Annotated in this window: 61 protein-coding genes and 1 pseudogene (2 of these 62 only partly in view); 37 read left to right on the forward strand and 25 right to left on the reverse strand. The window is 67.7% G+C overall.

The window, feature by feature from the left end; all coding sequences use genetic code 11:
* From C0R46_RS17210 to tam, 4 genes are all read left to right on the forward strand, one after another.
* Positions 1-136: the 3' end of a hypothetical protein gene (locus C0R46_RS17210; protein ID WP_102960901.1), read on the forward strand. It extends 179 nt beyond the left edge of the window; 136 of the gene's 315 nt are visible here — the last part of the coding sequence; its start codon lies off the left edge, out of view; its stop codon occupies positions 134-136.
* Positions 137-232: 96 nt separating this feature from the next.
* Positions 233-1,501 (forward strand): diaminopimelate decarboxylase, encoded by a 1,269-nt coding sequence (gene lysA, locus C0R46_RS17215; protein ID WP_102960902.1) that lies wholly within the window; start codon positions 233-235, stop codon positions 1,499-1,501.
* 151 nt (positions 1,502-1,652) lie between these two features.
* A complete protein-coding gene (locus C0R46_RS17220; RefSeq protein WP_102960979.1) occupies positions 1,653-4,382 on the forward strand; it encodes a TIGR02302 family protein in 2,730 nt (909 codons plus the stop codon).
* A gap of 39 nt (positions 4,383-4,421) precedes the next feature.
* A complete protein-coding gene (gene tam, locus C0R46_RS17225; RefSeq protein WP_102960903.1) occupies positions 4,422-5,192 on the forward strand; it encodes a trans-aconitate 2-methyltransferase in 771 nt (256 codons plus the stop codon).
* Between the two features lie 6 nt (positions 5,193-5,198).
* Here tam and C0R46_RS17230 read toward each other — a convergent pair whose 3' ends face one another.
* The 3 genes from C0R46_RS17230 to C0R46_RS17240 are packed head-to-tail and all read right to left on the reverse strand — an operon-like array spanning position 5,199 to position 6,802.
* The gene (locus C0R46_RS17230) at positions 5,199-5,618 is read right to left on the reverse strand and encodes a response regulator (RefSeq protein ID WP_102960904.1); all 420 of its coding nucleotides are present in this window, start codon (positions 5,616-5,618) and stop codon (positions 5,199-5,201) included.
* A gap of 60 nt (positions 5,619-5,678) precedes the next feature.
* On the reverse strand, positions 5,679-6,215 hold the full coding sequence (gene hpt, locus C0R46_RS17235; RefSeq protein WP_102960905.1) for a hypoxanthine phosphoribosyltransferase: 537 nt from the start codon (positions 6,213-6,215) through the stop codon (positions 5,679-5,681).
* The gene (locus tag C0R46_RS17240) at positions 6,212-6,802 is read right to left on the reverse strand and encodes a hypothetical protein (protein WP_102960906.1); all 591 of its coding nucleotides are present in this window, start codon (positions 6,800-6,802) and stop codon (positions 6,212-6,214) included. The genes hpt and C0R46_RS17240 overlap by 4 nt, the downstream gene beginning before the upstream one ends.
* A 184-nt stretch (positions 6,803-6,986) precedes the next feature.
* Here C0R46_RS17240 and ftsE point away from each other — a divergent pair, with 184 nt between their 5' ends.
* The 4 genes from ftsE (at position 6,987) to C0R46_RS17260 (ending at position 10,423) form a co-directional block, all read left to right on the forward strand.
* Positions 6,987-7,646 (forward strand): cell division ATP-binding protein FtsE, encoded by a 660-nt coding sequence (ftsE, locus tag C0R46_RS17245; protein WP_102960907.1) that lies wholly within the window; start codon positions 6,987-6,989, stop codon positions 7,644-7,646.
* On the forward strand, positions 7,639-8,628 hold the full coding sequence (locus tag C0R46_RS17250; protein WP_198598392.1) for a cell division protein FtsX: 990 nt from the start codon (positions 7,639-7,641) through the stop codon (positions 8,626-8,628). The genes ftsE and C0R46_RS17250 overlap by 8 nt, the downstream gene beginning before the upstream one ends.
* 91 nt (positions 8,629-8,719) lie before the next feature.
* The gene (locus C0R46_RS17255) at positions 8,720-9,469 is read left to right on the forward strand and encodes a YdcF family protein (protein ID WP_102960908.1); all 750 of its coding nucleotides are present in this window, start codon (positions 8,720-8,722) and stop codon (positions 9,467-9,469) included.
* Positions 9,470-9,622: 153 nt separating this feature from the next.
* Positions 9,623-10,423 (forward strand): lysophospholipid acyltransferase family protein, encoded by an 801-nt coding sequence (locus C0R46_RS17260; protein WP_102960909.1) that lies wholly within the window; start codon positions 9,623-9,625, stop codon positions 10,421-10,423.
* Positions 10,424-10,444: 21 nt separating this feature from the next.
* Here the strand turns inward: C0R46_RS17260 and C0R46_RS17265 are convergent, their stop codons facing one another.
* Positions 10,445-10,957, reverse strand: a complete 513-nt coding sequence (locus tag C0R46_RS17265; RefSeq protein WP_102960981.1) for a gamma-glutamylcyclotransferase — start codon at positions 10,955-10,957, stop codon at positions 10,445-10,447.
* Between the two features lie 98 nt (positions 10,958-11,055).
* Between C0R46_RS17265 and C0R46_RS17270 the strand changes: the two genes are divergently transcribed.
* Positions 11,056-12,069 (forward strand): DUF2125 domain-containing protein, encoded by a 1,014-nt coding sequence (locus tag C0R46_RS17270; protein ID WP_157944678.1) that lies wholly within the window; start codon positions 11,056-11,058, stop codon positions 12,067-12,069.
* Positions 12,070-12,111: 42 nt separating this feature from the next.
* Here C0R46_RS17270 and C0R46_RS17275 read toward each other — a convergent pair whose 3' ends face one another.
* Both C0R46_RS17275 and hisC read right to left on the reverse strand, forming a co-directional pair.
* The gene (locus C0R46_RS17275; RefSeq protein WP_102960911.1) at positions 12,112-13,083 is read right to left on the reverse strand and encodes a prephenate/arogenate dehydrogenase family protein; all 972 of its coding nucleotides are present in this window, start codon (positions 13,081-13,083) and stop codon (positions 12,112-12,114) included.
* Positions 13,080-14,192 carry a histidinol-phosphate transaminase gene (gene hisC, locus C0R46_RS17280; RefSeq protein WP_102960912.1) on the reverse strand — a complete coding sequence of 371 codons (1,113 nt, stop codon included), beginning with the start codon at positions 14,190-14,192 and terminating at the stop codon, positions 13,080-13,082. Before hisC ends, C0R46_RS17275 begins: the two co-directional genes overlap by 4 nt.
* Before the next feature lie 386 nt (positions 14,193-14,578).
* Between hisC and metX the strand changes: the two genes are divergently transcribed.
* Both metX and metW read left to right on the forward strand, forming a co-directional pair.
* Positions 14,579-15,763 carry a homoserine O-acetyltransferase MetX gene (gene metX / locus C0R46_RS17285; RefSeq protein ID WP_102960913.1) on the forward strand — a complete coding sequence of 395 codons (1,185 nt, stop codon included), beginning with the start codon at positions 14,579-14,581 and terminating at the stop codon, positions 15,761-15,763.
* Complete coding sequence (metW, locus tag C0R46_RS17290; protein ID WP_102960914.1) at positions 15,763-16,401, forward strand: methionine biosynthesis protein MetW; 639 nt, start codon at positions 15,763-15,765, stop codon at positions 16,399-16,401. The genes metX and metW overlap by 1 nt, the downstream gene beginning before the upstream one ends.
* A gap of 24 nt (positions 16,402-16,425) precedes the next feature.
* Here metW and C0R46_RS17295 read toward each other — a convergent pair whose 3' ends face one another.
* From C0R46_RS17295 to C0R46_RS17305, 3 genes are read right to left on the reverse strand one after another with little or no spacing between them, the layout of a single operon-like run.
* Complete coding sequence (locus tag C0R46_RS17295) at positions 16,426-17,145, reverse strand: lysozyme inhibitor LprI family protein (protein WP_157944679.1); 720 nt, start codon at positions 17,143-17,145, stop codon at positions 16,426-16,428.
* 59 nt (positions 17,146-17,204) lie between these two features.
* A complete protein-coding gene (locus C0R46_RS17300) occupies positions 17,205-17,909 on the reverse strand; it encodes a RibD family protein (RefSeq protein WP_102960916.1) in 705 nt (234 codons plus the stop codon).
* Between the two features lie 58 nt (positions 17,910-17,967).
* The gene (locus C0R46_RS17305) at positions 17,968-18,360 is read right to left on the reverse strand and encodes a (R)-mandelonitrile lyase (protein WP_102960917.1); all 393 of its coding nucleotides are present in this window, start codon (positions 18,358-18,360) and stop codon (positions 17,968-17,970) included.
* 123 nt (positions 18,361-18,483) lie between these two features.
* On the opposite strand from C0R46_RS17305, the gene C0R46_RS17310 reads away from it, so the two are divergent.
* A complete protein-coding gene (locus C0R46_RS17310; RefSeq protein ID WP_245413646.1) occupies positions 18,484-18,744 on the forward strand; it encodes a hypothetical protein in 261 nt (86 codons plus the stop codon).
* 49 nt (positions 18,745-18,793) lie between these two features.
* On the opposite strand, the gene C0R46_RS17315 is transcribed toward C0R46_RS17310, so the two are convergent.
* A complete protein-coding gene (locus C0R46_RS17315) occupies positions 18,794-19,777 on the reverse strand; it encodes an aldo/keto reductase (RefSeq protein ID WP_102960918.1) in 984 nt (327 codons plus the stop codon).
* A gap of 94 nt (positions 19,778-19,871) precedes the next feature.
* The gene (locus C0R46_RS17320) at positions 19,872-20,612 is read right to left on the reverse strand and encodes a class I SAM-dependent methyltransferase (protein ID WP_102960919.1); all 741 of its coding nucleotides are present in this window, start codon (positions 20,610-20,612) and stop codon (positions 19,872-19,874) included.
* Positions 20,613-20,793: 181 nt separating this feature from the next.
* Here C0R46_RS17320 and gloB point away from each other — a divergent pair, with 181 nt between their 5' ends.
* Both gloB and C0R46_RS17330 read left to right on the forward strand, forming a co-directional pair.
* Complete coding sequence (gene gloB / locus C0R46_RS17325; RefSeq protein ID WP_102960920.1) at positions 20,794-21,564, forward strand: hydroxyacylglutathione hydrolase; 771 nt, start codon at positions 20,794-20,796, stop codon at positions 21,562-21,564.
* Positions 21,564-22,028, forward strand: a complete 465-nt coding sequence (locus C0R46_RS17330) for a cupin domain-containing protein (protein WP_102960921.1) — start codon at positions 21,564-21,566, stop codon at positions 22,026-22,028. The genes gloB and C0R46_RS17330 overlap by 1 nt, the downstream gene beginning before the upstream one ends.
* A gap of 22 nt (positions 22,029-22,050) precedes the next feature.
* Here C0R46_RS17330 and yddG read toward each other — a convergent pair whose 3' ends face one another.
* Complete coding sequence (yddG, locus tag C0R46_RS17335; RefSeq protein ID WP_102960922.1) at positions 22,051-22,920, reverse strand: aromatic amino acid exporter YddG; 870 nt, start codon at positions 22,918-22,920, stop codon at positions 22,051-22,053.
* A gap of 162 nt (positions 22,921-23,082) precedes the next feature.
* On the opposite strand from yddG, the gene C0R46_RS17340 reads away from it, so the two are divergent.
* On the forward strand, positions 23,083-23,919 hold the full coding sequence (locus tag C0R46_RS17340; RefSeq protein ID WP_102960923.1) for a PhzF family phenazine biosynthesis protein: 837 nt from the start codon (positions 23,083-23,085) through the stop codon (positions 23,917-23,919).
* A gap of 42 nt (positions 23,920-23,961) precedes the next feature.
* Here C0R46_RS17340 and C0R46_RS17345 read toward each other — a convergent pair whose 3' ends face one another.
* From C0R46_RS17345 to C0R46_RS17355, 3 genes are all read right to left on the reverse strand, one after another.
* Complete coding sequence (locus tag C0R46_RS17345; protein WP_245413647.1) at positions 23,962-24,762, reverse strand: DUF3108 domain-containing protein; 801 nt, start codon at positions 24,760-24,762, stop codon at positions 23,962-23,964.
* Between the two features lie 145 nt (positions 24,763-24,907).
* Entirely contained in the window at positions 24,908-25,600 is a 693-nt protein-coding gene (locus C0R46_RS17350; RefSeq protein ID WP_102960925.1) for a TIGR02117 family protein, read from the reverse strand.
* Positions 25,601-25,726: 126 nt separating this feature from the next.
* Positions 25,727-26,212 (reverse strand): hypothetical protein, encoded by a 486-nt coding sequence (locus C0R46_RS17355; RefSeq protein WP_102960926.1) that lies wholly within the window; start codon positions 26,210-26,212, stop codon positions 25,727-25,729.
* 450 nt (positions 26,213-26,662) lie between these two features.
* Here C0R46_RS17355 and rpmB point away from each other — a divergent pair, with 450 nt between their 5' ends.
* From rpmB to C0R46_RS17370, 3 genes are all read left to right on the forward strand, one after another.
* A complete protein-coding gene (rpmB, locus tag C0R46_RS17360) occupies positions 26,663-26,959 on the forward strand; it encodes a 50S ribosomal protein L28 (protein ID WP_102960982.1) in 297 nt (98 codons plus the stop codon).
* A gap of 81 nt (positions 26,960-27,040) precedes the next feature.
* Positions 27,041-27,730, forward strand: a complete 690-nt coding sequence (locus tag C0R46_RS17365) for a queuosine precursor transporter (protein WP_102960927.1) — start codon at positions 27,041-27,043, stop codon at positions 27,728-27,730.
* 18 nt (positions 27,731-27,748) lie between these two features.
* On the forward strand, positions 27,749-28,120 hold the full coding sequence (locus tag C0R46_RS17370; RefSeq protein ID WP_102960928.1) for a glyoxalase superfamily protein: 372 nt from the start codon (positions 27,749-27,751) through the stop codon (positions 28,118-28,120).
* Here C0R46_RS17370 and C0R46_RS17375 read toward each other — a convergent pair.
* The 5 genes from C0R46_RS17375 to C0R46_RS17395 form a co-directional block, all read right to left on the reverse strand.
* Complete coding sequence (locus C0R46_RS17375; protein WP_102960929.1) at positions 28,098-29,138, reverse strand: esterase-like activity of phytase family protein; 1,041 nt, start codon at positions 29,136-29,138, stop codon at positions 28,098-28,100. The genes C0R46_RS17370 and C0R46_RS17375 overlap by 23 nt on opposite strands.
* Positions 29,138-31,057: a cobaltochelatase subunit CobT gene (cobT, locus tag C0R46_RS17380; protein ID WP_102960930.1), complete on the reverse strand. Its 1,920-nt coding sequence runs from the start codon at positions 31,055-31,057 to the stop codon at positions 29,138-29,140. Before cobT ends, C0R46_RS17375 begins: the two co-directional genes overlap by 1 nt.
* 3 nt (positions 31,058-31,060) lie before the next feature.
* On the reverse strand, positions 31,061-31,534 hold the full coding sequence (locus C0R46_RS17385; protein WP_102960931.1) for a hypothetical protein: 474 nt from the start codon (positions 31,532-31,534) through the stop codon (positions 31,061-31,063).
* A gap of 9 nt (positions 31,535-31,543) precedes the next feature.
* Positions 31,544-32,530 (reverse strand): cobaltochelatase subunit CobS, encoded by a 987-nt coding sequence (gene cobS / locus C0R46_RS17390; protein ID WP_102960932.1) that lies wholly within the window; start codon positions 32,528-32,530, stop codon positions 31,544-31,546.
* Positions 32,531-32,686: 156 nt separating this feature from the next.
* Positions 32,687-33,286 carry a J domain-containing protein gene (locus C0R46_RS17395; RefSeq protein ID WP_102960933.1) on the reverse strand — a complete coding sequence of 200 codons (600 nt, stop codon included), beginning with the start codon at positions 33,284-33,286 and terminating at the stop codon, positions 32,687-32,689.
* Between the two features lie 174 nt (positions 33,287-33,460).
* Between C0R46_RS17395 and C0R46_RS17400 the strand changes: the two genes are divergently transcribed.
* The gene (locus C0R46_RS17400) at positions 33,461-33,763 is read left to right on the forward strand and encodes a BolA family protein (RefSeq protein ID WP_102960934.1); all 303 of its coding nucleotides are present in this window, start codon (positions 33,461-33,463) and stop codon (positions 33,761-33,763) included.
* Between the two features lie 33 nt (positions 33,764-33,796).
* Positions 33,797-34,579 (forward strand): YoaK family protein, encoded by a 783-nt coding sequence (locus tag C0R46_RS17405; RefSeq protein WP_102960935.1) that lies wholly within the window; start codon positions 33,797-33,799, stop codon positions 34,577-34,579.
* 16 nt (positions 34,580-34,595) lie between these two features.
* On the opposite strand, the gene aroB is transcribed toward C0R46_RS17405, so the two are convergent.
* Both aroB and C0R46_RS17415 read right to left on the reverse strand, forming a co-directional pair.
* The gene (gene aroB / locus C0R46_RS17410; protein ID WP_102960936.1) at positions 34,596-35,750 is read right to left on the reverse strand and encodes a 3-dehydroquinate synthase; all 1,155 of its coding nucleotides are present in this window, start codon (positions 35,748-35,750) and stop codon (positions 34,596-34,598) included.
* Complete coding sequence (locus C0R46_RS17415) at positions 35,747-36,328, reverse strand: shikimate kinase (protein WP_102960937.1); 582 nt, start codon at positions 36,326-36,328, stop codon at positions 35,747-35,749. The genes aroB and C0R46_RS17415 overlap by 4 nt, the downstream gene beginning before the upstream one ends.
* A 132-nt stretch (positions 36,329-36,460) precedes the next feature.
* Here C0R46_RS17415 and C0R46_RS17420 point away from each other — a divergent pair, with 132 nt between their 5' ends.
* From C0R46_RS17420 to C0R46_RS17435, 4 genes are all read left to right on the forward strand, one after another.
* A complete protein-coding gene (locus C0R46_RS17420) occupies positions 36,461-36,634 on the forward strand; it encodes a histidine kinase (protein ID WP_102960938.1) in 174 nt (57 codons plus the stop codon).
* A 2-nt stretch (positions 36,635-36,636) separates the two neighbouring features.
* Positions 36,637-37,590 (forward strand): site-specific tyrosine recombinase XerD, encoded by a 954-nt coding sequence (locus tag C0R46_RS17425; protein WP_280953027.1) that lies wholly within the window; start codon positions 36,637-36,639, stop codon positions 37,588-37,590.
* 169 nt (positions 37,591-37,759) lie between these two features.
* On the forward strand, positions 37,760-38,713 hold the full coding sequence (locus C0R46_RS17430) for an acetyl-CoA carboxylase carboxyltransferase subunit alpha (protein ID WP_102960939.1): 954 nt from the start codon (positions 37,760-37,762) through the stop codon (positions 38,711-38,713).
* Positions 38,714-39,000: 287 nt separating this feature from the next.
* On the forward strand, positions 39,001-39,999 hold the full coding sequence (locus tag C0R46_RS17435) for a L,D-transpeptidase family protein (protein ID WP_102960940.1): 999 nt from the start codon (positions 39,001-39,003) through the stop codon (positions 39,997-39,999).
* Positions 40,000-40,439: 440 nt separating this feature from the next.
* On the opposite strand, the gene secA is transcribed toward C0R46_RS17435, so the two are convergent.
* Positions 40,440-43,292: a preprotein translocase subunit SecA gene (gene secA, locus C0R46_RS17440; protein WP_102960941.1), complete on the reverse strand. Its 2,853-nt coding sequence runs from the start codon at positions 43,290-43,292 to the stop codon at positions 40,440-40,442.
* 308 nt (positions 43,293-43,600) lie between these two features.
* On the opposite strand from secA, the gene C0R46_RS17445 reads away from it, so the two are divergent.
* The 6 genes from C0R46_RS17445 (at position 43,601) to C0R46_RS21160 (ending at position 47,662) form a co-directional block, all read left to right on the forward strand.
* Positions 43,601-44,449 carry a peptidylprolyl isomerase gene (locus C0R46_RS17445; RefSeq protein WP_245413654.1) on the forward strand — a complete coding sequence of 283 codons (849 nt, stop codon included), beginning with the start codon at positions 43,601-43,603 and terminating at the stop codon, positions 44,447-44,449.
* A gap of 85 nt (positions 44,450-44,534) precedes the next feature.
* On the forward strand, positions 44,535-45,776 hold the full coding sequence (argJ, locus tag C0R46_RS17450; RefSeq protein WP_102960943.1) for a bifunctional glutamate N-acetyltransferase/amino-acid acetyltransferase ArgJ: 1,242 nt from the start codon (positions 44,535-44,537) through the stop codon (positions 45,774-45,776).
* On the forward strand, positions 45,757-46,545 hold the full coding sequence (locus tag C0R46_RS17455; RefSeq protein ID WP_245413648.1) for a GNAT family N-acetyltransferase: 789 nt from the start codon (positions 45,757-45,759) through the stop codon (positions 46,543-46,545). The genes argJ and C0R46_RS17455 overlap by 20 nt, the downstream gene beginning before the upstream one ends.
* A 21-nt stretch (positions 46,546-46,566) precedes the next feature.
* Positions 46,567-46,974 carry a (deoxy)nucleoside triphosphate pyrophosphohydrolase gene (locus tag C0R46_RS17460; protein ID WP_102960945.1) on the forward strand — a complete coding sequence of 136 codons (408 nt, stop codon included), beginning with the start codon at positions 46,567-46,569 and terminating at the stop codon, positions 46,972-46,974.
* A 179-nt stretch (positions 46,975-47,153) separates the two neighbouring features.
* Positions 47,154-47,468, forward strand: coding sequence for a hypothetical protein (locus C0R46_RS21155; protein WP_245413649.1), 315 nt, complete (start codon positions 47,154-47,156; stop codon positions 47,466-47,468).
* Positions 47,462-47,662, forward strand: a complete 201-nt coding sequence (locus tag C0R46_RS21160; protein ID WP_342586521.1) for a Flp family type IVb pilin — start codon at positions 47,462-47,464, stop codon at positions 47,660-47,662. Before C0R46_RS21155 ends, C0R46_RS21160 begins: the two co-directional genes overlap by 7 nt.
* A 45-nt stretch (positions 47,663-47,707) precedes the next feature.
* Here the strand turns inward: C0R46_RS21160 and C0R46_RS17470 are convergent, their stop codons facing one another.
* A complete protein-coding gene (locus C0R46_RS17470) occupies positions 47,708-48,601 on the reverse strand; it encodes a class I SAM-dependent methyltransferase (protein ID WP_102960947.1) in 894 nt (297 codons plus the stop codon).
* Between the two features lie 137 nt (positions 48,602-48,738).
* Between C0R46_RS17470 and C0R46_RS17475 the strand changes: the two genes are divergently transcribed.
* From C0R46_RS17475 to C0R46_RS17505, 7 genes and pseudogenes are all read left to right on the forward strand, one after another.
* Positions 48,739-49,488, forward strand: a complete 750-nt coding sequence (locus C0R46_RS17475; RefSeq protein WP_102960984.1) for a ComF family protein — start codon at positions 48,739-48,741, stop codon at positions 49,486-49,488.
* 39 nt (positions 49,489-49,527) lie between these two features.
* A complete protein-coding gene (gene grxC / locus C0R46_RS17480; protein ID WP_102960985.1) occupies positions 49,528-49,785 on the forward strand; it encodes a glutaredoxin 3 in 258 nt (85 codons plus the stop codon).
* A gap of 31 nt (positions 49,786-49,816) precedes the next feature.
* On the forward strand, positions 49,817-50,704 hold the full coding sequence (locus C0R46_RS17485; protein ID WP_102960948.1) for a carbon-nitrogen hydrolase family protein: 888 nt from the start codon (positions 49,817-49,819) through the stop codon (positions 50,702-50,704).
* Entirely contained in the window at positions 50,701-51,153 is a 453-nt protein-coding gene (locus C0R46_RS17490) for a DUF1178 family protein (RefSeq protein WP_102960949.1), read from the forward strand. The genes C0R46_RS17485 and C0R46_RS17490 overlap by 4 nt, the downstream gene beginning before the upstream one ends.
* 27 nt (positions 51,154-51,180) lie before the next feature.
* Complete coding sequence (locus C0R46_RS17495; protein ID WP_102960950.1) at positions 51,181-51,468, forward strand: DUF1289 domain-containing protein; 288 nt, start codon at positions 51,181-51,183, stop codon at positions 51,466-51,468.
* 44 nt (positions 51,469-51,512) lie between these two features.
* Complete coding sequence (locus C0R46_RS17500) at positions 51,513-51,791, forward strand: DUF1289 domain-containing protein (RefSeq protein ID WP_102960951.1); 279 nt, start codon at positions 51,513-51,515, stop codon at positions 51,789-51,791.
* A 217-nt stretch (positions 51,792-52,008) separates the two neighbouring features.
* Positions 52,009-52,677: pseudogene (locus C0R46_RS17505) on the forward strand (HPP family protein); the annotation flags it as partial.
* 26 nt (positions 52,678-52,703) lie between these two features.
* On the opposite strand, the gene C0R46_RS17510 reads toward C0R46_RS17505, so the two are convergent.
* A protein-coding gene (locus C0R46_RS17510; protein ID WP_157944680.1) for a sensor histidine kinase crosses the window boundary here: on the reverse strand, positions 52,704-53,382 show its final stretch. It continues 740 nt past the right edge of the window; the window shows 679 of its 1,419 coding nt (coding positions 741-1,419); its start codon lies off the right edge, out of view — the gene reads right to left on this strand; it ends in the stop codon at positions 52,704-52,706.

Here is a 53,382-nt window from a genome sequence, read left to right on the forward strand (position 1 = left end):
TCCGAACAAGACCGGCCTCGGGCGCGGCGCCGACATCACCACGCTGGACGAGGACACCAAGATCGATGCGGCCGAGGTCGCGCGTAACCGCGACGCCAAGAAAAAGACCTTCTTCCTCGATCCGCTGCTGAACTAGCACCGCGTCGGCCGGCGCCCTGCTCGTTCGACTTGAAGCCTCTGCCGGGCGCCCCGTCCGGCGTCCGGAAAGGGCGGCCTTGCCGCATATCCCCGCATGAACCACTTCGAGTATCGCGGCGGCGTCCTTCATGCCGAGGACGTGCCGGTGCCGGCGATCGCAGAGGCGATCGGAACGCCCTTGTACTGCTATTCGACGGCGACGCTGACGCGGCACTACCGCGTCTTCGCCGATGCTTTCGCCGATATCGACGCGCTGGTCTGCTACGCGATGAAGGCCAATTCGAACCAGGCGGTGCTGACGACGCTCGCCCGGCTCGGAGCCGGCGCCGATGTCGTCTCGGGCGGCGAGCTCAGCCGAGCGCTCAGCGCCGGTATCCCGGCCGAGAAGATCATGTTCTCCGGCGTCGGCAAGACGGCCGACGAGATGGACATGGCGCTGGCCGCGGGCATCTTCTGCTTCAACGTCGAGTCGGAGCCGGAGCTGGAGGCGCTTTCGGCGCGGGCGGTGGCGCTTGGCCGGGACGCGCATGTGTCCTTCCGGATCAATCCGGATGTCGACGCCAGGACACACGCCAAGATCTCGACCGGCAAGAAGTCCGACAAGTTCGGCATCGCCTTCGATCGCGCCGAAACGGTCTATGAGCGGGCGCGGGAGCTGCCGGGCATTACGGTGACCGGCATCGACATGCATATCGGCAGCCAGATTACCGAGCTTGCGCCCTTCGATCTCGCCTTCGACCGCCTGGCGGGGCTGGTGCGGCGGCTGCGGGCGGCCGGTCATCGCATCGACCATGTCGATCTCGGCGGTGGCCTCGGCGTTCCCTATCGCCGCGGCGATGAGCTGCCGCCGGAGCCGCCGGCCTATGCCGAGATCGTCAAGCGGCATGTGCGCGATCTTAACTGCCGCGTTGTGTTCGAACCCGGCCGGATGATCGCCGCCAATGCCGGCATCCTCGTCGCCAAGGTCCTCTATGTGAAGGAGACCGAGGCCAAGACCTTCGTCATTGTGGACGCCGCGATGAACGATCTGGTGCGGCCGACGCTCTACGAGGCCTGGCACGACATCGCGCCGGTGATCGAGCCTCACGACGGCGCAACGCTCATCGCCGACGTGGTCGGTCCGGTCTGCGAAAGCGGCGACTTCCTCGCCAGGGATCGCGCCCTCGATCCGGTCAAGGCTGGCGACCTCGTCTATGTCGCGACGGCCGGCGCCTATGGGGCGGCACAGTCGAGCACCTATAACAGCCGGCCGCTGATCGCCGAGGTGCTGGTGAAGGATGACGCCTACTTCGCCGTGCGGCCGCGCCAGACGATCGAGGAACTGATCGGCCTCGACAGGCTGCCGCCCTGGCTGGGCGCCTGATCAGGCTCGGCGGCCATTGGGCGGACAACCGTCGTGTCGGATCACGCGTCGCGGCGCGTGGCCGCAGCCTGCGACCGGACATCCGCCTCGCCTTCGCCGCAAAAGACGCTAAGCTCGTCCATTGTCGATCGAAACGGGAACGATGCTCGGCATGACGCCACGTCCGGACGCATCGGACCGCCCGGCGCGCTTGCGCTGGACACGAACGGGAGCCTTCCTGTCGCTCCTCCTCGAGCGGTTGTGGCCGGTCGTCTTCGCGCTCTCATGCCTCCTGGCCGTGTTCCTGACGCTTGCCTGGTCGGGCCTCTTCGCGGCCACTCCGTTCCCCGGCCGCATTGCCATCCTCGTCCTTCTCGTTGCAGCGGCGCTCGTCGCCTTGTGGCGTGCACGCGGCCTACGCTGGCCGAACCGCGCCGCGGTCGAGCAACGTATCGAGCGCGCCAGCGCGCTTCAGCATCAGCCGCTGCAGACACAGGGTGAGCGGCCGGCGATTACCGATCCCTTTGCCGCGGCGCTATGGCGCGAGCATCAGCGGCGCATGGCCGAACGGCTCCAGGGGCTGACGGGCGGCCTGCCGGCACCGCGCACCGAACGCCTCGACCCGCACGGCCTGCGCGCCATCCTCGCGCTCGCGCTGGTGGTCGCGTTTGGCTATTCCTTCGGCTCCGGCGGCGGTCGGGTCGCTGACGCCTTCCGCCCGGATGACGGCCGCCTTGCGCCTGGCGCGCGGCTCGATGCCTGGGTGACGCCGCCCTCCTATACCGGCAAGGCGCCGATCTTCCTGACGGGCGCGAACGGCGATGATCTCGGTGGCGTCACCGTGCCCGAGGGCAGTGTCCTTTCGGTGCGCCTCTCCGACGGCACCGGCGCGACCTTGTCCTTCCAGCCCGCGGGCGGGGGCGCGGCGGTGACGATCGAGCCGGGCAGCGAGGCTGCCAAGAGCGACAATCCGGCATCGACCGCGCCTGCGAAGCCGGCGCCCGTTGGGAGTGACGGCGTCGCTGCCACTACTTCCGCCTCGGCAACCGCCGTGGCAAAGGCAGATGGCGAATCAAAAACCGACGACAGCGGCCCGCGGCAATACGACGTGCCGTTGCGCGCCAGCGGCTCGGCAGTGCTCGCCACGGCGTTTTCGACGCTCGGCAACTGGCGCTTCGACGTCACGCCCGACAACGATCCCTCCATCGCCTTCGACGGTGATCCGAAGATTGCCCGGAACGGGGCGCTGGAGCTCGCCTATCGAGTGACGGACGACTATGGCGTTCGGCAGGGGCGGGCGGAGATTACCGTCACCGATCCGCTGGTGGCCGCCGGTGCCCGGCCGCTCGTCGAGAAGCCCGAGATCAATCTGGCACTGCCGCGCCGCACCAAGGGCGAGGCCAAGGGCCGCACCTCGGTCGATCTGACGGAAAGCCCCTATGCCGGCGCCAGTGTCGCTATGACGCTCGTGGCCGTGGACGATGCCGGGCAGAGCGGCCGCTCCGAGCCGCTGACGCTGATGCTGCCGCAGCGGCCGTTCAGCAATCCGCTGGCGAAGGCTGTGGTCGAGCAGCGGCGCATCCTGGCTCTCGATGCCCAGGCTGCGCCGCGCGTCGTCGAGATGCTCGATGCCGTCACACTGCACGGCGAGGACTTCATCCCCGAGGCCGGAGCCTACCTGGCGCTGAAGGCGGTGCGCACGCGCATCGCCACCGCCCATGACGACGATGCGCTGCGCTCGGCCGTGGACTTTCTGTGGCAGATCGCCCTCGGCATCGAGGACGGCAACCTGTCGATCGCCGAAAAGAAGCTGCGCGATGCGCGCGAGCAGCTTTCGGAGGCGCTGGAGAACGGCGCATCCGACGAAGAGATCGACCGGCTGATGCAGGAGCTGCGCCAGGCCATGCAGGAGTATCTGCAGGCCATGGCCGAGGCGATGAAGAACATGCCGCCGATGAGCCAGCAGCAGATGCAGGCCGGCGAGATGCAGGAGATCCGCCCGCAGGATCTCGACAAGATGCTCGACCAAATCGAGGATCTCGCCAAGTCAGGGTCCAAGGGTGCCGCCCAGCAGCTCCTGTCCGAGCTGCAGCAGATGATGGACAACCTGCAGACGGCGCAGCCGGGCCAGCAGCAGCAGGGCGGCGAGAACCCCATGCAGCAGCAGATGGACAAGCTGGGCGAGATGCTGCAGCGCCAGCAGCAGCTGATGGACAAGACCTTCGACCTCGGCCGGCGCCAGATGGAGAGCCAGGACGGGATGGAGGACGGCGCGCCGCAGGACGGCACTGAGGGCGAGCCTCAGCAGGGCCAGGAGGGGCAGCAAGGCCAGCAGGGTCAGCAGAGCGGTCAGGGCCAGCAGCCGATGACCGCGGAGGAGCTACAGAAGGCCCTGGATCAGCTCGCCCAGCAGCAGGGGCAGCTCCAGAAGGATCTCGAGGCGTTGCAACAGCAGATGCAGGGCATGGGGATGCAGCCGAGCGAGGGGCTCGGCAAGGCCGGCAAGTCGATGGGCGAGGCGCAGCAATCGCTGGGGCAAGGCGACGACGGCTCAGCCGTCGGCCAGCAGGGGCAGGCACTGCAGGCGTTGCGGGATGGTGCGCGCGACGCGATGAAGCAGATGCAGCAGGCCATGCAGCAGGGACAGGGACAGCAGGGGCAAGGGCGGCAAGGGCAGATGGGACAGGGCTTCGGGCCGGGGCAACAGCGTTCGGGCCGCGATCCGCTCGGACGTCAGCGCGCCACGCAGGGGCCCGACTTCGGCCAGGACGTCGGGGTTCCCGACGAAATCGATACGCAGCGGGCGCGGCGTATCCTCGATGCCATCCGCAACAGGCTCGGCGACGCCCTGTCGCCGGAGCTCGAACGCCAGTATCTCGAGCGCCTGTTGAAGACGCCCTGAGCCGCCGTCGTGGCTCTGGGTTCAGCAAGGCGGGCTGCAATGAAGGACTGGGAGCCGGCGCTCTACCTGCGCTTCGAGGCTGAGCGCACGCGACCCTCGACCGATCTTCTGGCGCGTGTCGAACCGCGCACCGCGGGACCGGTCGTCGACCTCGGCTGCGGGCCAGGCAACTCCACCGAGCTGCTCGCCAGGCGTTTTTCCCGATCCTCCATCATCGGTGTCGATACGTCGGAGGCGATGTTGACCGAGGCCCGGCGCAGGCTGCCGAGCGCCGAGTTTCACCGTGCGGATGTCGTGTCCTGGATGCCGGACGTGCCACCTTCGGTGATCTTCGCCAATGCGGTCCTTCAATGGGTGGGCGATCACGAGACGCTGCTGCCGCGCCTTGCCGGACTGCTGGCGCCGGGCGGAGTCCTGGCGATCCAGATGCCGGATAATCTCGACGAGCCGTCGCACCGGCTGATGCGCGAAACGGCCGAGGACGGTCCTTGGCGGGAGCGGCTCGCAGACGTCGTGACGGCACGACAGCGGCTGTTGCCGCCGGAGCGCTATTACGACCTGCTGGCGACCGTGGCGAGCGAGGTCGACGTGTGGACCATCGTCTATCACCACCCGATGCCGGACATCGAAGCAATCGTCGAATGGCTCCGCTCGACCGGGCTGAAACCCTTCATCGACGGGCTGGAGGATGCGCAGCGCTCGGCGTTCCTGCGGGCCTATGCCGAGCGGCTGGAGGGCGCTTATTCCGTCCGCAGCGACGGGCGGCGCCTGCTCGCCTTCCCGCGCCTCTTCATCGTGGCACGGCTGTAGGTCTGGTCAGGCGCAGGAGAGTAGCGGCTCGACATATGCGAGGTCGAGCGCCGGCGCCGCAACAGTTCCGACGATGCGATCCACCGCATTGCGAATTTCGGCAAGTGTGAACGGCTTGTCCAGCACGCCCTCGATGATCGCGGACAGATCGTCCGCCGCTTCCCGCTGCTCGGCATAGCCGGTCATCAGCAGGATGGGCAGGGACGGCCAGCGCGAAGCCGTAGCATGGGCGAGAGCGATTCCGTCCATTGCCGGCATGCGGATGTCCGACAGTAGAAGATCGAAGGCGCCGTCGGCAGCGGTAAGGGTGTCCAGTGCCTCCTCGCCGTCCTCGGCGAGCGAAAGCACGTGGCCGTCAAGTGCGAGCGCGCGCGCGACCAGACGGCGCACACCGGCATCATCCTCGGCGATCAGGATCCGTGCCATGTCATCCCCCTCTGCGTTGCGCGCCCGGTTTCTCTGCCCGGCTGCGATGCTGCTGCGACCTCAATCCACGATCCGGCCGACAAAGGGCAGCTCTCTGAACGCGTAACCCGCATCCATACCGTAGCCAACCACAAAGTGATCCGGACACTCGAAACCGACAAAATCGGCGTCGATCGCGGCCTCGCGCCGCATGCTTTTGTCCAGCAGGACAGCGATGCCGACCCCGATCGCGCCGCGCGACAGCATCAGCTCGCGCGCGAACTTAATGGTCCTGCCTGACTCGAGGATGTCGTCGACGATCAGAACGGTGCGGCCGGCGACCTCGCCCTCGATGTCGCGGATGATGCGCACATCGCCGCCCTTCGTGCCGGCGCCGTAGCTCGACAGCGACATGAACTCCACTTCCGGCGCGACACCGGCCTCGTGGAGGGCCCGGATCAGGTCGGCCGTGAAGACGAAAGAACCCTTGAGAATGGAGACGACGAGCAGGTTCTCCGGGGCGCCGGCGGCGACCTCATGGGCGACGCGCCGCACCTCGGCTGCGATCGCCTCGGCGGAGAAGAGCGTCTCGATGGTCTTGCCCTTGACCGTGATCATCGCAGGCGATTGTCCTTCTCGAAGAGGTGCGCAGACGCATGGCGCGTGTTGCTGCGGCGCTCCGTCACCTCGCTAACCCGGATAGAGCCCGGCGGCGGCGTCACGGCTGCATCCCGGGCGCGAGGCGTGCCCGACAAAGCAGCAATTCCGATCAAGAGGATGAGCACGCCGGCGGTACCAAAGGCAACCGGTTCGGCGATGAGCGTGCGAATGGCGGTCCCCATCCGGAAGAGCGTCGCCTCCGCGTCTCTTCTGCTCGCACCGGCCGTTGCCGCCCGGCGGGCCGATCCCTGGAAGACGAGGTCGCGCTCGGGCCGGGTCCGCCCTGCGCGTGCTGTCCGGACTGCAGCCGCGGCAGCGGCCGGATCGACGACGGTGATGTTGCGCGCTCGACGCGCGGCGCGGCCATCATGAATGCGCGGCTGCCCTTCGCCGGGGGAGGTTGCCTTCGTGCTGCCAACCGCCGGCGCGCGCCGGCTGACGACGGATGCCGTCCCGTCGATCACGCGGCTCCGCAGGCAATCCGACGGGGTGCCGGGTCGCCGACGAAGCGGCGAGGCTGACGGATGGTCGTCAAAGGCGGTCATCGCTGGCTCCCTTAACCATTCGGCAAGGGGTACGGACTTATGGTTAACAGGCGGTTTACGAACTAGAATCGCGAAGCTGGCAGATGCCTCCGGGGAGGCGCCGGCTAGGCACTGCGGCCTGAAATCACCACAGTGCACCGGTTGAACGAATCCGCGGCGGCGGCAGGCGAGGGGCTCCGGAAACGTGATTCGATTCGAGAATGTCGGCTTGCGCTACGACATGGGCCCGGAAGTCCTGCGCGACCTGACTTTCAGCATCCAGCGCCAGTCGTTCCAGTTCCTTACCGGCCCCTCGGGCGCCGGCAAGACGAGCTTGCTGCGGATGCTGTTCCTGGCGCTGAAGCCGACGCGTGGCCTCATCACCGTGCTTGGCCGCGACGCTTCGACGCTGACGCGCGCCGACCTGCCGTCGATCCGCCGGCGCATCGGCGTCGTGTTCCAGGATTTCCGGCTGCTCGACCATCTCACCACCTACGAAAATGTCGCGCTGCCGCTGCGGGTGCGCGGCAAGGAGGAATCGACCTACCGGCAGGACGTCATCGAGCTGATCAAATGGGTCGGCCTCGGCGAGCGCGTCGACGCTCCGCCCGTCGTTCTCTCCGGCGGCGAGAAGCAGCGCGCCGCCATCGCCCGCGCGCTGATCGACCAGCCGGACATCCTGCTCGCCGACGAGCCGACGGGCAACGTCGATCCGCCGCTGGCGCGCCGTCTGCTCCGCCTGTTCATGGAGCTGAACCGCACCGGCACGGCGGTGGTGATCGCCACGCACGACCTCGCACTGATGGACCAGGTGGAAGCACGCCGGCTGATCCTCTCGGATGGGCGCCTCGACATCTATGATTGAGTTTGGCGAGCGCATCGACGAATGGCGCGAACGTCTCGGCCTGCCGCGCCGCAAGCCGCGTCGCACCAGGCCGACGCCGATCGTCCCGCCGGCCAATGTCGCCGGTCGCGCGTTGATGACGGTGATCGGCATCATGACCTTCCTCGCCAGCCTGACGCTCGGCGCGGTGACGCTCGTCTCCGACACGGCCGCCAACTGGCAGAGCCAGATCGCCCGCGAGATCACCGTCCAGATCAAGCCGGACGAGGGGCTCGACATGAATGCGGCGTTGCAGACGGTGCAGATGATCGCGCTGGAGACGCGGGGCGTCACCGGTGCCGATGCGCTCGGCGATGCGGCGACGCAGCGGCTGCTGGAGCCCTGGCTCGGCGAGGGGCTCGATCTGGAGGAGCTGCCGGTGCCACGCCTCGTCGTCATCGGTATCGACGAGCGCAACCCGCCGGACTTTGAGCAGCTGCGCACCCGCCTGCGCACCGCCGTGCCGGCGGCGAGCCTCGACGATCACCGTGCCTGGGTATCGCGGCTCGTCTCCATGGCGCATGCGACGGTGCTGATCGGCGCGGCGATCCTGACGCTGGTGATGATCGCGACGGTGCTGACCGTCGTCTTCGCCACGCGCGGCGCCATGTCCGGCAACCGCCACATCATCGAGGTGCTGCATTTCGTCGGCGCCAAGGCGGGCTTCATCGCCGGCGAGTTCCAGCGCCACTTTCTGAAGCTCGGTCTGGCCGGCGCCGTCATCGGTGGCGCCGCGGCGCTGATCGTCTTCGTCGCGATGGGACGCTGGACGCAGATGAACCAGGCGACGCCAGAGGCGGATCAGATCACAGCCCTGTTCGGCTCCTTCTCGATCGGCTGGTCCGGCTATGCCGGCGTCGTGATCATCGTGGTGACGGTTGCGGGGCTAACGGCGATGACGTCACGGCTGACCGTCAAGCGGCAACTGGCGGCGATCGACATGCTGTCGCCGGTCGAGGGGTAAGGCCCTGTTAATGCTACTGGCGGAGACTCACGGGCATAACTTTACGGACTCTGCCTCGCCGATGCCGCCTTCCTCCCCTAGCTTCGCCTTGATGAGCGATGCAACGATCCCAGGCTGGAGCAGCCAGGACGCGAAGGCGAAGCGGCAGCCTCTCGAACATGCGCGGCTGCACTCGGCCGGCCGCTGGATGCGGCGCGGCCTGCTTGGCGTCGGCATCGCCCTCCTGCTCGTCGCGGGCTATCTGGGCGGCGGCTTCCTGCGTTTCGCGCAGGAGATCACGATGTTCGCAGCGCCCGCCAAGATCGAGCGCGCCGACGGCATCGTCGTCCTCACCGGCGGTGCGGCCCGGCTCGACCAGGCCATCGACCTCCTGAAGACGGGCCTTGCCGACCGCCTGTTGATCAGCGGCGTCAATCCCGGCACCAGCATCGACACGCTGTCGCGCCTGACCGCGACCGATCGGTCCTGGTTCGATTGCTGCGTCGACATCGATTATGCCGCCAATACGGTCGGCAATGCCGAGATGACCAATCGCTGGGCGCGGCTGCGCGGCTTCGACGAGCTGATCCTCGTCACCAGCGACTACCACATGCCGCGTTCCCTGCGGGAGTTCGACCGCGTATCGGAGGTGCGCACGATCATCCCCTATGCAGTGCGTCGGGCCGATCTCTGGAGCTCGTCCAGCCTGCCCAACGGCATGGGGCTGAAGGTGCTTGTCACCGAATATGCCAAGCTTCTGGCTGTCCGCTTCCGCGATGTCACGGGTATCGAGGCCCGCAATCTAGTCGGCGGCCGCCGGGTTGCCGCACTCGGCCAGCAGGCGACGGGCACTGAAGACTGACGCAGTCGGTCGTGGCTGGCCGCAGCCTTCGGCCGGCCAACCCTTCAAATCACGACCGCAGCATCGTAAGGCTGTGCGCCGAAGCGCCGGCCGGCGGCGCACAGCTCCCGCGCCGGCCTCAGGCCTGCGCCAAGCCAAGGTGCCTTCGCCCCGATGACCGTCGTTCGATCGCTCCTGTTCAACCTCCTGTTCTATCTGAACCTGATCGGGCAGCTGATCATCTACGCGCCGGTATTCTTCATCGTGCCCGAGCGCACCGCCTGGACGATCGTGAAGAACTGGGCGCGCTCCAGCCTGTGGCTGCTTAAGTACGTCGCCGGCATCGAGGCGCGCATCACCGGGCAGGAGAACATCCCAGCAGGCTCCTGCATCATCGCATCGAAGCATCAGTCCTTCTGGGAGGTGTTCGCGCTGATTCCCGAAGTCGAGCGGCCGACCTTCGTCCTGAAGAAGGAGCTGATGCGCATTCCGCTGTTCGGCTGGTTCGCCGCCCGTATGGGCATGATCCCGGTCGAGCGCGGCCGCCGGGGCGCCGCCGTCGCCTCGATGGTAGAGGGCGCCGAGAAGGCCATCGCCGAAGGGCGGCAGATCGTCATCTTCCCGGAAGGCACGCGCGTGCAGCCGGGCGCAGCGCCGCAATACCGGCCAGGGGTCTTCCGCCTCTACGAGGCTCTGGGCCTGCCGGTCGTACCGGTGGCGCTGAACTCCGGCCTCTACTGGCCGCGCCGCAAGTTCGTGCGCCGTCCCGGCACGATCCGGGCCGAATTCCTCACCGTCATCCCGCCGGGCCTCGAGCGTGACGATTTCCTCGAACGGGTGAGCTTCGAAATCGAGATCCGTTCAGATGCGCTGATCCGCAAGGCCTTCGAGGAAAGCCGCGACCTGCCGATGAGCGAGCTGGTGAAGGCCCGGCTCGCCGCCGAGGACAGCCTGGAAGCGCAGCCCTCTTCTTAGGTCGCGAGCGCGGTCGCCGGCTCACAGCCGGCGCACGACGGCTTCCAGCCAGTTGTCGCGCAGGCCCATCTCCCGGATATGGTCGAGCGCGCTGCGGACATAGTCGACATTCGGACCCGACTGCCCGTGCGAGCGGCGCACGATCTCCGCCGCATGCTCGACCGTCAGGCGACCGGCATACTGCGTGTGGCCGCGATCGACGACATAGACGAGCGCGCGCACGCTGCGCCCGTCCTCGAGCCGCACCGGCAGCGTCAGCTCGCGATAGACGTTGGTGACGAGTTCTCGCTCGCGCAGATAGGCGACGACCTCGTCCCACCCCTCCGGCGCCACCCGAAAGGCCATGCCGACGCAGGAGCCGCCGCGGTCGAGCCCGAAGACGAGGCCCGGCCGCTCGGGCGAGCCGCGATGGACATGCGAGTGGATGCAGAGCGAGCGGTGATAGCCGGCGAGGCGCGCCTTCTGGCGTTCCACGAAGTCGAAGCCGGGCCGCCAGATCAGCGAGCCATAGCCAAACACCCAGAATTCCGTCATCGCCTTGGAAAAGCCCTTCTCGTCGGCGGCTTCTGCAGGACCTTCCATGGCGCCGTCAGACCATGAGAAGCTGCAAGCCGCAGACACTGGAATTGCCGATGAAACAGATCGCCGAACGCCGCTCGAGCCGCGGTTACACAATCATCCTCGCGATCGTGGTGATTCTGGCCGCCGCACTCAGCGCCGGCTGGTACTACGTCGCCGGAGAGCTGGACAAGGTGGTGACGCAAGCTCTGGCTCGCGCCGAGAAGGGCGGCGCGACGGTGACCTGCGCCAACCGGCAGACCTTCGGCTATCCCTTCCGGATCGGGATCCACTGCGATGCGGTCGCGGTCGAGACGCTGAGCAAGGACGTGCGCATGACGGCGGGGACACTGCGCACCGCGGCGCAGATTTACCAGCCGAACAAGGTCGTCGCCGAGCTCGATGGCCCGGCCTTCCTGGAAGCCGGCGATCTGCCGCCGCTGGATCTGCGCTGGTCGCTCGGCCAGGCCAGCGCAACCTTCTGGACGCAAGGCGCCGACCATCTATCGTTCGCCTTCGACAATCCGGAGGTGGCGTTGGCGCAGCCCGCGGCCGGCCGCGCGCCGCTTGCCGCGGCGGTGCGATTCGAAGCGCATGCAAGGCGGCGTGAGGGCGATCTCGACATCGCGCTTACGGATCGCGGCGTGAAGATGCTGTCGCCGGAGCTCGCCTCGCTACCGGCCTTCGACGCGTCGGCCGACCTTTCCGTCAGCGGAGCCGCCGACTGGCTGAACGGGCGCGTTGCGGGACGAACGCCGGCCGAAGTGCTCGCCGGGCGGACGGTGACGCTGCGCGCGCTGAAGCTGGAAAGCGGCACGGCGATCGCCGAAGTGTCGGGCCCAATCTCCGTCGGTGCGGACGGCGAGATCTCCGGCGACCTGAAGCTCGCCGTGGCGGACGCGCAGCGCATCGCCGCGCTGGTCGCCGGCGTCGCGCCGGAGCTTGCGGGCGTCGCCGGCTCCGTCGCCTCGGCCATCACCTTCATCGGCCGGCCGGAGGACGGGCGCACGGTCATCGCGCTCACTATCCGCGACGGCGAGGTGGCGGCGGGCGTCATTCCGCTCGGCTCGATCCCGCCGCTGCGCTGAGGTCAGCGCAGCGACAGGGTTCCGCCCCGAGACGCGTGGTCCCTACCGGTCCGGCGCCACGGTGGCGATTGCCGGTGCCGCCTCGGTCTTGCCCTCGCCGGCGGCGCTGCGGCCGAAGTCGGCCCGCGCCGTATCCTGGCCGGCCTCGACGATGCCGCGGCGGATCGCCCGGGTGCGGGTGAAGAGGTCGAACAGCGCGTCGCCGTCGCCCCAGCGGATTGCCCGCTGCAGCGAGGCGAGATCCTCCGAGAAGCGCGCCAGCATCTCCAGCACCGCGTCGCGATTGGTCAGGAAGATGTCGCGCCACATGGTCGGATCAGAGGCCGCGATGCGCGTGAAGTCGCGGAAGCCCGAGGCCGAGAACTTCACCACCTCGGACTGCGTCACGGTTTCCAGGTCGGCGGCGGTGCCGACGATGTTGTAGGCGATGAGGTGCGGCACGTGGCTGACGATCGCCAGCACCAGATCGTGGTGCTCGGTGGTCATCACCTCGACATTCGAGCCGGACGCCTCCCAGAACCGCCGCAGCCGCTCGACGGCCTGCACATCGGTGGTCTCGGACGGCGTCAGGATGCACCAGCGGTTGCGGAAGAGCTCGAGAAAGCCCGCGTCCGGGCCGGACTGCTCGGTGCCGGCAATCGGATGGGCCGGCACGAAGTGAACCGTCTCGGGGAGATGCGGCTGCATCTGCGCGACTACCGCGCCCTTCACGGAGCCGACATCGCTGACGATCGCACCCGGCTTCAGCGCCGCGGCGATCTCCTTGGTGACAGCGCCGCAGGAGCCGACGGGGATGCAGAGGATGACGAGATCGGCATCCCGCACGGCCTCGGCGGCCTCCAGATGGTAGCTGTCTCCGAGGCCGAGCTCCTCGGCGCGCTTCAGCGTCTCCGGGCGCCGGGTGGCGATGGCGATGTGCCGGGCCAGGCCGTGGGCACGGGCATTCAGCGCGATCGAGGAGCCGATCAGGCCGATGCCGATCAGCGCCAGGCGCTCAAACAAAGGCTCCGTCATCGCGTGGCGGCTCCCAGGAACTCGGCCAGCGCGCTGACGACGCCGCGATTGGCCTCTTCGCTGCCAATCGTCATGCGCAGCGCGTTCGGAAAGCCGTAGCCGGCGACGCGGCGCAGGATGAAGCCGCGCTGCGTCAGGAAGGCATCGGCCTCGGCCGCGCCCTTGCCGGTGGTGTCGGGGAAGTGGACCAGCACGAAGTTGCCGACGCTCGGCGTCACGGTCAGGCCAAGCGCCGTCAGCTCGCCCGTGACCCATTCGAGCCAATGCGAATTGTGCTCCACCGCGGCATCCACGAAGGCGCGGTCGCGCACCGCCTCGGCGCCGGCGGCGATCGCCAGCGCGTTGAGGTTGAAGGGACCACGCACGCGGTCCATCGCGTCGATTACCGCCTCCGGCCCGTAGAGCCAGCCGATCCGCAGCGCCGCAAGACCGTGGATCTTGGAGAAGGTGCGGGTCATCACGACGTTGCCGGATTGCGAGACCAGCTCGATGCCGGCGGAATAGTCGTTGCGCCGGACATATTCGGCGTAGGCCGCGTCGAGGACGAGAAGAACGTGTCTCGGCAGCCCGGCCTGCAGGCGCCGGACCTCGTCGAAGGGCAGGTAGGTGCCCGTCGGATTGTTGGGATTGGCCAAGAAGACCATCTTGGTGCGCGGCGATACCAGACCGAGGATCGCTTCGACGTCGGCGCGCGCATCCGTCTCCGGCGCCACGACCGGCGTCGCACCGCGCGCCATGATCTGGATCTTGTAGACGAGGAAGCCGTGCTCGGTGTGGATCGCCTCGTCGCCTTCGGCCAGATAGGTCTGGCAGAGGAGGCCGAGCAGCTCGTCCGAGCCGTTGCCGCAGAGGATGTTCGCCGGATTGAGGCCGTGGACCTCGGCAATCGCCTGCTTCAGCGCCGTTGCCTGACCGTCGGGATAAAGCTCGGGATGGGCGGCCGCGGCCGTGATCGCGGCGCGGGCGCGCGGCGAGGCGCCGAGCGGCGTCTCGTTGGAGGACAGCTTGTGCAGCGTCACGCCGGCAGGCGCCTTGCTCTTGCCGGGCTCATAGCGCTCGATATCCAGGACGCCCTTGTTGGGAACGGGGCCGGTCATCTCGCTCGTCATCGCTGAAATCCCTGGAGGCGGGGCACAAAGATAAGGATGCGCCTGCACGCGTTGGCGCCGCATGTTCCACTGAAAACGCTCATCTTTGGCCGTGGGGCGTCCATTGGACGTATGCCGATGTATGGCGACAAAATGGACGGAATGAACGTCAGCGCCCGCAATAGCGGTCGAGCCTGGTGATGTCGAGATCGAAGCCGTAGCTCTGCAGCCGCGTCATCTCCGCTGTCGGCTCCAGCACGGCCGGGATCCTGCCAGACTTGCCTCCACGCTGGTGAAGTGGTGAATGGTCCCTCGGCCTTCCGCCGGACAAGATGTCGGCCCTATCGTCCGAGCGCTTCGGTCTTCACCGGAGTTGCTCCAGAGGCCGGCCGCAGGACCTTAGGACCATGACCGCCAACAGCGCCGCGCTCATCGATACGCTTCCGGCCGGAGCCCGCGAAGCCAACCAGCCGTCCAGCCTGGTTGCCCATTTCGGCATGGACGAGCCGCTGCGGCTCGACGCAGGCCGTGACTTGGCGCCCTTCCAGATCGCCTACAACACCTATGGCGAGCTGAACGCCGACAAGTCCAACGCCATCCTCGTCTGCCACGCGCTGACCGGCGACCAGTATGCAGCCTCGATCTCGCCGGTCACGGGACGGCCCGGCTGGTGGTCGTCGCTGATCGGCCCCGGCAAGCCGATCGATACGTCGCGCTACTTCGTCATTTCGTCGAACGTCATCGGCGGCTGCATGGGCACCACAGGCCCGGCCTCGATCGATCCCGCCACCGGCGAGCCCTACGGGCTGAACCTGCCGGTGATCACCATCCGCGACATGGTGCGCGCGCAGGCGATGCTGGTCGATCGGCTCGGCATCGACACGCTGTTCGCCGTGGTCGGTGGGTCGATGGGCGGCATGCAGGTGCTGCAATGGACGGTGAGCTACCCGAACCGTGTGTTCGCGGCGCTGCCGATCGCCACCGGCGCGCGCCATTCCTCGCAGAACATCGCCTTCCACGAGGTCGGCCGGCAGGCTGTGATGGCCGATCCCGACTGGCGCGGCGGGCGCTACATCGTCGAAGGCACGCGGCCGAAGAAGGGCCTCGCCGTCGCGCGCATGGCCGCGCATGTCACCTATCTCTCGGAGGCGGCGCTGGCGCGCAAGTTCGGCCGCAATCTGCAGGACCGGGAGGCCTTCGGCTTCGGTTTCGACGCCGATTTCCAGATCGAGAGCTACCTGCGCTACCAGGGCATGACATTCGTCGATCGCTTCGACGCCAACTCCTATCTCTACATGACGCGGGCGACCGACTATTTCGACATCGCCGCCGACTATGGCGGGCGGCTGGCCGACGCCTTCAAGGGTACGTCCACCCGTTTCGGCCTCGTCTCGTTCTCCTCGGATTGGCTGTTCCCGACCACGGAACACCGGGCGATCGTGCATGCGCTGAACGCGGCGGCCGCTTCGGTCTCCTTCGTCGAGATCGAGACCGACAAGGGCCATGACGCGTTCCTGCTGGACGAGCCCCGCTTCCACGACGTCGTCAACGGCTTCCTGTCCTCGGCGGCGCGAGCGAGGGGCATCATCTGATGGATACGCTCGTCCCGACGAGCCGGATCGTGACCGGCAATGTTCGCGTCGACCTGCAGGTCATCGCTGACCTCGTGACGCCCGGCGCCCGCGTGCTCGACGTCGGCTCCGGCGACGGCTCGCTCCTGGAACTGCTGGCGACCGCCAAGGGCGTCGATGGGCGCGGCATCGAGCTCAGCCAGGAAGGTGTCAACGAATGCGTGGCGCGGGGCCTGTCGGTGATCCAGGGCGATGCCGACCGCGACCTCGTCTATTATCCGGACGCAGCCTTCGACTACGTGATCCTGTCGCAGACCATCCAGGCGACGCGCAATCCGAAGATCGTGTTGTCGGAGCTCCTGCGCATAGGACACCGCGCCATCGTGTCCTTCCCGAATTTCGGGCACTGGTCGATCCGCATGTCGCTCGGCCTGCGCGGCCGCATGCCGATGACGGAGAACCTGTCGCACTCGTGGTACGAGACGCCGAACATCCACTTCTGCACCATCCGCGACTTCGTGGCGCTGTCGGGCGAGCTCGGCGCGACAGTGGAGACGGCATTCGCGCTGAACGCGGCGGGGCAGAAGATGTGGATGACGATGCCCTGGGCGTTCTGGAACCTCTTCGGCCAGCAGGCGGTGTTCGTGCTGCGACGTTGATCGCGGCGGGCGGTGCGCGTCTTTTCAGGCGCCGCCGCACATGTGCTGGGAATCGGCGAGCGTCCAGGTGGCGCCGGACTTCAGGTTGGTCGTCATGTAGAAGCGGCCGCGATCGTCGCCGGCCGGGCAGCCCTGTGGAATCCAGACGAGGCACATCAGCACTTTGTCGCCCGGCTTGGAGGCGATCAGCGCCGCCTCGCGGTCATAGGAGACCTGGTAGCCGCCATTGGCATATTCGATGCCGGTACCGGAGTCGTAGTCCGCATCGGTGATCGGACCGCCGTCTCCAAGCCGGGGATGCACCGCGCTGACGCTCGTCATCGCGCACTGCCCCAGCGTCTGCGGCAGCGCTCCCGCCGCGATCGACGCCCCGGCGGCGATCGTCTTCGCCGTTACGTCCGACGGCAGCGCCGTCGTCGCGCCGATATTACCGAGGCGCTCGACGACGCCCACATACGCCGCAGCAAGGCAGGACTGGTTGGTGGCGCAGGAGGCACGTTGCGCCATGAAGTCCCGCGAGGTCGTCTTCGCCTCCTCGGCGAATTGCTTGCGCGCTTCCCCATAGGCCTTGCCGAGGACGTCATCGAGCCGGGACAGGAGCGGCGAGGCGCAGACCGCCTTCTCCGCCGGCGATGCGGCCTTGCCGCAGTCGAAGCTCGCAGCCTCTGCAGGGAGGGTCGCCGAGAAACCTGCGGCCACGACGGCGGCAGCCCCGAGCCCGCGCTTCAACCATATCCCGCTCATATGCGTTCCCCTGCTGCTACCGGATTACGTGCTGGAGCATCCGGCCGACTGCCTTTAGTTCAGGCCGGCTCCACCTTGTAGCGCAGATGCACGATGCCATGCTCCAGCGTTTCGGCCGAGAGGAAGCTGAGACGCGCCGATCCCGCAAGGCCCTCGGCGCCGCTGTCGAAGACGCCGGTGATGCCGTCCGCGCCATCGATCGCCGGCGCGACGAGCAGGCTGATCTCGTCGACGAGGCCTGCCTTCAGGAGCGAGCCGTTGATCGTGCCGCCGCCCTCCAGGATCAGCCGCTCGATGCCGAGTTCCTCCCGCAGCACCGCCAGCATTGAGCCGACATCCATCGTCTCGTCTGCGGCGACGAGGTAGGAGACGCCGTCGCCGGCAAGCTCGGCAAGGTGGCTGTCGGGCACGTCATGGCCGAGCAGCACGACGACGGGATCGCCGCCGATGTCCGGCTTGGCGAAGTGGAGCTTGCCGGAGCGGTCTAGTGCCAGCGCATAGGTCGTAGCATCGCGCGTGACGAAGTGGTGCGGCCGCTGCACGGAGACGGCGCCGGCCGGCGGATGAGCCTCGCCCTTGCTCATCTCCGCCATGGTCGTGCGGCCGACCAGCCAGGCATCGGCCTTCATCCGGTCGTGCAACTGCTCGTAGAGGCTCGACCATTGGGCGCGATCGCCGTCAGGGCTCGCCGTCCAGCGGCTTGGATGGATGCGTCCGTCGAGCGAGACCATCATGTGGCAGATCACGGTGGGACGTTCGCTCATTGCATGTCTCTTCGGCTGTGTTTCAACTGATTTGCTTTCGTGGGCTCAAGCGTGGGCGTCAGCCGCCCGCATATTCGGCGTCGGAGACCTTCTCCAGCCACTCCACTGCCTTGCCGTCCTTCATCTCGGCGATGGCGATGTGGCTCATCGCGCAATCGGCCGATGCGCCGTGCCAGTGCCGCTCGCCGGGCGCGAAGAAGACGATATCGCCCGGCCGCACCGTCTCGATCGCGCCGCCATCGCGCTGCACCCGCCCGAGGCCGCTGACGATCAGGATCGTCTGGCCGAGCGGATGCGTGTGCCAGGCGGTGCGGGCGCCCGGCTCGAAGGTGACCGTTGCACCCGACAGTCCGCCGCTGCCGGCAAAAGGCGCGTCGATGCGCACGCTGCCGGTAAAGTAGTCGGTTGGCCCCGCCTTCGAAGGCTGCGAACCGCTGCGCTTGATGTCCATGGATGCACTCCGTGATCGTCGGACGATATCGGTTTGGAACGTCAGCCACCGAAGCGGGGGCACGGCTGACGTCACGTCCCGCCGGCACTACATAGCGGGCGACATTCATTGAGGAGGCCGCCCATGCGCCCAGCCATTCCCTTCGCCCTTGCGGCCGCCGTTCTTCTCTCCGGCTGCACCACGATGAGCCCGCAGGAGCGTCGGGCGGCCGACGAGGAAACCTGCCGCGGCTACGGCTTCAAGCCGCGAACGAACGGCTTTGCCGAATGCCTGCAGCGCATCGACCTCGATCGCGAGGCGGACCGGCGGGCACGCCGCTATGGCGGCCGCTATGACGGGCCTGGTTTCGGCGTCGTGGCGATCGGCGGCTACGAGCGCTGGTAGAGCCGAGCGAGCCTCGTCTATCCGGTCAGAGGCTCGATCCAGCTGCCTCTCAGACGTCGATCGTGCGCATGCCGGCGTCGGCATAACGGTTGCCGGCCGTGGCGCCCTTCGGAAAGGACGCCTCGATCTCGGCAAGCTCGTCCGGGCTCAGCTCAACATCCGCCGCGGCGATGTTCTCCTCGAGATAAGGAATGCGCTTGGTGCCGGGGATGGGGACGATGTCCTCGCCCTGCGCCAGCACCCAGGCGAGCGCCACCTGGGACGACTTCACGCCCTTGCGCGCCGCCAGCGCTTCGATCTTGCCGACAAGGTCCAGATTTTTCTGGAAGTTCTCGCCGGAGAAGCGCGGCGAGCCGCGGCGGAAGTCGCCTTCCGGCAGATCGGCCTCCGAGCGGAAACGGCCGGTCAGGAAGCCGCGGCCGAGCGGCGAGTAGGGCACGAAGCCGATGCCGAGCTCGCGCACCGTCGGCAGGATCTCGTCCTCCGGATCGCGGCTCCATAGCGAGTATTCCGTCTGCAGCGCGGCGATCGGATGGATTGCATGCGCCTTGCGGATGCTGGCGGGCGAGGCCTCCGACAGGCCGAGCGCGCGCACCTTGCCCTCGCGCACCAGCTCCGCCATGGCGCCGACCGTATCCTCGATCGGCGTCTGCGGGTCGACGCGATGCTGGTAATAGAGATCGATGACCTCGACGCCGAGGCGCTTCAGGCTCGCTTCGCAGGCGAAACGCACATAGTCCGGCTTGCCGGAGATGCCGAGCCGCTCGCCGTTCGGCCCACGGACATTGCCGAACTTCGTCGCCAGCACGACCTCATCGCGGCGGCCCTTCAGCGCCTTGCCGACAAGTTCCTCATTATGGCCGACGCCGTACATGTCGGCGGTGTCGAGGAAGGTCACGCCACGATCGATGGCGCGACGGATGACGGCGATGGATTCCGCCTCGTCGCCGGCACCATAGAACTCCGACATGCCCATGCAGCCGAGGCCGATGGCCGAGACTTCGAGTTCGCTTCCGAGCTTGCGCTTGTGCATGGCTGCCTCCGATCGTCTTGGGAGGACACTCAGATAGCCGCGGCCGGCAATCCGGCCAGAGCGGCGTCCGGATAGATCTGGTCGACAGACCGGGTCAGCGCCGCGCGGTCGCCCCGGCTGGAACCAGCACGGGCTTTGCCCGCCGCTGGCGTTCGCGTCGGGCGCTGAGCACCGGAATGCCGCGATAGACCTGCTTTGTCGCCTCGATGATGACGACGCCGGAGAAGACCGGCCAGAGCTGCCGGCCCAGCCGCTCCAGTGGCATGGCCAGCTTCAGCAGCGAGCGCCGGCGGAAGGGTGGCAGCAGCAGCGCATCCGCCCAGGCCGAGGGCGTGAACATCGAATCGCGCAGCAGGCGCACAAGCTGGCCGCGCGACCACGGGCGCCCCGAGCCGAAAGGCGTATGCTCGAATCTGGCCCAGACGCCGCGCCGGTTCGGCACCACGATGATGAGCCGGCCACCGGGCGCCAGCACGCGCCAGACCTCCGTCAGCACCGCCTGCGGATTCTCGGCAAATTCCAGCGCATGCACCATCAGCACGCGGTCCACCGATGCGTCGCCGAGCGGCAGCTCCTCGTCCGCAACGAGGGCGGTCAGCGAGGCGCCGGTCACCGGCCAGTTCACCGCACCCTGCGCCGCCGGCATGAAGGCAAGCGCGCGCTCGCAGCTGGGCGCGAAGCGATCGAGATAGGGCAGCGTGTAGCCGATGCCGACGAGGCGCTCCTCCGGGATGTTGCGCCAGACCGGCGCGAGACCAAGGGAGATGGTCTTCGCCGCTACCATGCCGAGCGGCGATGCGTAAAAGTCGCGCAGGTCGACGATGTCAGCGTTCATGCCCAGCGATCATGTCTCCCCCCATCCGGCCCCAGTGCTAAAGGCGATGGTGTCAAAACGCCAGAAGCCGAGCTTGACAGCAATGGCACCATCGTCGCTCGCCGAGAGCTTTCGCGACGGGGGCTTTGCCCTAGATGGGCGACGTGATCATGAGATGCCAAGGATGCGAGAGGGCGATAGCATGGGAGGGTTCGAGATCAGGCAGTTCACCTGCCGGGCCGACAATTTCGGCGTGCTGGTGCATCAAGCCGCCAGCGACACGACGATCTCGATCGACGCGCCGGAGGAGGCGCCGATCCTCGCGGCTCTCGATGCCGCAGGCTGGCGGCTCACCCACATCCTGACGACACATCATCACCGCGACCATGTCGAGGCCAACGAGGCGCTGAAGCGCCGCTTCGGCGCCACCGTGATCGGCCCGGAGAAGGAGCGCGACAGGATTCCCGGCATCGACCGGACTGTTACCGGCGGCGAGCGCTTCGCCATCGGCGGGGTGACGGTCGAGGCGATCGACACGCCCGGCCACACGCTCGGCGAGCTCTCCTACTACCTCCCGGATGCCAAGGCGTTGTTTGCCGGCGACGCGCTGTTCTCGCTCGGCTGCGGGCGCCTCTTCGAGGGCGACGCGCCGATGCTGTGGGAATCGCTCCAGCGGCTGCGAGCGCTGCCCGACGACACGATGCTCTACTGCGGCCACGAATACACCGCCACCAATGCCCGCTGCGCGCTGACGATCGACCCGCACAACCTCATCCTGCAGGAGCGGGTGAAGGAGGTCGAGCATCTGCGCGTCTCGGGCCAGGCGACGCTGCCGGTGCGGCTCGGCACGGAGAAGAAGGCGAACCCCTTCCTGCGCGCCGACGAGCCGGCGCTGGCCGAGGCACTCGGCCTGGCGGGCGCCGCACCGGCGGAGGTGTTCGCGGCCATGCGCAAGCGGCGCGACCAGTACTGATGGCCGCCTCTAGCGACGAGGCGGACACGATCATCGCCCGGCTGCGGCTGCAGCCGCATCCGGAGGGCGGCTGGTTCCGCGAGACGTTCCGCGACCCGGCGACGGATGCCGCCGGGCGCGCCCGCTCGACGGTGATCTATTACCTCCTGAAGGCCGGCGAGACCTCCGAGTGGCACCGGGTCACCGATGCGGTGGAGACCTGGCACTGGTATGCCGGCGGGCGCCTTGTCCTGACGATGTCGCCGGACGGGCACGATGCCTCGGCGCATTATCTCGGGCCCGATATCGCCGCTGGCGAACAGCCGCAGCTGGTGGTGCCGGCCGGCTGGTGGCAGACGGCGACGACGCTCGGCCACTACACGCTGGTCGGTTGCACGGTGGCGCCGGGCTTTGTCTTCGACAGTTTCGAGATGGCGCCGAGGGACTGGCGCCCGATGCCGCGGCCGTCGCGCCGGGTATCCTGAGGATCGGGCAGAGTGGGCAGGCTTACGCGTTGCGGACCAGGCGGGCGAAGAGTGGCAGGGCGGCGAGCGCCGCGCCCGCGGTGATCAGCACCGCGGCGGCGATAATGCCGGCGCTCATCGCGGCTTCGCCGGCTAGGACGAGGATCAGCGTCGACAGGAGCGGCGCGGCGTAACTGGCGGCGCCGATCAGCTGGATGTCGCCGCGCTTCACGCCGATGTCCCAGAGATAGAACGCCGCGCCGACCGGCATCAGGCCGAGCAGGACGACCGCCGTCCACTCGGCGCCGGTGGCTGGCCAGACCGTCGTCTCGAACAGGAGGTGCGCAAGGAGCGACAGGGCGGCGGTCGCTGCGCAGAAGCCGGTGACGACGTCGCTCGGCACCGAGGCGAAGCGGCGGGATAAGAGCGAATAGACCGCCCAGGTCAGCGCGCAGAGGGCGGCAAGGCCATAGCCGGCGGCATAGCGGGCGGAGAAGTCGAGCCCGCCGCGGCTGGCGATGATCATGCCGGCGCCGGCGAGGCCGAGCAGGGCGCCGAGCCCGTGGAACCAGCGCAGCCTCTCGCCAGGCAGGCTGGCGGAGCCGACGACGATCAGGAGCGGCCAGAGATAGGCGATCAGACTCGCCTCCGCGGCCGGCGCGCTGCGCAGCGCCGCGAAATAGAGGGCATGGTAGCCGAACAGGCCGCCGACACCGAGCAGCCAGACCGGCAGCGGTTGGCGCAGCACGCGGAGCGATCCGCCGCGGGCGGCCAGCGCCGCAACCCCGACCAGGGTTCCGATCGCGAAGGTCATGGCGTTCATCTGGAACGGCGGCACGGTGCCGCTGCGCGCGGTCAGGAGCGCCAACAGCGACCACATCAGGATCGCCAGGAAGCCGAGCGCCGTCGCCATCACACCATCTCCCTATCGACCGGGGCCATCACCACGATAACGGCTCTCGGGCGGCCGGTAGCGGAGGGCGGGCGCCAGGTCAATTCGATGACATCCGCGGTGGGAGACAGGCCGCAGCCGGGCCACTATGATCGCCCCCTACAAAGCGGAAGGGGGAGAGGCATGAAGCGGCGATTCATCCAGTGCGACGTGTTCACCGCTGTGCCCGGGCGCGGCAACGGGCTTGCCGTTGTGGTCGACGGTGAAGGCCTCGACGATGCGGCGATGCAGCGTTTCGCCACTTGGACGAATCTCGCCGAGACGACCTTCCTGCTGCCGCCGACGGACCCGTCCGCCGACTATGCGCTACGCATCTTCACCACCACGCGGGAACTGCCCTTTGCCGGCCATCCGACGCTCGGCAGCTGCGCCGCCTGGCTGCACACCGGCGGCCGTCCCCGCGACGCACGAACCGTGCGGCAGGAGTGCGGCGTCGGCATCGTCGAGATCGACATCAGCGGAGCGGTGCCGGCCTTCGTCGCGCCCCCGACCCGCATCTCGCCGCTGGAGCCGGAGCGTCTCGCCGAGGCGCTGGCGGCCCTGCGCATCGCGCCAGGCGACGTCGTGCGCAGCGCACGGCTCGTCAACGGGCCCGTCTGGGATGCGATCGAGCTCTCCAGCGCTGCGGCCGTCCTCGCAGCCGACCCGACCGGCGCAAGCTTCCCGGAAGAGCGTCCCATCGGGCTGATCGGCCCTCACGAAGCCGGCGCGGAGACCGACTACGAGGTGCGGATGATCGACATCTGGCACAACATCAAGGAGGACCCGATCACCGGATCGCTGAATGCGGCGATTGCCTGCTGGATGCGCGATGAGGGGCGTCTGCGGGTGTCCGCCACCGTCGCGCAGGGAACGAAGATCGGCCGCCTCGGCCGCGTCCACATCCGGGCTGGCGACGGCGACCGCGTGCTGATCGGCGGCGAAACGCAAATCCTGATCGAGGGCACGCTCGACTACTGAGAGCGTTGTCGAGGCCACAAGCGGCCCGGCAGCGGCGCCGCGCTATTTCGTCGAGACCGAGGTGGCGCTGAGCGTCAGCGGTCCGATCTTGGTCGGGATGCGCGCATAGACCGGCACGAAGATGTCGACTGCGGCAATCGGGGCGAACCACATCTGGATGGTCTGGCCCTGCAGATAGCGCAGGCCCTTGGACGACTTGTCGTAGCCGCCGACCGGCTGGATTCGCACGTCGCAGACCTGCGCATCGCCGGAATAGCCGGTCATGGAGTAGGACTTCTGCCCAGCCGGCGAGAGCTTCAGATCGAGCCGCGACCAGCCGTCATAGAAGGGCAGGGTGCGGTTGCAGACGCTCGCAGCCTTGCCGGTGCGGATCATCAGGCCGCTCAACGGGTCGATCGCCGAGGCCAACTGCTTGCGCGTCACCGGAACATGATCGGGCTTGGGCGGCCGCACCGGCGAGACCTTGGACGACACCGCCGCCGCGCCGCGGAACGCAACGTCGCTCGACCAGGCTCTGCTGCCGGTGGAATAGTTCAGCGCGTAGCGTTCCGGCATCATGCGGTCGCGGCCGAGCCGGCCGGACACCTTGCTGGTGCCGGAGGTCTTAGCGACGAGAGTGCCGAGCCCTGCCGAGGCGAGCGTGCCGTCGATCGAAAACCGCTGGCCCTTGATCGACGTGTCGAAGGAGGCGCGTCCAACCGGCAGGCCGAGCATGGAGACGCCGTACTCCGTCCGCACCGACGTCGCCTTGGGCGCCGTCTGGGCGGACGAAGGCGTGGCTGCCGCCAGCAGCGGTGCGGCGATCAGGCATGAAAGGGCCAGGGAAGGGCGCAGAGCCGTCATTCCATTCGTCCGGTCAACGGGAGATGAAGATGAATATGCGCCATCTCGTGGCGGGCGAATAGGGCCAAATTCGGTGCCGCAGAGCATCCGATGCGAAACGACGCAGCACCCTGCCGCAACGCGTGAGGCACGGCGCGGCGGCCGATCAATGTGGGCTGGCGGCGGCGGGATGTTCGACGGGCTGCGATTCTCGCCCGTGCAACGTCATGGAGAGGTAGAGCGCCTGCGGAAGCGGCGTCCAGAACCCGGTGTCGACGCCGCCGGCGCGCAACACGGCTGCTGTGAAGGTGTTGCAGCCGAAGAGCGCGTTGAACGTGTCCTTCGCCTCGAAGAAGCGGTCGAAGGGCGTATAGCCAACGCCCGGGATGAGGATGGGCCGGCCGTCGACATCTCTTTCGAACTCAGCCTCGATCGCCTTGACCATGGCTTCCACTGCATCCGGCTGAAGTTCGAAGACGCGCACGGCCGGATCTCCTTCTTCATAGGCGCCGGTGAGGCTCACATGCATGACGGAGCGGTCGGCTCCGAAGGAGCGGACGACAGTTCCGAGGTCGACATCCCGCCAGGTCGGGGTGCCGATATAGAAGGAGCGGCCGCCCCAGCCGAGGACGATGCTCCGGACGCCCGGGTGATCGAGCGGAAGGCCGACGTCACGCAGGAAGGCGAAGCGGGCGAGGAATTCCGGCGTCGCGGGCAGGACGATGTCAGTATGGATCGGTCCGGCGGCGACGAGGATGCGCGTCGTCGGCGCGCATGGACGCTCAGGGAGATCCGCGCCCTGCCGCGGGATGAGGATGCCGAGCACTATGGCGCCGACGAGCGCGGCCGCTAAAGACATCACGAACGCGGCACAGGCAGATGCAATCCGGCGGAGCTGAAACGGCCGGTGCGGTGTCTTGTCCGCCCTCACGTGGATGGGTCCCTCGGCGTCATGCACCGGCGCAGGCGAGATCTTGCGCAGGCCTCAGGGCCTTATGCTGTCACGGTTCGCGCGGATCGAGGCAGCGTCGCAATAGAGCCTCAGCACCTCGGTATCCTTGTCCTCGTTGGTGAAGGCATCGATGGTGGAATAGACCCGCACCTCGGCATCGCGGATGCGATCAGGGTCGCGTGAGTCTTCGGTCGTCACAAAGGCATAGACGTAAGTGCCTCGCGCATAGCCCACAGCCATGGTCATGTCAGTGGGATGGTCGATGTCGGTGTCCTTGGTCGAGAAGTAGGTCTGGTCGGTCTCGAAGTAGAGCTCCGTCGGCCCCGCACCGATGGCGTAGGTGTAGTAGGCCTCCTTCAGCCCGGGATGCGCGGTGGGCTCCATGATGCGGCAGAATTCCGCACGGGCATTCCGTGCAGGGATCTCGCAGGCGAACTGAGTCTGCCACGGCGGAACGCAGTTCGCGGCGGCTGGCAGGGGCGCCAGCATCACAACAGCGATCAGACCGCAGGCTTTCATGGCATCTCCTCACTCTCTCATGAACGATCGGCATCATCTCGCGATACCCGGAGCGGGGGGCGCGGCGTCCGCATGCATGCCAGTGCTCATCGCGGCTGTAATCAGTGGCCGGAGGCTTCCTGTGGAGGAGGCTGGTCCACTTCGGTCCTCCGCCATATAGAAGCAGGTGTGGCATGCCGGCCGTCTCGCTTAGATGCCGCCGTCCGCGTATAGGCGCGGCGGCGTGCAGCGGCGCAGGGCAGTCGGTGGTGCTTCGAATTCCCTGGGGCGGCTCTCTCAAACGCCCGACCGAGGAAGGACGGCCAACCCGGCGCTGGCTCGGCGGCTTGACGCTGCCGCCGCCAGCCAGTATAGGCCTCTCGACTTCCGATCATGCCCGTGGCTGATGATCGCGCCGACATTTCGGCGGCGCGTCCGGCCCCGGCCTATCGACTTTAGAAGGTGATCCTCATGTCTCGCGCTTGCGAACTGACCGGCAAGGCTGTCCAGTCCGGCAACAATGTCAGCCACGCGAACAACAAGACGCGTCGCCGCTTCCTGCCGAATCTGTGCAATGTCACGCTGATCTCGGACGCTCTCGGCCAGCGCTTCCGCCTGCGCGTCAGCGCCAACGCGCTGCGCTCGGTCGAGCACCGTGGCGGCCTCGACGCCTTCCTCGCCAAGGCCAATGCCGACGATCTGTCGCCGCGCGCCAAGCTGCTGAAGCGTCAGATCGCCAAGAAGCTCTCGGCTGACGCCGCCGCCTGATAAAGGCCCCGCATCGCTGAAGTCTTCGAGCCGGGCGCACCAGCGTCCGGCTTTTCTGGTTCCATCACCCAGGATAAAAAAATGAACCGCCTCAAGGTCTATGGCGTGCCCGTCGTTGCGATGGTGCTCGTCGTCCTCGCCTCCAACATCTTCGTGCAGTTCCCGCTGAACGGCACAATCGGGCGTCTGCAACTGGCGGACATCTTGACCTGGGGCGCCTTCACCTATCCCTTCGCATTCCTGGTCACCGACCTCACCAACCGGCTGTACGGGCCGAGCATCGCCCGGCAGGTGGTGATGATCGGCTTCGCCGTCGCTGTGATTGTTTCGGTGCTGGCACCGCCGCTGCTGTTTGCCGCCGGCCTTCTGGAATTCTCCGCCACCGGCGCGCGGCTGGCGCGAATCGCAGTCGCTTCCGGCACGGCGTTCCTGGTGGCGCAGCTGCTCGATATCGCGGTGTTCAACCGCCTGCGGCGCCAGAGCTGGTGGCGCGCGCCAGCCTTCGGCTCGCTGGCCGGCTCCTTCCTCGACACCCTGACCTTCTTCTCAGTCGCCTTCGCGCCGGCCTTCGCCTTTGTCGGACCCAATGACGACTTCGCGCTCGGTGCCGCCCCGCTGCTCGGCCTGTTCGCGACGGACGCGCCGCGCTGGCTGTCCTGGGCGCTCGGCGACTTCGTGGTGAAGCTGGCGATTGCCGTCTTCGCGCTGGTTCCATACCGTGTCGTCATGCAGGCGGTGATGCCGATGCGGCCGGATGTCAGACGCGCCTGACGGAGGAGAGGAGGCGCAGTGGCGAGGTTTCTGGCGACGATCCCGATCCTGCGCTTCTTCGACGAAGCGGTGACGCGCCGCTTCTACATCGACTATCTCGCCTTCGAGGTCGTCCTCGAGCATCGCTTCGGGCCGGAAATGCCGCTCTATCTCGGGGTGACGCGCGGCGCCCTGCGGCTGCACTTGTCGCAGCACCACGGCGATGCGACGCCGGGCTCGGCCGTGTTCATTGAGATGGACGATGTCGAGGCACTCCATGCGGAGCTTGCCGCGCGCAGCTATCCCTTCGCCCGTCCGGGATTGGAGACGGCGCCCTGGGCCGCTCGCACGCTGACCGTGCTCGATCCAGCCGGCAATCGCCTGTTCTTCAACGAGCAGGTCCGGAGCTGAGGGCGCCGGCCGCGCCGCCATCTGCGACCAGCCGAAACTCCAGATAGACATTGCGCTGCAGGAACGAGCCGTTGTCGTCGGAGATGAGCGCAATGCGCGTCTCGCCGCCGGCGTCGGTCCAGGCGTCCAGCCCCTCCATATTGTCGATCTCGTTCGACAGGTCCGCTTCCAGGATCACCGGACCGTCGATGAGCGCGCCGGGCCGGATCGACGCGCCGGGCAGGCGGCGGATGCGCATGCCGAGCCCGCCGAGAAAGCCAGTATAGCGCCGCTCCAGCAGCAGCAGGTCGCCATCCGGCAGGAACGCGCCGTCGGTCGCATCCCAGTCGACATCCCGCCGAACTGTGAAGACGCCGCCCCTGGCGCCGCCACCGAAGATCGCGGCAAAGAGGTTGCCCTTTGCATCGAGCGAACGCTCGGCGATGGCCACGGCGGCACCGTTCAGCGCGCCGCCCTCGGGCGAGACGGCGATCGTTTCCATGCCGCGGTTGATCCGCAGCTCGTGGCGCGGCAGCGGCAGCGGCAGCACCGCCGGACGATTCGCGAATGGCGCGGCCGGATCCGCATAGGCGAGGATGCGGTGATGCCGCTCGAAGCCGACGAGAACGCGGTTGCCGTCGATCGCCATCGATTCGGCGTCGGCATCGACCTTGCCGTCGAGAGGCTGTCCATCCGCACCGAGGAGCGGCTCCAGCTGCGCAGGGGCTATGCCGACGGGTCGCCCGGCCTCGTCACGCCGGATCGTGCCGGCGAACCAATGCCCTTCGTCGTTGACCGACAGAAAGCGGCTGCCGCCGTCGCGAAAGCGGAAGGACGAGATGCTGTGGACGCCGCGGCCGCTGAACTCGAAGCCGCCGACATAGTCGAAGGCGCCGAAGCGGGTTTCTGCGGAGCGGGTGCGGAAGGCCGAGATCGGCTTGGCCGTGACCTCGACCGTCTCGGCCCGAACCTCCGGCGCGACAAGCGGCCACGCGACGACGGCCGCGGCGAACGCGGCCGCCAGACTGCGCAGATGCATCAGCGGCGGGCGCCTGCCGCGGCCCTGCGACGGGACGACGAGCGCCCCCCGGCCGTCGCCTGGTCCTCGAAGAGATCGGCGAGCTGCTCGGTCATGGCACCCGCCAGCTCCTCGGCATCGACGATGGTGACGGCACGGCGATAGTAGCGCGTGACGTCGTGGCCGATGCCGATGGCCAGCAGCTCCACGGGCGAGCGCGTCTCGATCTCCTCGATGACGGCGCGCAGGTGCCGCTCCAGATAATTGCCGGCATTGACCGAGAGGGTCGAGTCGTCGACCGGCGCGCCATCGGAGATCATCATCAGGATCCGGCGCTGCTCGGGCCGCGCCAGCAGGCGGTTATGCGCCCAGATCAGTGCTTCGCCGTCGATATTCTCCTTCAGGAGCCCCTCGCGCATCATCAGGCCGAGATTGCGCCGGGCCCGCCGCCACGGCGCGTCGGCGGACTTGTAGACGATGTGGCGCAGGTCGTTCAGCCGCCCGGGCTTGGACGGCTTGCCCTCCTTCAGCCAGGCCTCGCGCGCCTGGCCGCCTTTCCAGGCCCGGGTGGTGAAGCCCAGCACCTCGACCTTGACGCCGCAGCGCTCCAGCGTGCGCGCCAGGATGTCGGCGCAGGTGGCAGCCACCGTGATCGGCCGCCCGCGCATCGAGCCGGAATTGTCGATCAGAAGCGTGACGATCGTGTCGCGGAAGGCGGTGTCGCGCTCCATCTTGAAGGAGAGCGGCTGCAGCGGGTCGGTAACCATGCGGGTCAGGCGCGCCGTGTCGAGATAGCCTTCCTCGAGATCGAAATCCCAGGAGCGGTTCTGCTGCGCCATCAGCCGGCGCTGCAGGCGGTTGGCGAGACGCCCGACGACGCCCTGCAGCGACGCCAGCTGCTTGTCGAGGAACGAGCGCAGGCGGTCGAGCTCAGCCTCGTCGCAGAGCTCCTCGGCACCCACCATCTCGTCGAACTGCTGGGTGAAGACCTTGTACTCGGTGTCGGCGAAGGTGCCGGGTGGCGCCTGGTTGGGCCGCCGCGTCTCGCCCGGCGTCTCCGTATCCTCGCTCTCGTCGTCGACCGGATCCTCGGCGGTGACCTCGGAGGATTCGGCTTCCGCCGTCTCCTGGTTCTCGCCCTCGCTCTCGCTTTCTTCCGGGGCGGCCTCCTCGGTGCCGCTTTCCTTCTCGGCGCCGCCTTCCTCGTTGTCGCGAGTCTGGTTGTCGCCGGCCTCGTCCTGTTCGTCGCTGTCCTCGCCGGGATTCTCCTGGCCGAGCTCCTCGGCCATCTCCAGCGAGACGAGAAGGTCGCGGATGGCGCGCGCGAAGGCCTGCTGATCCTCGACCGTCTCGGCGAGCCGCTCGAACCGAGGGCCGGCCTTGGCCTCGATCGTGTCGCGCCAGACGTCGACCAGCGAGGCGGCGCTCGGCGGGATCGGACGGCCGGTCAGCTTCTCGCGTACCAGCAGCGCGACGGCGTCTTCGACCGGCGCCTCGGCGCGATCGGTCACGTCCTGCAGGTTCGAGCGGAAGTAGCGGTCTTCCAGCATGGCGGCAAGGTTGTCGCCGACACCGGCCATGGCATTGGCGCCGATCGCCTCGACGCGCGCCTGCTCCACGGCGTCGTAGACGGCCTTGGCGCTCTTGCCGTCCGGCGAGTAGCTCGCATGGACGCTCGTATCGTGGCGGGCGCGGCGCAGCGCCATGGCGTCGGAGAGGCCGCGGGTGACTGCGACGTCGTTGGCGGTGGCGCGCTTGGGCAGATCAGGGAGGCGGGCGCGGGTGCCGGTCAGGCCCGGCCGGTCGTTGGAGAAGCTGACCTCCAGCTCCGGCTCGCCCGCGATGGCGCGCAGACAGCCGGCGACCGCGCGGCGGAACGGCTCGCGGTCGGTTACCTTCGGAGCGCCGGGAGCGCGGGAGTTGTCACCGCTGCGCGCCATGTATCAATCTGCCTTCTTCACAGCGGGATCGAGCTTGTCGACGTCGACGTCCTTCACGGGCGTCTTCGACAGGAGGATCGACGCATCGTCCTGCTTCTCCAGGACATAGGCCGTGATGCCCTGGCCCATGCCGGCATATTTCGGCACGAAGAACCCGTTCAGCACATAGGCCCCGTTCTGGAAGACGACGCCATCGCGTGCGCTGATCTGCGTACCGCCGGTCCGGCTCGATCCCTCGAGATAAGCCACGAACAGGCCATCCCCGCCCCGTTCCGCCACGAGACCGTCACCGGCCGCGACCGTGATCTTCAGGCCGACCACCGTATCGGCGGCATTCTCGACGAACTGGGCGAAGCCGGGATAGGTCTTCGCTGTTACCGCACCGCTGGCGCGCAGCACCTCGCTCTGCTCGGCAAAGGCCGGACCGCCGAAACCGGCGGCGAGGATCGCTGCTGCGAGAAGCGAACGGCGGATCATCGCAGAACCTCAGTCCAGCACGATGTTGGCGCTGGACTCCGGCAGCTCCTCGCCGAAGGCCCGCTGGTAGAATTCGGCGACCAGCGGCCGCTCCAGATCGTCGCACTTGTTCAGGAAGGTGACGCGGAAGGCGAAGCCGATATTGCCGAAGATCTCGGCGTTCTCCGCCCAGGTGATCACCGTGCGCGGGCTCATCACCGTCGAGAGGTCGCCGTTGATGAAGGCCGAGCGGGTCATGTCGGCGATGCGCACCATCTTGGAGACGGTCTGGCGTCCCTCCTTGGTGGCATAGCTCTTGGCCTTGGCAACGACGATGCCGACCTCGTTGTCGTGCGGCAGGTAGTTCAGCGTCGTGACGATCGACCAGCGGTCCATCTGCGCCTGGTTGATCTGCTGCGTGCCGTGATAGAGGCCCGTCGTGTCGCCGAGGCCGACCGTGTTGGCGGTGGCAAAGAGGCGGAAGGCCGGATGCGGGCGGATGACGCGCGCCTGGTCGAGCAGCGTCAGGCGCCCGGAGGATTCCAGCACGCGCTGGATCACGAACATCACGTCCGGACGGCCGGCGTCATACTCGTCGAACACGAGCGCGACATTGTTCTGATAGGCCCAGGGCAGGATGCCGTCGCGGAACTCGGTGACCTGCATCCCCTCGCGCACGGTGATCGCGTCCTTCCCGACGAGATCGATGCGCGAGACGTGGCTGTCGAGGTTGACGCGCACGCAAGGCCAGTTCAGCCGCGCCGCCACCTGCTCGATATGGGTCGACTTGCCGGTGCCGTGATAGCCCGAAACCATGACGCGGCGGTTGCGCGCAAAGCCTGCGAGGATCGCCAGCGTGGTCTGCCGGTCGAACAGATAGTCCGGGTCGATCTCAGGCACATGCGGATCGGTCTTTAAAAAGGCCGGCACGGTGATATCGCTGTCGAAACCGAAGGTTTCGCGGACGGAGACTGTGGTATCCGGAAGGGACGCCACTTCCTGTTCCGCTGCACTCATCACACCTCCATCGGCCTGCCGCTCATGCGGGTCCCGGCCACACACATCAATCGTGTTCCGCCGCAACCCATGGCGCGGCACCTCCATCCGTGCGGCCGCACTGCGGCTGCACGTGCCGAGCAGGACTCGCCACCCGAGTTCTCAGGCCGTCGGGCCTTAGCAAAAACCGGACTGCTTCAGAAGCTTGTAGGCCTGGATGACCTCGCGAAGCCGGTCTTCGCTGCCGCGATCGCCGCCATTGGCATCGGGATGGTACTGCTTGACGAGGCTCTTATAGCGCGCCCGGATCGTCTCTCCAGCGGAATTCTCGGCCAGATCGAGTGTCTGGAACGCTTTCGACTCCAGCGACCGCACTTTGGGGCGCCTAGCTTCGGTCCGCCGGGCCGCATCGCCGAAGAGGTTGAACGGGTCCCGCGTGCGGGCGCCGGCGCGGCGTGCACGTATGGACGCGGCCGCATCGCTGCCATTCTGCCCCATCGACCAGGTCGGGCGATGGCCGGTCAGCGAGTCCTTCAGATAGGCCTGGATGTCCTTGTCGCCGAGGCCCGAGAAGTAGTTGTAGGACTTGTTGTACATCCGCACGTGATCGACGCAGAAGTGGTAGTACTCCCCCTCATGGTCGCGTCCGCGCGGTGCCTTGTAGAGGCCCGGCTCCTCGCATCCCTCCCAGGCGCAGACCGGCGCGCGCGCCTTTTCGGTCGCCTCCCGGTCGGGGCGCACGCGGATGCGGTCGAAATATTTGGAGTCGAGCTTCATCGTTTGCGATTATGGTGCTGCGCCGGAAGGCGAACAAGAATTGACAGATGCGAAAAGGCGTTTCGTTGCGGGGCTTTGACTGCTTCGGGGGACGCAGGCGAGGGACAGGCAGCGGCTTGGTCGCAACGATCCGCACCGTGTTGAACCCGCCCATGGCAGGAGACTGTGGAGAGAATGAGCACAAAGGAGAGGATCGAGGATCGGCTGAGGACGGCGCTGGCGCCGGAGCATCTCGCGGTCATCGATGAGAGCCACCTTCACGCCGGCCATCATCACGCTGACAGTGGGCACCACGCCGCCTTCGAGGGCAGCGGCGAGACGCATTTCCGCGTCCGGGTCGTCTCCGCCGCCTTCGCCGGCCAGAGCCGGATCGAGCGGCATCGCAGCATCAACGCGCTTCTGAAGGACGAGCTTGCCTCCGGTGTGCACGCGCTGGCGATTGAGGCCAGCGCCCCGGGCGAGCCGACGCGCCGCTGAGCACGATCGCCCTGCCATGATCCAGCCTGTCGCATGAGCGTGACTGCCGTTCCGCCCGGCGCAACCGTGCCGCCGGCCCCGGACAGAGCCAGGGCCCGGGCCGCGACCGGCCTCGCCTTCGTCGCCGCCGTTTCCTTCCTCGCCGGCATGACCGATGCGATCGGCTTCCTATCGGCCGGCGACTTCGTGTCCTTCATGAGCGGCAACACGACGCGCCTCGCCGTCTCGCTCTCGCATGGCGATCCCTGGCATGCGGCGCATCTGGCGCTGATCCTGGTGCTGTTCGTCCTCGGCAACACGCTCGGCGTGCTCGTCACCCGCTCCGGCCGCTGGACGCCGCTCCTGCTCCTGATCGTCTCAGGACTCCTGTTCGGCGCCTGGCTTCCTGCCGGTGGGGGTCCGAGCCAAGCCTGGCTGCTCGGCGCCATCGTGCTGGCGATGGGCCTTCTGAATGCCGGCATCGAGCGGGTGGGCGATCTTCATATCGGCGTCACCTATGTCACCGGTGCCTTGTCGCGCGTCGGCAGGGGGCTGGGACGCTGGATCCTCGGCGACCGCCGGAACGACTGGCCGGTCAACATCGTGCCCTGGATCGGGATGATCGCCGGCGCCGTCTCCGGCGGGCTCTGCCACAGCCAGTCGGCCGGCGCGGCGCTGCTGGTCGCCGCCGGCGTCGCGGCGCTGATCGCCGTTGTGGCGATGGCGATACCGCGGCCGTGGCGGGACAGCTACCTCGCCGAGCGCGGCCCTGTCGCCGCACGCAATGGCCTGGAGCCTGGTGTTGCGACGAAGGACGCCAGGCCGGAAACCCGCTGAGCCTGAAGGGCCTTGGCTACCGCGCGACTTCCTCGGCGAGGAAGTCCCTGACCGCCGCGGGATCGACGTCATGGGCAACGAAGGCCTTGCCGATGCCGCGCGTCAGGATGAAGGTGAGGCTGCCGCGCACGACCTTCTTGTCCTGCCCGATCGAACCGAGCAGGCGATCGGCATCCATCGGATCTCCGGGAATGGCGCCGATGCGGGTCGGCAGACCGGCGGCGGCAAGATGCGCCTCGGCCCGCTCGGCATCGGCCTCTGGGCACAGGCCGAGCCGGACGGAGAAGCGGTGCGCCAGCACCGTGCCGATCGCGACCGCCTCGCCATGGACGAGGCGCGCGGCATCGTAGCGGCAGGCCGATTCGAGCGCATGGCCAAAGGTATGGCCGAGATTGAGGAGCGCGCGCTGGCCTTCCTCGCGCTCGTCCGTCGCCACCACCTCGGCCTTGGCGTTGCAGCTCTCCGCGATGGCCTCGACCCGGGCCGAGCCACCGGCGAAGACCGCTTCGCGATTCCGGTCGAGCCAGTCGAAGAAGGTCGGCCGGTCGATCAGCCCGTATTTCACCACCTCGGCATACCCGGCGGCGAATTCGCGCCGGCTCAGCGTGTCGAGCAGCGCCGTGTCGGCAATCACCAGCGAGGGCTGGCTGAAGGCGCCGATGAGGTTCTTGCCGTGGCGGCTGTTGATGCCCGTCTTGCCGCCGACGGAGGAGTCGACCTGTGCCAAGAGCGAGGTGGGTACCTGCACGAAGCGCATGCCGCGGCGGGTGATCGAGGCCGCGAAGCCCGCGAGATCGCCGATGACGCCGCCGCCCAAGGCCACGACGATATCGCCGCGCTCGAGCCGGGCGGCGAGGATTTCGTCGACGAGCCGCATCAGGTGCTCGAAACTCTTTGTCGTTTCGCCGGCCGGCAGAACGATCGGCGTCGAGTCGATGCCGGCGGCGGACAGGGCGGAGCGCAGGCGCTCCAGATGCAGGGTGCCGACCGTCTCGTCGGTGACCACTGCGGCGCGGGCGCCGGGCAGCCGCCGGGCGATCTCGTGGCCGGCCTCGTCGATCAGGCCGGGACCGATCAGGATGTCGTAGGAGCGTGTCCCCAGCGAAACCTTGATCACGCGCTCGGCGGCGGTCGCGCCCGATCGCTCGTCCTGGCGCTGCAACTGGCTCATGGGGCGCTCCTTGCCTTCAGATGCTCGTCGAGGCTGGCGATGATCTCGGCCGCGACGGATTCGCGCCGGACGTTGCGCGAGAGAACAGTGATGTCGGCTTCCCCATACACGGGATAGCGCTTCTCCATCAGGTCGCGCATCACGGCCCGTGGGTCGGGAGCCTGCAGGAGCGGGCGATGCGGGCGGCGACCGACCCGCTCCATCAGCGTGTTGAGGTCCGCCTTCAGCCAGACGGTGATGGCATGCTCGCGCAACGCCTTCCGCGTTTCCGCCGACATGAAGGCGCCGCCGCCGGTCGCCAGCACCTGCGGACCATCCGCGGCGAGGCGCGTCACCACACGCGCCTCCAGGGCCCGGAACTCCGGCTCGCCATAGGCTTCGAACAGCTCGGCGATCGTCATGCGGGCCACCGCCTCGATCTCCGCATCGGTATCGCGGAAGGGCAGGCCAAGCATCGCCGCGAGCTTGCGCCCGACGGTCGTCTTGCCGGCGCCCATCAACCCGATCAACGTCACAGAACGCTTGCCGAGGCGCTTATGGAGGATCTCCCGATCGTCCGGGAGCAATTCGCTGATCATCGGCTTTCTTGACGCAGGACTGGTAAGGAGCCGCTAACGGAGAATACATATCGCTGCCAAGGTCAAGCGGCGGTGTCCCGCCGTTTCGCACCGGCCGATCCGCGCCGCCACCAAGTTGGAGGAACCGCCGACATGCCGACGCTGATGCGCCTGCTGACGACCATCGCGGTGATCGCGGCGCTGATCTATGCGGCGATGGCCGCGCTCGTGTTCCTGGTGCAGCCCAAGCAGCGCGAGATCACCGTCGACGTGCCGCTGCGCACGCTGCAGGAGGATACCTCGACGACCGGAGGCGTGGTCCGGTGAGCCTGTCCCCCGCGGCGCGCGACAGCGCTGACATCGAGACCTTTATTGAGATGATGGCGGTGGAGCGGGGGGCCGCCGAGAACACGCTCACCGCCTATCGCCGCGACCTCGACGATGCCGCGGCCTTTCTATCGGGGGAGGGCGCCTCGCTCGGCACGGCGTCCACGGAGGAGGTGAAGGCCTATGTGGCGCACCTCTCGGCGCGCGGCTTTGCCGCCACCAGCCAGCAGCGGCGAATGTCGTCGCTCCGGCAGTTCTACAAGTTCCTGTATGCCGAAGGCCTGCGCGGCGACGATCCGACCGGGCCGATCGAGGGGGCGCGGCGCGGGCGTCCGCTGCCGAAGATCATGAGCGAGGACGAGGTCGATCGCCTCCTGGACGCGGCGGAGGCTGCAGCGGCCGACCCAACGCTCGCTCCCGGTGCGTCGCTGCGCGCCAAGCGCCTGCACGCGCTCGTCGAGCTGCTCTATGCCACGGGCCTGCGCGTCTCCGAGCTCGTGAGCCTGCCGCGCTCGGTGCTGCGCTCGCGTAACCGGGTGATCGTGGTGCGCGGCAAAGGCAACAAGGAGCGGATGGTGCCGATCGGCGAGCGGGCGCGCGATGCGCTCGACGCCTTCGGTCTGGCGATGCGCCAGAGCAACCCCGGCGCAGTCGACGAGGCCTGGCTCTTCCCCGCCCTGTCCGAAAGTGGCCACCTAACCCGCCAGGCCTTCGCCCGCGACCTGAAGAGCCTGGCCGCCCGCGCCGGCATCCCGGTCGCCCGCATCTCCCCGCACGTGCTGCGCCACGCCTTCGCGAGCCACCTTCTGCAGAACGGCGCGGATCTGAGAGCCGTGCAGGAACTGCTCGGCCACGCCGATATCTCGACGACGCAGATCTACACGCATGTCCTGGAAGAGCGGCTGATCCGCCTCGTCACCGATCATCATCCGCTGTCGGAGAACAGCGGCGGCTGAGGACAGGCCGAGGCGCTTTCTTGACAAGACAGGGCGGCATCGCCAGTTTCCGCGCAATTCCAAAGGAGGCGCCGTTTGGTGCCGCCGCCTCGCCTGTTGCCGCGCCCGGCACCGGCTCCCCAGTCCGGCGCACCCCGCCGGCGCATAGGACGGCTCAGCCGCGTCACGGATGCACAACTACCTCGACTTCGAAAAGCCCGTCGCCGACCTCGAAGGTCAGATCATCGAGCTGAAGAAGCTCGGCGGCGGCGGGGACGGGGTCGACGTCAGCGAGGAGATCCAGCGGCTGGAGAAGCGCTCCCAGGACGCGCTGATCGATCTCTACAAGAAGCTGACGCCATGGCAGAAGACGCAGGTCGCGCGCCACGCCGACCGGCCGCACTGCCTCGACTATGTCAACCGCATGATCACCGACTTCACGCCGCTCGCCGGCGACCGGTCGTTCGCGGAGGACTATGCCGTGATCAGCGGCTTTGGCCGCTTCGACGGCCAGCCGGTCGCGGTGATCGGCCAAGAGAAGGGGTCGGACACCCAGACCCGGCTGAAGCACAATTTCGGCATGGCGCGGCCGGAAGGCTACCGCAAGGCGGTGCGCATCATGGAGATGGCCGAGCGCTTCGGCATCCCGGTCCTGACGCTGGTCGATACGGCCGGCGCCTATCCCGGCATCGGCGCCGAGGAGCGCGGCCAGGCCGAGGCGATTGCCCGCTCCACCGAGACCTGCCTCAACCTCAAGGTGCCGCTCGTCGCGGTGGTGATCGGCGAGGGCGGTTCGGGTGGTGCCATCGCCATCGCCGCGGCCAACCGCGTGCTGATGCTGGAGAACGCCATCTATTCCGTCATCTCGCCGGAGGCCGGCGCCTCTATCCTGTGGCGCGACGCGACGCGGGCGCGCGATGTCGCGCAGGCGATGAAGATCACGGCGCAGGATCTGAAGGGCTTCGGGATCATCGACGAGATCGTGCCGGAACCGATGGGTGGCGCCCATCGCGATCCTGACGGGGCGATCGACGTGACCGCGGATCACGTCCGCAAGGCGTTCGCCGAACTCAGTGGTCTCGACGGTGAGGCGCTGCTGCGTGAACGGCGGCAGAAGTTCCTTGCGATCGGCCGCAATCTCTAAGACGCCGGCCGCCAGATCACTTGGCGAAAACGCCTCCTGCGGCGTGGTGCCGCGGCAACGCCTTGCGACAATACGACAATTGCTGCCGGAAAAGCCCGGCAGGCGCACTGAGCGCGTCTTGTCTGGCCTTAAAACTTTGGCAATGATCGTCGTGCAAAAAGACGTAAGGATCGGTTAAGACGCGTGCTGAAAATTGCCGCGATCGGGATCGATACGAAGCGCCGCCCGTAGGGGCACGCAACCTTGGGCAGGGGACGGCGGCAGCGCCGCACAGCAGGGGACCGGGGATGAAGGCCAGACGTCTCGTGACGGCATTCGCATTGGCGGGCGCTCTGATCGCGATCTCCGGCTGCCAGGGGGCGATGGACGATCTCGTCGCGCCCACCGGCCAGCTCTCCGACAAGCTCGTCAAGGACATCAAGGCCAAGGGCATGGGCGTCAACGCACCCATCCTGGTCCGCCTCTACAAGGAAGAGTCGGAGCTCGAGGTCTGGAAGCAGAAGACCGACGGCAGCTATGCCCTCCTGAAGACTTATCCGATCTGCGCCTGGTCCGGAAAGCTCGGGCCGAAGAAGGTCGAGGGCGACCGGCAGGCGCCGGAAGGCTTCTACGCGATCACGCCGGCGCATCTGAAGCCGAACTCGCAGTATCACCTCGCCTTCAACACCGGCTATCCCAATGCCTACGACCGCTCGCTCGGCCGTAGCGGCGCCGACCTGATGGTGCATGGCTCCTGCAACTCGTCGGGCTGCTATGCCATGGACGACAAGCAGATCCAGGAGATCTTCTCGCTGGCGCAGCTTGCGTTCGACGGCGGACAGCGCGCCTTCCAGATGCAGGCGCTGCCCTTCCGCATGACGCCGAAGAACATGGCGCGCCACCGCAACTCCGAGCATTACGCCTTCTGGAAGATGCTGAAGGAAGGCACGGACCGTTTCGAGCTGACCAAGCGTCCGCCGGCCGTGGGCGTCTGCGAGAAGCGCTATGTCTTCGACGTGAAGCTCGCGGAAGGCCAGACGCTGTCGCCGACGGAAGCCTGCCCTCAAGCGGCCGATCCGATCGAGCTCGTCGCCAAGCGCATCAAGGACGAGGCGGAGGAGCAGGAGCTGGTCGCCAAGATGTCGCCGAAGGATTTCGCGACGACATCGACCTTCACCTATAAGACCGGCATGCCGATCAGCGCGGAGGCCTATGCCGCCGAGCAGCATCGCCGCGAGGGCTTCGACCGGCTCGGCAATCGCGAGACGCCGCGCAAGGCTTCGCTGATGGAAGGCCTGCTGAAATAGACTGATCCCTCCAGCTGCAGGCGGGCCGTCCTTTGCGGCCTGACCTCTGCTCATCCGCGCCTGACATTCCATCTGTCGTGCCTGCCGAGTTTGCCGTCATCCGTGAGGCTGATCCCGAGCATCGGCCGTATCGGGCACCGCCGTCCGTGGCGCGCGGGGCTGTACGATCTGCGCCGCCGCGCAGCGCCGCCGTTGATGGCGGGGCGAGTACAGGGCTGAGGCCGCCGTCGGGAAGCTTCGGCTGAGGGTTTGCGCCTTGAGGGCTGTTGCGGAAGGGCCCTCGGCGTCGGAGCAACCGGTTCGCAGGAAGATGGGACCGGCACCAACGCCAACGAACGCCGGCCGAACAGCCTGATGACCTCACCGGTCGATCGAAACACAAAGGCCGCCGCGGCATTGCCGGGCGGCCTTCTGATTATCGGACTGGCGAAGCCGGCGCCTCAGACATAGGCACCATGGCAGTGCTTGTACTTCTTGCCCGAGCCGCAGGGGCAGGGCTCGTTGCGCCCGATCGGGCCCCACGAGTCCGGCTGGTCCGGATCGCGCTGCATGCGGTCGGCCTCGGCCGGCGTGAAGTCGGCGGTCAGGAATTCCCCGCCATGGCCGAACTCGTCCGTGCCGGTCGTGGCGTCGACATGGTGCTCGTCCATCTGCGGCAGCGAGGGCGCCTGCCGCGGCTCGTCCTCGCGCACAAGCTCGACGCGCATCAACTGCTGCGTCACGCGATCACGCATGTTGGCGAGCATCGACTGGAAGAGCTCGAAGGATTCGGACTTGTACTCGTTCAGCGGATCGCGCTGCGCATAGCCGCGGAAGCCAACGACCGAGCGCAGGTGATCGAGGTTGACGAGATGCTCGCGCCACAGGGCGTCGATCGTCTGCAGCACGACGGAGCGCTCGATATAGCGCATCACTTCCGGGCCGAAGCGTTCCGACTTCTCCTTCGCCAGCGCATCGGCGGCCGTCTTGATGCGCGTGCGGATATCGTCCTCGGCGATGCCTTCCTCGGCCGCCCATTCCGGGATCGGCAGGTCGACATTGAGGAGGTCGCGGGTCTCCTGGCGCAGCTCGGCGGTCTGCCACTGCTCGGGATAGGCGCGCTCGGGAATGTGCCGCGCGACCAGCGTGTCGATCGTCTCGTGACGCATATCCGTGACGGTTTCTTCCAGCGTCTCGGCGTCCATCAGCTCGAGCCGCTGCTCGAAGATGACGCGACGCTGGTCGTTCATCACGTCGTCGTATTTCAGGAGGTTCTTGCGGATGTCGAAGTTGCGTGCCTCGACCTTCTTCTGCGCCTTTTCCAGCGCCTTGTTGATCCAGGGGTGGACGATCGCCTCGTCCTCCTTCAGGCCCAGGCGCGTCAGCATCGTGTCCATGCGCTCGGACCCGAAGATGCGCATCAGGTCGTCCTGAAGCGAAAGGTAGAACTTCGAGCGGCCGGGGTCGCCCTGGCGGCCGGAGCGGCCGCGTAGCTGGTTGTCGATGCGCCGCGACTCGTGGCGCTCGGTGCCGATGATGTAGAGACCGCCCGGCTTCTCGACAGTGCGGCCCTTGCCGCCCTCGAGCTCCACCGTCTCACGGGCGGCGAGCACCATCTCGCGGAAGCGGTCGACCTCGGCGCGGATCCCGGCCGCCACCTTCTCCTTCTCGGCGGGATCCTCGATGCCGGCCGTCTCCAGCTCCATGCGCATCTCGGTGCTGCCGCCGAGCTTGATGTCGGTGCCGCGGCCGGCCATGTTCGTCGCGATCGTCACCGCGCCAGGCACGCCGGCTTCGGAGACGATATAGGCTTCCTGCTCGTGGAAGCGGGCGTTCAGAACAGCGAAGTGGCGGCTCGGCTTGCCGCTGCGGGCGGCGGCATAGAGCGCCTGCAGCCCCTTCGGATCGGTGAAGTCGATCTGCTTGTAGCCGTGGTTGCGCAGGAGCGCCGCCAGCGTCTCGGACTTCTCGATCGACGCCGTGCCGACCAGCACCGGCTGCAGCCGCTGGTGAGCCCGGTCGATCTCGCTGATGACGGCCTTGTACTTCTCCTCGACGGTCCGATAGACCTCGTCGTCGTCATCGACGCGCTGGACCGGCAGGTTGGTGGGGATCTCCACCACGTCGAGGCCGTAGATGTCGGCGAACTCCGCCGCTTCCGTGGAAGCCGTGCCGGTCATGCCGGCGAGCTTCTTGTACATGCGGAAGTAGTTCTGGAAGGTGACCGAGGCGAGCGTCTGGTTCTCGGGCTGGACGGTGACGTGTTCCTTCGCCTCCAGCGCCTGGTGCAGGCCCTCGGAGTAGCGCCGGCCCGGCATCATGCGGCCGGTGAACTCGTCGATGATGACGATCTCGTCGTTGCGGACGATGTAGTCCTTATCGCGCTGGAACAGCTTGTGGGCCTTCAGCGCGTTGTTGACGTGGTGAACGATCGCGACGTTCTCGATGTCATAGAGCGAGGAGCCGTTGAGGTGGCCGGCGGCCGCCAGCAGGCCCTCGAGCTTCTCCGTCCCTTCCTCGGTGAAGGTCGTCGTGCGCTGCTTCTCGTCGACCTCGTAATCGCCCTCGCCGAGCTGCGGGATGAAGCCGTCGATGGTCTGGTAGAATTCGGAGCGGTCGTCGAGCGGGCCGGAGATGATCAGCGGCGTGCGCGCCTCGTCGACCAGGATCGAGTCGACCTCATCGACGATGGCGAAGTGATGGCCGCGCTGGACCATCTGGTCCCGCTCGTACTTCATGTTGTCGCGCAGATAGTCGAAGCCGAGCTCGTTGTTGGTCGCGTAGGTCACATCGCAGTGATAGGCGGCCCGGCGCTCCTCGTCGGAGAGGCCATGTACGATGATGCCGACGGTCAGGCCGAGGAACTTGTAGATGCGGCCCATCCACTCGGCGTCACGCGAGGCCAAATAGTCGTTGACGGTGACGACGTGGACGCCCTTGCCCTCGAGGGCGTTCAGATAAACGGCGAGGGTGGCGACGAGCGTCTTGCCCTCGCCGGTGCGCATCTCGGCGATGGAGCCGGAGTTCAGCACCATGCCGCCGATCATCTGGACGTCGAAGTGGCGCATGCCGAGGACGCGCTTGCCGGCCTCGCGCACCACGGCGAAGGCCGGGACGAGCAGGTCGTCGACCGTCTTGCCGCCGGCGATCGCCGTGCGGAACTCGACCGTCTTGGCCGTCAGCGCTTCGTCGCTGAGGCTCGCCATTTCGCTCTCGAGCGCCCCGATCGCCTGGACCGTCGCCTCATAGCGGCGGATGAGACGGTCGTTGGACGACCCGAGCAACTTGCGGGCGAGTGCGCCGAAACTGACCATGAAGAGGCCCTTCCAAGGGGTGCGCGGTGTCGATGAACATCCGGCCTTGCCGGTCGCCGCGAGTGTGTCGTCGGCCCCCTGGATCACAGGGAATGCGGCTGGACTTTGAGATCGCGCGAGAGATAAGAGGGGGGCAAAGCGATGTCAACGCCGCGGGAGGGGCCCCGGAAGGTCTTGAAAAGACCGTAAACCGGGCCGTTGACGGGGATCCGACCGTCGCCGCTCTTGCCGGAAACCCCAAGGGAAACCTGTCCTTGACCCAGTTCTCCATCCGACTGCCGCTCGCCGCGAGCGCGCTCGCCCTCCTGATGCTGGGCGCGCCTGCTCATGCCGCCGACAGCGATGTCGTCGCAACGATCGGTTCCGAGAAGATCACCGAAGGCGATCTCTCGCAGGCCGGCGGTGAGCTGGAGCAGCAGTTCCAGCAGCTGCCGCCGGAGCAGCGCAAGCTCGCCATCCTCTCGGCGCTGATCGACATCAAGTCGCTCGCCCAGGAGGCCGCCAAGGCCAAGCTCGACAAGGACCCGGCGGTGCAGAGCCGTCTGGCCTTCCTGCGCGAGCGCACGCTCCACAACGCCTTCTTCGAGAAGAACGGTGTCGCAACCGTGACCGACGCCGAGCTGAAGGCCCGCTACGACAAGGAAGTCGCGGCGATGAAGCCGGTCGACGAGATCCATGCGCGCCACATCCTGGTGAAGACCAAGGAAGAGGCCGATGCGGTGATCAAGCAGCTCGAGGGCGGCGCCGACTTCGTCAAGCTGGCGAGCGAGAAGTCGAGCGGACCGTCCGGCTCGGAAGGCGGCGATCTCGGCTTCTTCGGTCCGGGCCAAATGGTGCCCGAATTCGAGAAGGCCGCCTTTGCCCTGAAGCCCGGCGAATACACCAAGACGCCGGTGCAGACGCAATTCGGCTGGCACGTCATCAAGGTGGAAGAGAAGCGCAAGGCCGAAGCGCCCGCCTTCGACACCGTGAAGGAGCAGGTCCGCCAGGTCGTCATGCGCGAGAAGTACATGCAGATCGTGCAGAAGGCGCGCGACGAGCTGAAGGTCGTCTATGTCGACCCGAAGGTGAAGGCGCAGGTCGAGTCGCTGGAGAAGCAGGCCGCCTCCGGTGCTGCCGCGGGCGCCGCCCCGGCCCCGGCGCCGGCCGGGCAGTAAGCGCCGCCGGCCCTCGCAGCCAGACCCTTCGCACCCGCCGCATCCGTCGGCGGGTGTTGTCATCCCTCCCTCTCCGGATTGTCGCATGAGCGTGCCCGTGTCGCCCTTGGCCCCCCGTTCGATGGCGACGCTGCCGCCGCTTCCCGGCCTGCGCATCGCGACCGCTGCGGCCGGCATCAAGTACAAGGGACGCACCGACGTCCTGATGATGGTCTTCGATGAAGGCACCAGCGTCGCCGGCGTCTTCACCCGCTCGAAGTGCCCGTCGGCGCCCGTCGACTTCTGCCGCGACAGCCTGAAGAGCGGCGCGGCGCGCGCGCTCGTCGTCAATTCCGGCAATGCGAACGCGTTTACCGGGCGCAAGGGCCGCGAGTCGACGAAGATGACGGCAGAGGCCGCGGCTGCGGCTGTCGGCTGCGCGACGGACGCCGTGTTCCTCGCCTCCACCGGCGTGATCGGCGAGCCCCTCGATGCGACGCGCTTCACCGGGGTCCTGGCGGGCCTTGCGGGCGAAGCGGCCGAGGATCGCTGGCAGGCGGCGGCCGAGGCCATCATGACCACCGACACATATCCGAAGGTCGCGACGCGCAGCGTCGAGATCGGCGGTGTCGAAGTCACCATCAACGGCATCGCCAAGGGCGCCGGCATGATCGCGCCGGACATGGCGACCATGCTGAGCTTCGTGGCGACGGACGCGCCGATCGCCTCGGCGGCGCTGCAGGCGCTCCTGTCGGAGACGGTTGAGCCGAGCTTCAACTCCGTCACCGTCGACAGCGACACCTCGACTTCCGACACGCTGCTGCTCTTCGCCACGGGCCGGGCCGCCGAGCGCGGCTGCCAGCCCGTCACCGAGGCCGGCGATGCGCGGCTCGGCGCCTTTCGCATGGCGCTCGGCGATCTTCTGCTCGACCTCGCGCGGCAGGTCGCCCGCGACGGCGAGGGCGCGCGCAAGGAGATCATCGTCACCGTCGAGGGCGCCGAGAGCGACCGGGCGGCCAAGCGCATCGCGCTGTCGATCGCCAACTCGCCGCTGGTGAAAACCGCCGTGGCCGGCGAGGATGCCAACTGGGGCCGCGTCGTCATGGCCGTCGGCAAGGCCGGCGAGGCGGCCGACCGCGACCGGCTGGCGATCTGGTTCGGCGATGTGCGCGTCGCCGTCGAGGGCGAGCGCGATCCCGCCTATTCGGAAGCCGCCGCCTCGGCGGTGATGCAGGAGCCTGAGGTGCGCATCCGCGTCAATCTCGGCCTCGGAAGCGGCCGCTGGACCGTTTATGGCTGCGACCTCACCAAGGAGTATGTCGCGATCAATGGCGACTACCGAAGCTGAACGGTTGCGGCGGCTCGCCGTCGTCCGCCGGCTGGAGGCGGCCGGCTTCCGCGCCTGGCCGGCCTCGTCGACCTCCTTCGACGGGACCTGGGCGGTGCGGCTCACCGCGAGCTTTCCCGCCAAGCGGCTGAACTCGGTCAACCCGCTCGACCCGTCCGACCATTCCGACATCGCCGGACGGGTGGCGCGCGCCGCTGAGCGCTTCGCCGCTTTCGGCCGGCCGCTGGTGTTCCGCCAGTCGCCTTTAGCGCCCAAACCCCTGATCGATTATCTCGACCGCGCCGGCTGGTCCTCCTTCGCCGAATCCATCGTGCTGACGGCGGATCTCTCCGCCATCGACCTGTCGGCCGCTATCGATCGCATCCCGATGCGCGACATGGCCCGCTATGTCGATGCGAGCCTGAAGGTACACGAGCGTTCGCCCGACATGCGGGCCGGTCTGATGGCCATCCTGGAGGCAATCCGGCCTGCCAAGGCCTTGTTCGTGCGGGAAAGCCCGGACGGCGCACCCGTGGCGGTGATGCTGGCAATCCACGACGAGGATCTCGCGGGTCTGCTCGACCTCGCGGTGGCGCCGTCGGCGCGCCGGCAGGGGATCGGCCAGGACCTCGTCACCACGGCGCTGCGCTACTGCGTCCACAAGGGCGCCAAGACCGGTTGGCTGCAGGTGGAAGCGGACAACGAAGCCGGCCGCGCGCTCTATCATGGACTCGGCTTCACCGAGGCCTATCGCTACATCTACCGGGCTCCGCCGGGCGTGGCGCTCTGATCCACAGTCACGAGTTCGACCATGCCAGCATCCTCGCTTCTACTCGTCGTCGCCTGCGCCCTGCTCGATGCGGACGGGCGGATCCTTCTGGCCGAGCGGCCGGCGCACAAGTCGCTCGGCGGGCTCTGGGAGTTTCCGGGCGGCAAGGTGGAGACGGGCGAGACGCCGGAGGCGGCCCTGATCCGCGAGCTGGAGGAGGAGCTCGGCGTCGTCACCAAGGTGGCGTGCCTGGCGCCGCTGACCTTCGCCAGCCACGCCTATGACAGCTTCCACCTCTTGATGCCGCTCTATGTCTGCCGCCGCTACGAGGGCATTCCGACCTCGCGCGAGGGGCAGCGGCTCGCCTGGGTGCGGCCGAACAAGCTGCGGGACTATCCGATGCCGCCGGCGGATGCGCCGCTGATCCCCTTCCTGATGGACCTTCTGTAGTCCAGGCGAGCCGGCGTGCGGCGGCGCCTCAAGCAGCTGTCAACGCTTTGCCATAGGCTCTAACCGCAGCTGAACGCCTCCCTGAGCCTTTAAGCCAATCTTCACTGCAGGCGTGCATCCTCACCCATGTTCGCGTCGGATGCCGTCGGCTTCCGGAACCGTCTACTTGGAGGATGCAGGTGGGTCGCGTAGCCGTCAGCACGAAGAAGCGCCGCTCGGCGGCACTATCGGGCGCCCGCATCGGACTGTTAAGGGCGACGCTGCTGTTCGGGTCGGTTGCGATCGCATTATCGCTCGTTGCGGTGCCGGCGATCGAACGCCGCAGCCGCGTGATGGCCTCCGCGGATCAGCCGCAGCTCGATACGATGATCACCGGCTCGGTCAGGAGCAGCGGCGCGCGGCGCCAGTATGTCGTCAGCCGCAGCGTTCTGCAGCCGGCCGGCGCAGCGCCCTGCATCACCTATGCAGGCGGGGGAAGGAGCGGGTCGTGCTGAAGCATGGACTGGACGTCTGGCAGAAGGCCGGGGAAAGCCGCTGGGCCTCGTTTCGCCGTAGTGGCAGCGGCGCGACCGTCATCGAATATGCGCTGATCGCCGGCTTGATCAGCATCGCCATCGTCGGCGGTGCGACGACGGTCGGTACCAACCTGACCTCCGTCTTCGACAGCATCGCAGGCGCCTTCAAGTAGCCGTCTCGAACCGAGTTGCGGCCGGAGATATACGGCGACCGCTCCTCACTCGAAGGAGGAGCGATCCTTCAGCGCCTCGCTCAGCGACATCTTCGCACTGCCGGGCCGCAGCGGCTTCTGCTGGCTTTCATGCGGCTTCCAGCCGGAGATGTAGACGACCTCGAAAGTTGCGCGCAGGCGCCCGTCCGGATCGCTGAAGCGCTCGGCATAGATCGCAGCGGCCCGGAAGAACAACGCCCGCGGCGGGATGCGCCGGCTGCGCTCGGCGAGCATGTTCGTCATTCCCATGGCCCTGAGATCGGCGACCAGCGCGAAGAGGCTGTCATAGCGCACCGTCAGCCGGTCCTGGTCTGTCACCGGCAAGGCAAACCCGGCTCGCTGGAGAAGGCCGCCGGCATCGCGGACGTCGACGAATGGCGCGACGCGCGGCGAGACGCCGCCGACAAGCTCGGCTTCCGCCGTGAGGAGTGAAGCCCGCAGCTCGCTCAGCGTTTCGCTGCCGAGCAGTGCCGCGAGGAAGAGCCCGTCCGGCCGCAGCGCCCGGGCGATCTGGACGAGCGTTCCCGGCGTGTCGTTGGTCAGGTGCAGCGACAGCGGTGAGACGACGAGGTCAACGCTGGACGGCGCCAGCGGCAGCGCCTCCTCGTCGGCGACGACGCTGAGCGGCCAGCCCGCGAGGAGGGCGGCCTCGCGCTCGATCCTCAGCACCGTGTCCGACTGGCCGCTGGCTGCAAGGAGTGCGGCCATTTCGCCGCTATGCCCGGCGAGGTCGACAGCGGTCCCAAAGCGCCGTTCGACGAGCGCAAGGCGGTCTGCGAGCTCGGCTGCGACCGTTTGCAGCAGGAAGCGGGCCGATGCCGTGCCCGGATCGGCGAAAGCCCGGAGCCGGCGCCTGTCGATCAAGGCCCGGTCGAAAACGAGGTGGTCGCTGCTGCTCATCTTATCCGCTGCCGCTGCTCTCGGAATGCTTGTAGCTGACGGTGGAAGGATTATCGTCAAGTTGATTTGCGTCGCTGTGTCGTCTGGCTGGACGGCTGCAGCGAGTGCCGAGCTTGGTGGGGATGGTGGAGGAAGGCATGCGGCTCCTGCGCGAAGGTCCCGGCTTTGTCGCGACATCGGTCGGGCGCTTCCTGTTTCCGCCGGTCTGTCCGGGCTGCCGCGCCGCCATCGATCAGGCGCATGCGGTCTGCGCCGGGTGCTGGAGCGGGCTGAAGTTCATCGAGCGCCCGTATTGCGAGGTGCTGGGGCTGCCCTTCGCCTATGATCTCGGCCGCGGCTTCCTGTCGGCGGAGGCGATCGCGGAGCCGCCGCCTTTTGCGCGCCTGCGCGCCGCGGTGCTCTACGAGGATCTGGCGGCTCGGCTCGTCGCTTCGCTGAAGTACAGCGATCGCACCGACCTCGTGCCGCTGATGGCGGGCTGGATGAGCAGAGCCGGTTCCGAGCTGCTCGCCGAAGCGGACGCCGTGATACCGGTGCCGTTGCACCAGCGACGCCTGTGGCGCCGTCGCTTCAACCAGTCGGCGGAGCTCGCGCGGCAGATCGCACGCGGGCGCCAGCTACCCTATCTGCCGGGCGTGCTGACGCGCACCAAGGCGACGCGCAGCCAGGTCGGCCTCGGGCGCCAGGAGCGCGAGGACAATGTGCGCGGCGCCTTCAAGGTTGCCGAGGACCGGCGGCGGCAGATCGCCGGCAAACGGATCGTTCTCGTCGACGACGTGTTCACCACCGGCGCGACGGTCGCCAGCGCGACACGGGCGCTGCGCCGATCCGGGGCAAGCGAGGTCGATGTTCTGACCTTTGCTAGGGTTGCGGCCGGAACGTCGTAAAGCCATATGCTGCAACGGATTGCCACGGATACTGCGAACATGCCGGACATCATCATCTATACGCGCCAGCTCTGCGGCTATTGCGCACGCGCCAAGCAGCTCCTGGACAGCAAGGGAGTCTCCTTTGAGGAGCGGGACGCGACGGGTGATCCCGAGCTGCGCCGGGAGATGATCCAGCGCGCCAATGGCCGCTCGACCTTCCCGCAGATCTTCATCGGCGGTACCCATATCGGCGGCTGCGACGACCTCGTCGCGCTGGATCGGGCCGGCAAGCTCGATCCGATGCTGGCCGCCTGATCGCGGCGTTCCGCCACTGGAAACGAGCACCATGACCATCTTCACCGCCGCCGTTCTGCAGATGCGCTCCGGTACAGAGCCGGAGGCAAATGTCGAGACGCTCGCCGCCATGGTCGCCGACGCGGCCGGTCGGGGGGCGACCTATCTGCAGACGCCGGAGATGACCGGCATGGTGCAGCGCGACCGGGCGGCCCTGGTGGCGCGGCTGCGGCCGGAGCACGAGGACCTAATCGTCCGGGCGGCATCGGATCTCGCCCGCCGCTACGGCGTGTTCCTTCATATCGGCTCGACTGCGATCCCGTTGGACGAGGGACGTGTCGCCAACCGCGCCTTCCTGTTCGCTCCGGATGGCGGACGGATCGCCACCTATGACAAGATCCACATGTTCGACGTCGATCTCGACAAGGGCGAGAGCTGGCGGGAGTCGCGCACCTATTGTCCGGGCGAGGCGGCGGCGCTCGCCGATCTCGCCTTCGAAGACGGTTCGGTGCGGCTCGGCTTCGCCGTCTGCTACGACATGCGCTTCCCCCAGCTCTTCCGCGAGGAGGCACTGGCGGGCGCCGAGATCCTGACCGCGCCAGCCGCCTTCACGCGGCAGACCGGCGAGGCGCATTGGCACGTCTTGCTGCGGGCGCGCGCCATCGAGAACGGCGCCTTCGTGATCGCGGCCGCGCAGGGCGGCACGCATGCGGACGGACGCGAGACCTATGGCCATTCGTTGATCGTCGATCCCTGGGGCGGCATCATCGCCGAGGTCGATGGTGACGAGCCCGGCATCGCCATCGCCCGCATCGACACGGCCGAGGTCGCGGCGGCCCGCGCCAAGATTCCCAACCTGAAGAATGCGCGGCCGTTCGATGTCGCAATGCCCGGCACAGCGGCGACGCTGCAGGCCGGCGAGGCCGAGGCCGCCGAGTGATCACTTTCGCATTGCGTTGCGAGCCCGCCGGCCACGGGTTCGACGGCTGGTTCCGCTCGTCGGCCGACTTCGAGCGCCAGCAGGATTCGCATCTGGTCGAATGCCCCGTCTGCGGCTCGCATCAGGTTGCCAAGGCGCTGATGGCGCCTGCGGTGTCTACGGCTGTCGCGACCGCCGTATCCGGCTCCGATAGGCCGCAGGTGCCGGCTTCCTATACCGCCGGCGAGGCGGCGGAGGCCTTTGCCAAGCTGCAGGCGCTCGCCCGCGAGGTGCGGCAGAAGGCGGATTATGTCGGGCCGCGCTTTGCCGAGGAGGCGCGGCGCATCCACTATGGCGAGAGCGAAGCGCGCCAGATCTATGGCGAGGCGACGCCGAGCGAGGTCGGCAAGCTTGCGGAGGAGGGGATTGCCGCTCTGCCGCTGCCGCCTCTGCCGGAGGATGCCAATTGAGCATCGCCGGCCGCGGCCGCTGAACCCATGGCCAGTGTCTGGCGCAAGGCGCCGTCGCCCTGCATCGGCGTCTGCAAGTTCCGTGATGCCGGCCATTGCGTCGGCTGCCGCATGACCAAGCCGGAAAAGAAGGCGTTCAAGCGCCTGCGCAAGAAGGAAAAGCGCAAGGCCTTCCTCATCGAGCTGGTGCAGCGGCTGGAGGCGGCCGGCCGCTACGCCTACTGGTCGCGCATGTATCGGCGCCGTTGCGAGAAGAAGGACGCCGACTGTCCGCTGGACAAGCTCGACGCCCTCAGGGCGTCCGGCAAGATCTGAACGTCTCGGGCCGCGTCGGCTCGAGGCAGGAAAGGAGAGGCGCCATGAGCGATGTCTGGGCCACCGCGCCGTCGCCCTGCGTCGACGTCTGCAAGTACAAGCGCCAGGGGCGCTGCGTCGGCTGCACCATGACCAAGGCGGAGAAGGACTCCTATCCGCGCTCCGGCTCGGGCGCGAGCAAGCGCGCCTTCTTCGAGACGCTGATCGCCCGAATGGCCGAGCACAAGAACCCGGCCTTCTGGGCGATGGCCTACCGTCGCAAATGCGAGAAGGAAGGCGTGCCGTGCCCGATCGAAGAGGCAGCGGCGGCGAGCGAAGATTGAGTTCTGCGCCGTTTCGCTCTGGCCGCAGCTGCGGAGGTAGGCCAACGCTGCCGCGAGCCTCCACCGCATGGTGTGGTGCAACGTCCCGGCTGAGCGTTCGCCCGTTGATCCTGCCGTGACCGGCCTTTAAACCGGCGCACCGCCAACGGCGATCCTGTGCTCCCGCAGGAGTCGCCGGCAAGCCGTTCCGGCACGATCCCCGATTTCGCGAGCCCCAATGCGCCGCTTCTTCGTACCCATTCTCGCCGGCGCGAGCCTGCGCGACCGGCTGATCGCCTGCCTTGGCGGTCTTGTCGGCGTCGCCATCACCAGCTTCGTCAGCCTGCTCGCGCTCGGCGGCACCCATGCGGCGGCGGCATTGCCGCTGCTGGTGGCTCCGATGGGCGCCTCGGCCGTGCTGGTCTTTGCGGTGCCGGCGAGTCCCTTGGCGCAGCCCTGGCCGGTGATCGGCGGCAATGTCATCTCGGCCCTGGTTGGAGTCCTCGCCGTGCATCTGGTGCCGGTGCCGCATCTGGCCGCCGGGCTGGCCGTGGGCGGCGCCATCCTCGCCATGTCGGTCCTGCGCTGCCTGCATCCGCCGGGCGGTGCCGCGGCGCTGACAGCGGTGATCGGTGGCCCGGCGATCCTGTCGGCCGGCTACACCTTTCCATTCGTCCCCGTGGCGGTGAATGCGGTGCTGCTGACGCTGGCGGGCCTCGCCTTCCACCGCTTCTCCGGCCACTCCTATCCGCACCGACCGGTGCCGGTCGCCGGTCACGCGGTCCCCGCACCGGTCGGCGTGCCGCATCCGGAGGACATCGACCGCGCGCTCGACGATCTCGGAGAAACTTTCGACGTGTCCCGCGAGGATCTCGAACTTCTGTTCAGGCGGGTCGAGCATCATGCCGAGCAGCGGCGGCTGCAGGAGAGGCGCTAGAGAATTTCGGAGCCCGACAGCTTGGTTTCGTCCGGGGACGAGGGGGCCAGACTGAAGATCAGTCGAAACGCTGCGCCGCTCAGTGTGGGCTCCAGGCTGAAGCTCCCTCTCATACGCCGCATGGCCGTTTCACATATCGAAAGTCCGAGCCCGCTTCCGGAGCGAGCATCGTCGTTGCCACGAACGAAGCGGGCGAAGCCCGAACGGGGAAACCGCTGTGGCAGCCCCGGACCCGTATCGGCAAATAGAAGCGTTCCGTCGTTGAAGATGGAGACCTTCACCAGGCTGCCGACTGGCGTGTGCTTGCGGACGTTGTCCAGGAGATTTCGCAGGATCAGCGCGATCAATGTCGGATTGCCGATGATCTGGACGGGTGAGTCCAGCCCGTCCGCCTCGAGCAGCCATCCGGCGGACACGAGCCGCGGGGCCGCCTCCTGCAGGACCTGGGCCACCGTCTCGCCGAGATGAAGCGATTGCAGGGAAAAGGCCGTGCTGCCGTCCAGCCTGGCGATTTGCAGCAACTGCTCGATCAGGCGGGCCATCGCATCGATGTCTTGCATGGCCGCATCCCGGTCCGGATCGGATGCAAGGCTCTCCAGCCGCAGCCTGAGATCGGCAAGCGGCGTCCTCAGCTCATGCGCGGCATGGATGGAGAAATCGCGTTGGGCGACCGCA

This window comes from Mangrovicella endophytica (genome assembly GCF_002893625.1).
GTDB lineage: Bacteria > Pseudomonadota > Alphaproteobacteria > Rhizobiales > Rhizobiaceae > Mangrovicella > Mangrovicella endophytica.

Excerpts from the sequence above, each read along its gene's own strand:
- lysA (WP_102960902.1), top strand. The coding sequence starts at position 233 with ATGAACCACTTCGAGTATCGCGGCGGCGTCCTTCATGCCGAGGACGTG.
- C0R46_RS17220 (WP_102960979.1), top strand. The coding sequence starts at position 1,653 with ATGACGCCACGTCCGGACGCATCGGACCGCCCGGCGCGCTTGCGCTGG.
- tam (WP_102960903.1), top strand. The coding sequence starts at position 4,422 with ATGAAGGACTGGGAGCCGGCGCTCTACCTGCGCTTCGAGGCTGAGCGC.
- C0R46_RS17230 (WP_102960904.1), bottom strand. The coding sequence starts at position 5,618 with ATGGCACGGATCCTGATCGCCGAGGATGATGCCGGTGTGCGCCGTCTG.
- hpt (WP_102960905.1), bottom strand. The coding sequence starts at position 6,215 with ATGATCACGGTCAAGGGCAAGACCATCGAGACGCTCTTCTCCGCCGAG.
- C0R46_RS17240 (WP_102960906.1), bottom strand. The coding sequence starts at position 6,802 with ATGACCGCCTTTGACGACCATCCGTCAGCCTCGCCGCTTCGTCGGCGA.
- C0R46_RS17250 (WP_198598392.1), top strand. The coding sequence starts at position 7,639 with ATGATTGAGTTTGGCGAGCGCATCGACGAATGGCGCGAACGTCTCGGC.
- C0R46_RS17255 (WP_102960908.1), top strand. The coding sequence starts at position 8,720 with ATGAGCGATGCAACGATCCCAGGCTGGAGCAGCCAGGACGCGAAGGCG.
- C0R46_RS17260 (WP_102960909.1), top strand. The coding sequence starts at position 9,623 with ATGACCGTCGTTCGATCGCTCCTGTTCAACCTCCTGTTCTATCTGAAC.
- C0R46_RS17265 (WP_102960981.1), bottom strand. The coding sequence starts at position 10,957 with ATGACGGAATTCTGGGTGTTTGGCTATGGCTCGCTGATCTGGCGGCCC.
- C0R46_RS17270 (WP_157944678.1), top strand. The coding sequence starts at position 11,056 with ATGAAACAGATCGCCGAACGCCGCTCGAGCCGCGGTTACACAATCATC.
- C0R46_RS17275 (WP_102960911.1), bottom strand. The coding sequence starts at position 13,083 with ATGACGGAGCCTTTGTTTGAGCGCCTGGCGCTGATCGGCATCGGCCTG.
- hisC (WP_102960912.1), bottom strand. The coding sequence starts at position 14,192 with ATGACGAGCGAGATGACCGGCCCCGTTCCCAACAAGGGCGTCCTGGAT.
- metX (WP_102960913.1), top strand. The coding sequence starts at position 14,579 with ATGACCGCCAACAGCGCCGCGCTCATCGATACGCTTCCGGCCGGAGCC.
- metW (WP_102960914.1), top strand. The coding sequence starts at position 15,763 with ATGGATACGCTCGTCCCGACGAGCCGGATCGTGACCGGCAATGTTCGC.
- C0R46_RS17295 (WP_157944679.1), bottom strand. The coding sequence starts at position 17,145 with ATGAGCGGGATATGGTTGAAGCGCGGGCTCGGGGCTGCCGCCGTCGTG.
- C0R46_RS17300 (WP_102960916.1), bottom strand. The coding sequence starts at position 17,909 with ATGAGCGAACGTCCCACCGTGATCTGCCACATGATGGTCTCGCTCGAC.
- C0R46_RS17305 (WP_102960917.1), bottom strand. The coding sequence starts at position 18,360 with ATGGACATCAAGCGCAGCGGTTCGCAGCCTTCGAAGGCGGGGCCAACC.
- C0R46_RS17310 (WP_245413646.1), top strand. The coding sequence starts at position 18,484 with ATGCGCCCAGCCATTCCCTTCGCCCTTGCGGCCGCCGTTCTTCTCTCC.
- C0R46_RS17315 (WP_102960918.1), bottom strand. The coding sequence starts at position 19,777 with ATGCACAAGCGCAAGCTCGGAAGCGAACTCGAAGTCTCGGCCATCGGC.
- C0R46_RS17320 (WP_102960919.1), bottom strand. The coding sequence starts at position 20,612 with ATGAACGCTGACATCGTCGACCTGCGCGACTTTTACGCATCGCCGCTC.
- gloB (WP_102960920.1), top strand. The coding sequence starts at position 20,794 with ATGGGAGGGTTCGAGATCAGGCAGTTCACCTGCCGGGCCGACAATTTC.
- C0R46_RS17330 (WP_102960921.1), top strand. The coding sequence starts at position 21,564 with ATGGCCGCCTCTAGCGACGAGGCGGACACGATCATCGCCCGGCTGCGG.
- yddG (WP_102960922.1), bottom strand. The coding sequence starts at position 22,920 with ATGGCGACGGCGCTCGGCTTCCTGGCGATCCTGATGTGGTCGCTGTTG.
- C0R46_RS17340 (WP_102960923.1), top strand. The coding sequence starts at position 23,083 with ATGAAGCGGCGATTCATCCAGTGCGACGTGTTCACCGCTGTGCCCGGG.
- C0R46_RS17345 (WP_245413647.1), bottom strand. The coding sequence starts at position 24,762 with ATGACGGCTCTGCGCCCTTCCCTGGCCCTTTCATGCCTGATCGCCGCA.
- C0R46_RS17350 (WP_102960925.1), bottom strand. The coding sequence starts at position 25,600 with ATGTCTTTAGCGGCCGCGCTCGTCGGCGCCATAGTGCTCGGCATCCTC.
- C0R46_RS17355 (WP_102960926.1), bottom strand. The coding sequence starts at position 26,212 with ATGAAAGCCTGCGGTCTGATCGCTGTTGTGATGCTGGCGCCCCTGCCA.
- rpmB (WP_102960982.1), top strand. The coding sequence starts at position 26,663 with ATGTCTCGCGCTTGCGAACTGACCGGCAAGGCTGTCCAGTCCGGCAAC.
- C0R46_RS17365 (WP_102960927.1), top strand. The coding sequence starts at position 27,041 with ATGAACCGCCTCAAGGTCTATGGCGTGCCCGTCGTTGCGATGGTGCTC.
- C0R46_RS17375 (WP_102960929.1), bottom strand. The coding sequence starts at position 29,138 with ATGCATCTGCGCAGTCTGGCGGCCGCGTTCGCCGCGGCCGTCGTCGCG.
- cobT (WP_102960930.1), bottom strand. The coding sequence starts at position 31,057 with ATGGCGCGCAGCGGTGACAACTCCCGCGCTCCCGGCGCTCCGAAGGTA.
- C0R46_RS17385 (WP_102960931.1), bottom strand. The coding sequence starts at position 31,534 with ATGATCCGCCGTTCGCTTCTCGCAGCAGCGATCCTCGCCGCCGGTTTC.
- cobS (WP_102960932.1), bottom strand. The coding sequence starts at position 32,530 with ATGAGTGCAGCGGAACAGGAAGTGGCGTCCCTTCCGGATACCACAGTC.
- C0R46_RS17395 (WP_102960933.1), bottom strand. The coding sequence starts at position 33,286 with ATGAAGCTCGACTCCAAATATTTCGACCGCATCCGCGTGCGCCCCGAC.
- C0R46_RS17400 (WP_102960934.1), top strand. The coding sequence starts at position 33,461 with ATGAGCACAAAGGAGAGGATCGAGGATCGGCTGAGGACGGCGCTGGCG.
- C0R46_RS17405 (WP_102960935.1), top strand. The coding sequence starts at position 33,797 with ATGAGCGTGACTGCCGTTCCGCCCGGCGCAACCGTGCCGCCGGCCCCG.
- aroB (WP_102960936.1), bottom strand. The coding sequence starts at position 35,750 with ATGAGCCAGTTGCAGCGCCAGGACGAGCGATCGGGCGCGACCGCCGCC.
- C0R46_RS17415 (WP_102960937.1), bottom strand. The coding sequence starts at position 36,328 with ATGATCAGCGAATTGCTCCCGGACGATCGGGAGATCCTCCATAAGCGC.
- C0R46_RS17420 (WP_102960938.1), top strand. The coding sequence starts at position 36,461 with ATGCCGACGCTGATGCGCCTGCTGACGACCATCGCGGTGATCGCGGCG.
- C0R46_RS17430 (WP_102960939.1), top strand. The coding sequence starts at position 37,760 with ATGCACAACTACCTCGACTTCGAAAAGCCCGTCGCCGACCTCGAAGGT.
- C0R46_RS17435 (WP_102960940.1), top strand. The coding sequence starts at position 39,001 with ATGAAGGCCAGACGTCTCGTGACGGCATTCGCATTGGCGGGCGCTCTG.
- secA (WP_102960941.1), bottom strand. The coding sequence starts at position 43,292 with ATGGTCAGTTTCGGCGCACTCGCCCGCAAGTTGCTCGGGTCGTCCAAC.
- C0R46_RS17445 (WP_245413654.1), top strand. The coding sequence starts at position 43,601 with ATGCTGGGCGCGCCTGCTCATGCCGCCGACAGCGATGTCGTCGCAACG.
- argJ (WP_102960943.1), top strand. The coding sequence starts at position 44,535 with ATGAGCGTGCCCGTGTCGCCCTTGGCCCCCCGTTCGATGGCGACGCTG.
- C0R46_RS17455 (WP_245413648.1), top strand. The coding sequence starts at position 45,757 with ATGGCGACTACCGAAGCTGAACGGTTGCGGCGGCTCGCCGTCGTCCGC.
- C0R46_RS17460 (WP_102960945.1), top strand. The coding sequence starts at position 46,567 with ATGCCAGCATCCTCGCTTCTACTCGTCGTCGCCTGCGCCCTGCTCGAT.
- C0R46_RS17470 (WP_102960947.1), bottom strand. The coding sequence starts at position 48,601 with ATGAGCAGCAGCGACCACCTCGTTTTCGACCGGGCCTTGATCGACAGG.
- C0R46_RS17475 (WP_102960984.1), top strand. The coding sequence starts at position 48,739 with ATGCGGCTCCTGCGCGAAGGTCCCGGCTTTGTCGCGACATCGGTCGGG.
- grxC (WP_102960985.1), top strand. The coding sequence starts at position 49,528 with ATGCCGGACATCATCATCTATACGCGCCAGCTCTGCGGCTATTGCGCA.
- C0R46_RS17485 (WP_102960948.1), top strand. The coding sequence starts at position 49,817 with ATGACCATCTTCACCGCCGCCGTTCTGCAGATGCGCTCCGGTACAGAG.
- C0R46_RS17495 (WP_102960950.1), top strand. The coding sequence starts at position 51,181 with ATGGCCAGTGTCTGGCGCAAGGCGCCGTCGCCCTGCATCGGCGTCTGC.
- C0R46_RS17500 (WP_102960951.1), top strand. The coding sequence starts at position 51,513 with ATGAGCGATGTCTGGGCCACCGCGCCGTCGCCCTGCGTCGACGTCTGC.